Source organism: Lentimicrobiaceae bacterium (assembly GCA_020636745.1).
Lineage (GTDB): Bacteria > Bacteroidota > Bacteroidia > Bacteroidales > Lentimicrobiaceae > Lentimicrobium.
Genome location: JACJXH010000009.1, coordinates 57,672 through 115,342, shown reverse-complemented (window position 1 = coordinate 115,342; position 57,671 = coordinate 57,672). Strand labels below are relative to the sequence as shown.

Sequence of the window (57,671 nt, the reverse complement as noted above, 5' to 3'; positions counted from 1 at the left end):
CAATATCGCCCATGCCAAGGATACGGTCAGCCATTCGCGAAGGGTAGAATACATCAATGGCATCCATCTTTTCGCCGAGTCCGACAAATTTCACAGGCTTATCAACCACCGAACGGATAGTAAGCGCAGCTCCGCCCCTTGTATCTCCGTCAAGCTTTGTCAGTACAACACCATTATAGTCAAGCCTGTCGTTAAATGCTTTGGCAGTATTAACCGCATCCTGTCCAGTCATGGAATCAACAACAAACAGGATTTCCTGAGGGTTCACAGCTTGTTTTACTGCTGCAATCTCGTTCATCATCTGTTCATCAACTGCCAGTCGGCCTGCAGTATCAATAATAACCGGGCTATAAGCATATTCCTTGGCATGTGCTATAGCTTTCTTGGCAATTTCAACCGGATTTTTATTATCCTCAATGGTAAATACCTGCACTCCAATCTGGGTTCCAAGTACTTTCAATTGCTCGATAGCTGCCGGACGATAAACGTCACCGGCGACCAAAAGGGGCTTACTCCCCTTTTTGGTATGCAGATAATTGGCCAGTTTAGCCGAAAATGTAGTTTTACCTGACCCCTGAAGACCAGCAATAAGTATAACAGCAGGCGCCCCTTTAAGGTTAATCTCAACCTGAGTGCCTCCCATAAGGTTGGCCAGTTCGTCATGCACAATTTTAACCATTAACTGGCCCGGCGAAACAGAGGTCAACACCTGTTGCCCCAGGGCTTTCTCTTTAACAAGGTCGGTAAATTGTTTGGCTACTTTGTAACTTACGTCGGCATCGAGTAATGCTTTTCTAACATCTTTCAATGTTTCAGCCACATTGATTTCAGTAATATGACCTTGCCCCTTCAGGGTTTTAAAGGCTCTTTCGAGTTTTTCGCTTAAATTTTCAAACATAATATGAGATCTCCTGAATAGTTATCAGCGATGCAAAAGTAAGAATTTAAAGAACTGCTCCAAACAATCACTCACGAAGAGTTAAATTCCGGAAGCACAGAAATCAAAAATTAACAATTTTCAACTATCAAATTGGTTTTACTGACCTATTTAATGATATAAATTGCTTAACTTTGATTCATCTAAAATTATCGACCGGAATCCTCATTTAGTTTAAAAAACCCTTGCAATATCCGAGTAATAGTTATATTTGCACACATCTGAACTTATTGTTAAACCAAAAAAATGATTATGATGAAACGGATTTTTACACTTATCGCCCTTGTGGCAATTTCTTTCAGCAGTATGGCCCAGTGGCTTCCACAGGCATCTGGATTTACTGAAGCATCACGCGGTATCAAATTTATGCACGCTGTAAGTGATCAGATTGTATGGGCTACTGCTTACGATGGAAGCGGAACAGCTGCTGAAATCGCAGAATTTACCAAAACAACCAATGGTGGTGATTTATGGACAGCCGGTGTTGTAAACAATGCTACTGGCCTTGAGCCTGCTATGATTTGCGCCATTGATGCAAATACTGCTTATATGCCTTTGTACAGGTCGTCAGGTTCTTTGCCTCAGGGCATTTATGTAACAACTGATGGTGGTGCTACATGGAATAAACAGGAAACTGCACTGTTTACCAATGCAGCTTCATTCCCCAACGTTGTTCATTTCTTTGATGCAAACAATGGCTTTTGCCAGGGTGACCCCATTAATGGTGACTTTGAATTATACACAACCACCGACGGCGGAACAACCTGGACTGCAGTTGATGGCGCCAATATTCCTGCTCCTGTTTCAGGAGAATGGGGTGTAGTTGGTTATTACTCAGCAGTTGGTGATCATATCTGGTTTGGAACTAACAAAGGCCGTGTGTACCGTTCAGCCGACAAAGGTCTTACATGGGAAGTTTCAGCAACCACCCTTACCAACAAATTTGTTGACGTTGAATTCCGCAACGAAATGCACGGAATAGCCATGGATAAAAGCAGTGGTACAACTGGAGCCATGTCAGAAACTTTTGACGGTGGTGTAACCTGGGCTGCTGTTACAACAACAGGCACTGTCCTGACCAATGATTTTGCTTATGTTCCTGGCACACCTAACACATGGGTTTGTACAGGTGCTGCAACTGGTTTAACAGGTATCGCCTATAGTTTTGATGGCGCTCATACATGGTCATTCTTCCCTGATACAGAAGGAACCCAGTTTCTTGCTACTGACTGGATTGACAATATGACAGGATGGTGCGGAGCTTTCAATGAAAGCAACACTGTTGGCGGAATGTATAAATTCAATGGCATTCTTGAACAGCCTTTACCTCCAACCAACCTGCAGGCTACTGTTGTTGATGGCAATAATGTTGACCTTACATGGGATGCTCCTTCAGGAACCCGTGCTTTAATCGGATACAATGTTTGGCGCAATGGAACAAAAATTGCCAACCAGATTACCGACAACTTCTACAGCGATCTCGACCTGGGAAATGGCTCATATAGCTATCAGGTTACAGCTGTTTACGATGCCGGAGAATCAACTCCAGCAGGCCCTGTAGCTGTTGAAATTACTGGTGTAGGTGTTGAAAACAACGAACTTGTACAGTTAAACATCTTCCCTAATCCTTCAGTTAACGTCCTCAATATCAATGCCGGCGTAGAAATCAGCAATGCAAAAATCTACAACATCGCTGGCCGCCTTGTTTTTGAAACCAATGCAGCCTCCAATAATCTGAGCATTAACACTTCAGAAATGCCTTCAGGACTTTACCTGTTGAGCATTAGCACAAAACAAGGGGTTATTACCCGCAAAATCAGCATCAGATAATCCTGATTGATAAAACCTGAAAAAGCCATTCTCAAGAGAATGGCTTTTTTATTTTTACTCATCCCATTATAATCTATTACCCTGTGCTTCAAAATGTATGAAAAGCCTTTTCAATTAAGCAATCCGGAAAATCCTGGATAAACTTTCGTGCAAACAAATTCAGTTGCAATTTGTTCTTTAGTAAAACGAAATCAATACCAATTAGTACTTACAGCGTTTTTTCGTTTCAGTACGCTTTTTCTATGCACAGAATCTACCTTTTTTTTGTATTTTCGTTTATAGAATAATACGATAAAATTTCAACCCTTTTATTTGTGGGTTCTCTGCCTGGTGTGAAGTTAAAACTAATATGATAACCTTAGATTTTATATAACATGAGCGAACAGCATTCATCTGAACATTCAATCAAAAGCAGCCATCAGGCACCTGCCGGGTTAAAAATACTTGTTGCAGAAGATGAAGAATCTAACTTCCGCTATGTCGAAAAACTTCTAAAAAAAGCAGGATTTGAGCTACTAAGAGCCAACAACGGGCTTGAAGCCGTTGAATATATTGAATTAGACGCCAACATCAATCTAATTCTGATGGATATAAAAATGCCGGTGATGAATGGTGTAGAAGCCACACGTGAAATCAAAAAGTTAAAGCCTTCCATTCCCATTATTGCAACTACAGCCTTTGCTATACCTGGCGACAGGGAAGTATTTCTGAAGGCCGGATGCGACGATTACATTCCCAAACCGATCAAAGCAGCAGAATTAATCGAGTTGATCATGAAATACATCAATTAATTACCCCCGTTTCTGCATGCTGAAATAATCAAAATCCACTACAATTTATTTAATCCCAAGAGGGAGCTCAATTTTAAAAGTTGTACCATCAACCTCATTTGTTTCAAAAGTTACATTGCCTTTCAAATACCTGTTGGTTAATAGTTTAACCGAATAGGTTCCTATGCCCCTATCCGCTCCTTTAGTGGAAAACGAACGCTGAAATATCTGAGTTTGTATATGCACGGGCATAAAAGTGGAATTCTTCACACAAAAACTGATGGTTCTGTCGGTTACCCGAGAACTTAAACTAACCATGGCCCCAACCGGACTGGCTTCCAAAGCATTTTTAACCAGATTGATTAACACCCGCTTCAGCAACTGAGAATCACTCTCCATTTGAATGCCATGTGATAAAGGTTCAACGTAAATCCTTTTACCAGTGGCAGTTTCATGATGGGACAGGTAAGCTGCCACATCGTGCAAAATTTGCAGAGAAGAAAACCTGCTGATCTTTAATTCCAAATCTCCGTTTTCGGCCGCACTTAATGCTCTTTGCGAAATCAAATCCTCAATCAGGTCATGACTGGCTTTTTCAGCAAATTCAAGCACTTCTCTCATTTCATCAGGATCTTGCGATTCTTTTAATGCACCGATTAATCCATTGAGGCCCGTAGCTGTATTGAGTACATCATGAAAAAACATTCGCTCCAACGCACGTCTTCTTTTGCTATCGCTGATATCCTTAATCGTAAAAATAATGTATTTTTTTGCATTGAACATGTACGGACTTGCATTCACCTGCAAGTCATATGACTGATTTTGCCCGTTTACCAATGAAGTAATTCTGCATTCACTTTTTACAGATTGACCGGTTTTCTGACATTCAAGAATGGCATTTACGGCACCACAATACCTGCACGAGACCGAGGTTCCACAACCATTGCCGGTTTCCGATGCATGAATACAATTCAGCAATTCGCCCGGCCGCAGGCCCAATACCGACTTTTCTTCAGACAAGCCAAGCAAAGACACCAAAGCCTTGTTTGAAAAAACAATTTCACGGTTAGGCGAAAGAATCAACGCAATATCGGGCATAGCATCAGAAATCATACGCAGCTGAACCTCTTCTGATAGTTGAGAATAGGTTGCAAGTATATCATCAACGCTGCTATGGTCTGCCGAAGCGTAATATGTTTCTGATGTTTCAGTTTTGTTCTGCTTTTTCATAGTCTTTATCCAGTGCTCGCAAAAATAGTATTAATCTCTCTTCATTCCCCGTATTACATCTTCAAATATCAGGCTTTTGCTTATGCAGAGCCATTTGCGTAAGATCGGCCTTTCCAGGAAAATCCAAAACTGATATTTATCCCAGTTTCCGGGCAAAGTAACTTCTTAACCAAACCAATTCTAAAATACATGAGATGACTTCTTCCGAGGTCCCATATTTTATTGTTGCATCAGATAACTGTAAGAAGACGTATGAATTTTAAAAAAAATATTTCCATGAAAACAACTTTATCAAACGCGACTTTTACTAATTTTACTTTCATGAACATAAAAGAAATACTATCCTATAAACTGGTAAATTTAGGCAACCTCACAATTAGTGCTTACAGTCTGATTGTCATCATTATTCTGTTTCTGCTCACCTTATTTTTTCTGAAAATTATTAAAAGATTCTTTCATAAACGGGTAAAAGAAGGCAAAATTGACAAAGGCACTTCATTTTCCATTTACAGCATTCTCCGGTATTTCATTTGGATTGTATTTATTCTGTTTGCACTGGAAAATTTTGGAGTCAATTTAAATCTTATGTTGGCCGGCTCAGCTGCGCTATTGGTAGGTTTAGGTTTTGGTATTCAGCAGATTTTCAACGACCTGGTATCTGGCATTATCCTTCTTTTCGAAGGCAATCTTAAAGTTGGTGAGATCATTCAACTTGAAAATGACATTGTTGGAAAAGTAACTATGATTGGCTTAAGGACATCTAAAATCAGAACAAGAGATGACATTACCATGATTATTCCTAATTCAAAATTTATCAGCGATAAAGTCATAAACTGGAGCCAGGATCAAAGCACTACGCGTTTCCAGGTAGAAGTAGGAGTGGCCTATGGGTCAGATGTTGAACTGGTTACCAGATTGCTTCTTGAAAGTGCCAAAGAAAATCAGGCTGTTGAAACTAAGCCTGAGCCATTTGTCAGATTCAGCGATTTCGGTGAATCTTCGCTTAACTTTCAACTTCTCTTTTGGACAAATGAATCATTCCGTTGCGAAAATGTTAAAAGCAAACTAAGGTACACCATCGATCGGAAGTTCAGGGAAAACAATGTACAGATTCCTTTCCCACAGAGAGACGTACATTTGTTTCATCCTAATCTCAAAGTTTAATGACAGATCTGTCAGGAAATTTAACCCCTATCAGAATTAAGTTTAACCCAAATATATAAAAGTTAACCAAAGCCTTTAATCTCCCCAAATTATCAAACCTCTTAACCATTCTGCCGAATGAAAAAAAACATTCAACAACTTGTCAAATGGGCTAAAACCATTGATTATGCTGAAGTTTACAGCGCAAGCAAATCTGCTGAAATTGAAGAATATGCCCAACAGATGAAAGCACAAGGTTACCCCTGGTCCGGCGAGTTTACTGATTTTTTTCTTTTAACAAACGGATTTTTCTACAATGGGATTTACATCTTTTCGCTTCATTCAAACGAAACAGCGGAACATTTAGACTTGTCGGCCCAAAATCAACAGTGGGGAATTGCTGATCGCCTCCCCGGCTGCATCTTGTTCGGGCGATCAGACGAAGAAGTTTATGTATATAATCAACCTGAAAACAAGTTTCAGGTTCTTGACCTCACAGGGTGGGACGAATACTACGCCTTTGAAACCATGGCAGATCTCTTTGAATTTGTGATGGTTGAGAGAATTTGATCCGCACCGGGTATCCACGTATTCACGCAAGTGCAATTCACCGGCTCGGACATTGCACTTGCTTTTTATTGTTACCTACTTGCCAAAATCCAGAATCAGCGTATTTCTCAAACTGTAAATTTCACGGGGAATTGACTTTAAAGGCCTGTTATCAATCAGGTGCTCCAACATCAGTGCATAAGACAAACGACGGGTAATTTTAAAAACCATATTCAAATTGTTGGCAATTCGGTAATCGGTAAAATAATCAATCCGTGGTTGAAAATATGACGTATTTATCAAGCTGAAATTACTGTTCAGCTTTAAAGTAAATGACACATAGGAACTTAAACGGTGATTGTTTTCTGCAACGGAAACAGCATCACTTTGCGGAACTTCGTGCTCAAACATGTAAGCCAATCCTGAGTAAATTCTGAAGTTATCGCGTCCCAGAATTTTAAACCGGGTGCCAGCTCCCACCAACCCTCTGAATTTCAAATTTAACACCTTATTAAATTGTGCCTGTGTAAATCCTTCAAGTGTAAGAAACTTATTCAGTTTATAATTATACCTCAGGTGCTGCATACCTTTGTTTGAGAAATCATCTTTTTCAGATTTTATGACCTCATAATCCGACAAGGCCAGATAGAGGCTTCTTTGGGTTTTATATTGAACATGCAAATTCAGGCCAACCTGGGTAAAGCGCTCAAGATTGCTCAGAAGATTCAACGACAACTTACCGGTGCCTGACCAACCTGTCGTATCGGTTTTAATTCTCTCGCGTTCAATGTTCAAAACCTGAGCCTCAGTGAGCACAGGAAATATCAGTAAAAGAAGAATAAAAGTGTAGAATTTCATTTTCCAAAATTACAAATTGTAACATAAAACAATAAAAAAACCGATCCGGGTATTATCCGGGATCGGCTACTCCTGTTCAAATTTGATTTGGTTAAACTAAGCACTCATGCTTAAAAACAGCACTTAGAACTACTATTTTTTAAAGCACTCGCCCCAGTCAATATTTCGCATATCGCCTGATTTTTCAAACTCCTGATGCATACCAAAAGCAGCTGCAAGAGTACATGGCGTGTGGGTATCACCAGCCAAATGAGCATAATCGCTTAAAGCTTGTTTGTAATCAGGGTGAACACAATTTTCAATGATTGCCTGCATTTTTTCTCTGGGCGACTTGGAGCGTAAATCGGCAATTCCTTGTTCAGTAATAACCACCTGTACAGAATGTTCATTGTGGTCAGTATGTGAAACCATAGGAACAAAAGCACTTATTTTTCCACCTTTAGCTACAGAAGGGCAGGTAAAGATTGAAATATAGGCATTACGGGTAAAATCGCCTGAGCCTCCAATTCCATTCATCATTTTACGTCCCATTACGTTGGTACTATTCACATTCCCAAATAAATCGGCCTCAATAGCTGTATTGATAGAAATAATTCCAATTCGCCGGGCTACTTCGGGACTGTTTGAGATTTCCTGGGGACGCAATACGATTCGTTTGTGGAAAAAGTCTAACCTATCGTACACATGTTTCAGCTTTTCAGGAGAAACGGTTAACGAACAACCACTGGCAAACTTAACTCTTCCCTGATCCATAAGGTCAATCACGCTGTCCTGAATAACTTCGGTATACATTTCAAAATCAGGAATGCCTTTATGGGAGCCCAGAGCCGACAATACTGCATTGGCAATATTTCCAACGCCTGATTGCAATGGAAGAAATGAAGAAGGAATGCGACCTTGCTTCAGCTCTCTGGAAAGAAAGTCAGCCACATTCTGGCCAATCATATCGGTAACAGCATCGGTTTTTGCAAACGAGCCAACTTCATCGGGATGATTTGTAATAACAACGCCGGCAATTTTTGACGGGTCAACCTTAATCACTTCAGCACCAGCCCTGTCGGAAGGACGATAAATGGGAATTTCTCTTCTGTTGGGAGGATCTTTTACCACAATGATATCATGCATTCCACGCAGGGCTTTCGGATGAAAGCCATTCAGTTCAATAAGCAAACGGTCGGCCACCTGACAAATGGTTGGTGAAATTCCAACTCCGGTAGTAAGTACGATTTCACCTTGCTCTGTAACATCGCAGGCTTCAATGATTCCCCAATTAATCTTACCCAGAAAACCATAACGGATATTTTGCCCGACAACCGAAAGATGTGAATCAAAGTAATCGGCTTTACCTGAATTAATCAGGTTGCGCATATCCGGATTGGACTGATAGGGAGTTCTAAATTTCACAGCTTCAGCCCTTGCCAGCGAACCATCAAGTGAATCGCCAGTGGATGCGCCGGTAATCATCCCAATTTTGAATGGTTTACCTTGAGCATGTGCTTCTTTTGCCCTCTCTCCAATTGCTACAGGAATAGATTTAACTGAACCTGCAGGCGTAAAACCACTGAAACCTACAACATCATCATGGTTGATGTAACTGGCTGCTTCTTCTGCTGAAATAAATTTTAGTGCCATTTTTTGAGTATTAACAAGTTAATTTCTGATGCACCTCATCAAAAATATTGAATAAAATTAGTGCCATAACAGGCCATTATTTGTAATAACTTCACATCTTTGCAGACCTGTTAATCGAAAAACAGTGCAAAAGTATAAATAAATCAAACGAGCTTTTTTAATTGGCAGCTATTTTTTTATATACAAATATCTGCATACCAAAGAATTGAACAATGACCAGTTTCTCAAACCATAACAATCAAACTTACAAAGCAATAGTAACAGAAGAAATAAAACCGGGCGTATTTGTATCTTCTTTAAAAGAAAAACAAATATCAGACTTGCCTGAAGGTGAAGTGCTGATCAGGGTTAAATTTTCAGGATTAAACTACAAAGATGCTTTGTCTGCTTCCGGAAATAAAGGAATAACCAGAAAATACCCTCACACGCCAGGCATTGATTCTGCCGGCACTGTAGTAGAATCATCAGGTAATATTTTCAAAAAAGGCGATGAAGTCATTGTGTGCGGCTACGACCTTGGAATGAATACAAGCGGTGGGTTTGCCGAGTTTATCAGAGTTCCTGAAAAATGGGTTGTAATGAAACCCAACAGCTTGAGTTTAAAAGAATGCATGATTATAGGAACCTCCGGATTTACTGCAGCAAGTGCCATTTTCGAATTTATGAAACATGATATCAAGCCCGATTCGGGTAAAATTCTCGTTACTGGCGCCACCGGAGCTGTTGGTTCAATGGCCGTTGCCATGTTATCAGCAGCCGGATATCAGGTTGTTGCCTCTACCGGCAAAAAAGAAGCTGAACAGTTCCTGTTGAAAATAGGCGCTGCTGAAATAATTGATCGCAGTATTTTAAATGACAAATCAGAAAAAGCCTTACTTCCTGCCCGCTGGATGGCCGCACTCGACACTGTTGGCGGTGCAACACTTTCCACTGTCTTAAGGTCAACAATGGAACGAGGAATTGTTTGCAACTGTGGTATGCTGGCTTCTGCCACACTTGATGTCTCAGTTTTCCCATTTATTCTGAGAGCTGTCAGACTCATTGGCATCGCCGCTGCTGAAACGCCCATGCCTCGCAGGCTCGAAATATGGAAATTAATCTCTGAAAAACTTATTTCCGAACATTTGCATCACATTTCCCGCTCTATCTCTCTGGCTGAAGTGCCGGAAGAGCTCAATCGCATGCTAGAAGCCGGGCAAACAGGCAAAATTATTGTTGAGTTATAACAGCTTTTATTATACTATAATAAGCTTTCATGTAATAGCTGTCAAACACCAGACGGCTAACCCACTCCTTTCTATGTAAATTTTATTTACAATAATTTAAACTGTATCGGTTTATCTACAAATCGTTGTGGCCAATATTTACATTTATCGAAAACATTTTTACCCACCCCTTGCTTTGCAAGTAAATAATTATTACATTTACATCCTCTTACAATACTTACCTGTTCTATAATTGCTTATGAAAAGTCCTTCTACTCCAAAAGCACTTTATGAATTCAACAAGGATTTTAATTTGTTGATAAATCAGATTGAGGCAGACCAGATGCGCTCACCTTCAGGTTATATACTGAGTCTGGTTGCCATGCTTCAGGAAACGGAAAGACTAAAAGCCAGGAATCTTATGGTAATGGCGCCTGCTGAGGTATTTCACCTCAATAATAAAATTCATGACTGGGTTGCACAATATATTATCCCTCAAATGAGCCATCTAGGCGTTAAAAGAGTTGCCTTTTGTGTAAGCAAACTACCCGCAGAATTGACTGAACACATAGCCGTATTTGGAAATGAGCCTGAAGTTGGCGTATTTACTTCAATGCCGCGCGCCAAAGCATGGATAATGGGTGTTTCTGACAAGCCTGAAAGCGCCCTGCTGAACCAGGCACGTTTTAATAACTTTCAAAACCTCACACCAACCGGAACAACTGGCGATTAATCACCTATTTATCATCATTGTCAGGCTTTCTTACAGAAAATTTGCGGGCCATTATCCCTGTGGCTGTTAGCTGAAAAGCATGATAAATAAGCACAGGCAACAGCACAATGCCACCAATTCCCATACTTCCAAACATAACCTTGGCCATCACACTGCCATGCATCAAAGATTTGGTGGAACCGCAAAATAAGGCTGTAATCATATCAGGCCGTGAGAGCATGGCGCGCTTTCCTGTAAAATAAATAAGAAGGTTAACCACCACAAACAGCAATACCAATATTAAAACCAGCATGAGAATCACTTCCAGACTAAATCCAACAAACAACCCACTTTTAAACGAAGTAGAAAAAGAAGTATAAACAATTGCCAGAATAACCAATTGGTCGAAGTAAGAGGTTATTTTTCGCGCATTTATTGCCCATTGGCCCAACCATCTATTCAACAGAAGACCTGTAATCAATGGCAACAACACTTGATAAGTCAGCTTTACCAGAACGGGATACATATCAAATGCCATCGGGCCATTCACAAACATTCCCATCCACAAAGGGGCAATAAAAATCCCTGCTATACTTGACAAACTCGCATTAAACACTGCAGCCGGAATATTGCCACGCGCCATAGAAACCATCACTACCGCCGATGAAACTGTGGAAGGTAATGCTGCCAGAAAAAAAACACCTAACCAAAGATTATAGTACGGACCACCTTGAAACACTCCCCTGAAAGGCAAAACCAACAAAGGAAACAAAATAAACGTAACAGACTGAATGATTGTGTGCAATGTCAAGTGCGACAAACAGCCCAATAATTGCCCCACACTCAATCGCATACCATATAAAAGAAATATGACTGAAATACCATAACCAGCCAATGATTTTAGCGAAATAACACCATCGGCAACCCCCGGCCCGGGAAACTGCCAGGCAAGGAGAATCATTAAAAAGAGGCCCGAGATAAACCAGTCAAAACCCAGTAACCGAAAAGGCGAAAACAAATGTTTAAAGAATTTATTCATCCAACCTTGAAAAACATTATAACCAGCAGTTTAAACCTGAGCAAAGATAACCTTTCGATCAAAAACTTTAAAAAAATGGGCATGAAATAAGATTTACGGTAATTTTGCCATGAAAAACAATACAAATGCGCATAGATATTCTTACAATTTTCCCCGGAATGTTCGACGGTCCATTCAGCCATTCCATTATTAAACGGGCTGTTGAAAAAGGGCATGCCGAAATCCATCTTCATGACATCCGCGACTACTCAACCAATAAACACCGCAATGTCGACGATTATGTATATGGCGGAAATGCAGGAATGGTAATGATGATTCAACCAATTGCCGATTGTATTGACAAACTTAAGTCAGAAAGAGATTACGAAGAAATAATTTTCCTCACACCGGATGGTGTATTGCTCAATCAGCACCTTTCCAATCAGCTCAGCCTGAAAGGCAATCTTATTTTATTGTGCGGGCACTACAAAGGAATAGACGAACGAATAAGAGAACAATACATTACGCTTGAAATCTCGGTAGGCGATTATGTACTTTCGGGTGGCGAACTTGCAGCAGCAATCTTAACCGATAGTATAATCAGGTTAATACCCGGAGTGTTAAGTGACGAAACATCGGCACTTACTGATTCTTTTCAGGATAACCTGCTGAGCCCTCCGGTTTACACACGTCCGGCTGATTACAAAGGACTGAAAGTTCCTGATGTACTGCTCTCAGGCAATGATAAGGAAATTAAAAAATGGAACATGGAGCAGGCTCTTGAACGCACCCGTAAGCGCCGGCCTGATTTACTGAATGAGGTTTGAGCCTGAAATAAGATTTCAGAATTGCAGGTAAAAGATAAGTTCTTACCTTATAATGAGTTCAAAAGCCTCCCCAATAAAGAAAAAAAGGACAAAATCCAATAAAATGCGCTTTGCTCAGTCATTACAATAAGCTCATTTTCAACACTAAGATAAAACACCGGAATCAAATTTGAATTAATTTCGCTTGTTGCTTGTATATTAAAAATAAAATGCCGTATATTTGCACTCATTTTTGGAAAACGCAACAATTAAATACCTAAAATAATGAGCAAGAAGGAATTAGTGAAGTTTGTTGAGGATACCCTGGTTGTAAGGAAGGAATTTCCAAGCTTCAAAGCTGGCGATACTGTTACCGTTCACTATAAAATCAAAGAGGGTGACAAAGAAAGAATTCAGCAATTTCAGGGCGTAATTTTACAGCGCTCAGGTGAAAACGCCACCGAAACCTTTACAGTCCGCAAAGTATCAGGAAACACTGGCGTTGAAAGAATTTTCCCATTCGCCTCACCATTTATTGAAAAAATTGAAGTCAATAAACGTGGTGTTGTTCGCAGAGCAAGAATTTTCTATCTCCGTGAACTCAAAGGTAAGAAAGCCAGAATCAAAGAGAAAAGAGTCTAATTCTGTTTTCATAAGTTTAAAAAAAGGTTCATTTTTTCAAATGAACCTTTTTTTTATCTCAGCATTTTTCAACCACTACGATATACCTTTTATAAGTAAATTAGCGTTAAAGAATATGCATATCCTTATTTGACTATGTTTATTAACTTCTATAGTTTTCTGATTAAATTCCGGCTCACAGTCTGCAGATTTGCTATAGCTGTTTTATTTTCCAGTGCATTCACTTTTCCTTTAGTTTCTCAGGCTCAATCTGATACCACAAAATCAAATATTGACACATCTGCCATCAATACCAATATCAGAATAAAAGCGACAGACAGCACTCGCTATGAAAAGCAAAAGCCTAGAATAGAATCTTCAAAGAGTTTCTATAATAAATTGCACAAAACTGCCACCCAAAGTTTTTTTTACCGGCAGCTTTATCCTTTGCTTTTCCGCAAACCTCGCACTGTTAGTCCTGACACACTAACCAACAGCCCTTCCAATATTCCATTCATCAGCCATAAAAATTCAGTCATCAGATCCATCAAAATAGTAAAAGTGGATGTCTTTGGCTCTTCAGTGTTTGACACTACACTCCAATCGGATATCTGGCTCGACAAAACGCTGAACAAAATTCACTTTAACACCCACGATGCAGTAATAAGAGGACTTCTACAAATAAATGAAGGCGATCGTATAGACCCTTTAAAACTGGCCGACAATGAGCGTTTGATCAGACAATCTTCTCTTTTTGAAGATGCCCGCTTTGTTGTCAGCGAAATTCCGGACAGCGACAGTGCCGACCTGACTGTCATTGTAAAAGATGTTTTCCCGATTGGTTTCGATGTTAAAGTAGCCAGTACAGAAAAAAGCACATTCAGGGTTTACAACCGGAATATCCTGGGGTTTGGCCATCAGCTTGAACAATCATTTGAATTCAATCAAAACGAAAAAAACTCCCTGTTTTTCAGCGAAAGCGCCTATAAAGTCAGGAATATCGGGAACAGCTTTACTGACGCAAAAACCTACTGGCAAAACAGACCCGATATAAAGCGATATGGGCTAGAAATAACCAAACCCTTTCTCACACCTGAAACCAGGTTGGGAGGCGGCATAAATATCCAAAAAACCACAACCTGGTTACCCGCCGACATCAGGGTAAATTCTCTGAAAATAATCTATCATCTTTATGACATATGGGGCGGTTATTCTACAATTATCAACCGCTACAAAAGCCCGTCACCCCTTCGCTCCCGGGCCGCAGTAACTTTTCGGTATTACAATGTCAATTATGTAAAATCGCCTTTAATACCAGTAATAACTGACAATCCACTTGTTTCAGTAACCCGTTATATTGCCGGTATCAGTTTGATAAAAAGTGGCTATTTTAAAAGCAACATGATTTTTGGCTTTGGCAAAACAGAAGACATTCAGTTCGGGCACTTTGCTTCATTAATTGCAGGCTATGAAACCAGCTTGCTGGCAAAAAGATACTATACAGGGTTGAATTTAGCGGCTGGTATCAGAATGAATCAGGGAGGTTTTATGAGCAACCGTATGCAATTGGGCGGATTCTGGAATCACAACAATTTTGAAGAAGGAGTATTCAGCACTCAGGTTGACTTTATTTCCAGGCTATTAAAAGTTGGAAGTATGAAATTACGAAATTATGCATCGGTAAACTTTACTTCGGGCCTCAATCAAAGTTCGCAAAGCATGATAAAGATTGGCACACCCGAAAGCATTAACTTATTTAACAAATACCCGCTTGAAGGCAATAGCCGTTTGACAGCTCACGGAGAGACTATCATTTTTACTCCATTTTACCTGCTCAGTTTTAGATTTGCATTTTATTCCCTGGTAGAAATCGCCATGATTGCCCCTTCGGGGAAGCCGCTCTTTAATCAGGCCGTTTACCCTGCCATCGGTGCCGGAATAAGAATAAAAAATGAAAATCTGGTCTTTTCCACTTTCCAATTCGGATTTACCTGGTATTTCAGACCCGATTCAAATGGCAGAAATTTATTATTTGAAGTAAAAGACCTGCCTCAAATAGGCATATCTGATTTTGAAACAGTTGCACCAGAATTTGTCAGTTTCAAATAACAAAACGCTTTTAGAATAAATCAATAATTTCCAGCTTTTTACCGTTAAATTCAAAAATATCACCTTTTTTCTTATCACGAATTGCTTTGGCAAATGGCACAACGGCCGAAATAGCAAAAAATTCCGAACCATCGTTAAGCTTGATTTTACCGATACCTATTGAAATAAATACTTTTTGTACAGGCGTAATTACAACTGCACCAAAACCTGCACTTATACAGGTTCTGGTTAAATCTATTCTGTCAAGCAGGGCAATTTCTTCCTGAACTTTATTCAGCTGTTGGGCCAGCATATCCCTTTTATTAGACAATTGAGCTCTGTATGAGTCGTAACGATCCTTCGGCTGCCCGTATTCATTGGCACTTTGCTCAGCTTCACTGATTGCCTGAACCAGATTCGCCTCATTATCCATTTTTATTTTTTTACAAACAGATGCTATTTCCCTTTTTAAATTCAGTTTGTCCATCAGGCTTTTTTTGTAAATATATAAAATATTAACGTTTTGCCGTAGTTACACATCACATTTAACTACAAAAATCATTAAAAATATCAGGGTATAAATAAACAAAACAAGAAATAAACTCCTCGCAAAAACAACTTAACAGCAAGCCACAAATCCGTAAACAAACCCATTTAGCCCGATTTGATTAAATTTGCAAAAAAAAATTATGTCACTACCTGAAAATGACCCGGTTTTTACCAAGCAAATAATTGAATTTCTGACAGTCAGCAATGAATTCTGTCATTTCACCGAAAAGGTTGCAGAATACTCGAAAGAAGATATAATTGACTATTACCGGCGGATTTTACCTTTACTATATTTGAAGGGCTCTCTGGTAAAATCAGTTACACCTTCATCGCCCGACGATTCAGAGCGTTTTGTTACAGAAGAAGAATGGGAGCTGCTTTTTAACACCATTCGCAACAAACTTTATCCTGACGATCATTTCTGGATGAGCAGTGATCCTCACGACGAAGATGCTGAGCTCGAAAAGGCTGGAATAGGAGAATGTATTGCTGATATTTATCAGGATATGAAAGACTTCCTGACACTTTACCAGAAAAACAGATACACAGCTAAAGAAAATGCAGTACATGACATATGCACCTATTATCACGATCACTGGGGGCCTGCCGCAACAAAGGCATTGTACGCACTGCATCTGTTGTTCCAGCGCAGCCAAAGTATTTAACAGCCCCATTAAATGAACTCACGTTCATAACCACTTATTTAGAATGCAAACCGGTATTTCGTTAATAAAATACCAATACTTTTGCGACAATTTATAACGATTCTAAATAACAACAGCTTGAATTTAGCAGATTTATCACCGGGTGACAAAGGCATAATTACCAAAATTCGCGGCCGCGGGGCCTTTCGGAAGCGGATACTTGAGATGGGGTTTATTACAGGAAAGGAAGTAACTGTAATTCAGAAAGCTCCTCTGCTTGATCCTGTGGAATATAATGTAATGGGCTACAATGTTTCATTGCGCAACAGTGAAGCCAGGCTTATTGAGATTATTACGGAGTCTGAAGCCATGCTACTTCCTGAAATGGTTAACAATGGCAGTGTACCAGGCAGCATTCTGATTCATAAAGCCCGGGAAAAAGGCAAAGTCATCAATGTTGCCTTTGTTGGAAATCCCAACTCGGGTAAAACAACCATCTTTAATCATGCCTCCGGCTCACGCGAAAGAGTAGGCAATTATTCTGGTGTTACTGTAGATGCCAAAGAAGCGCGCTTTAAGAAAGATGAGTATACATTTATTGTAACTGATCTTCCTGGGACATACTCCATTACAGCTTATAGTCCCGAGGAGCTGTTTGTGCGTGATTTCATCACCGATTCCATACCCGATGTGGTAGTTAATATTATTGACAGCTCAAACCTTGAGCGCAATTTATACCTTACAACTCAGCTTATCGATATGGACATCAAACTGGTAGGTGTCCTGAACATGCATGACGAACTTGAAAAAAGCGGAAACAAGCTCAATCATCAGCAGCTTGGCAACCTGCTGGGCTTCCCTTTTGTACCTGCTATCGGCTCTAAAGGCAAAGGAGTAAATGATATCCTTCAAAAAATTATTGATGTTTATGAAGACAAAGAAACTACTCTCAGGCACATCCATATCAACTACGGAGAAGTAATTGAAAAAAGCATATCCCGCATTCAGGAACTTTTGCGTAAGCCTGAAAACATCAACCTTATCGACCAGATTTCGTCGAGGTTTCTGGCAATTAAATTAATTGAAAAAGACAGAGCCAGTGAAGTTGCCATAGAAAAGGTAAGCAACTTCAAGGAAATAATGCGTGCTGTAGACGCTGAAATTGAACAAATTGAAACTTTACTGCGACAAGACACCGAGAGTCTTATTGCCGATGCAAAATATGGGTTTATAGCCGGGGCGCTGCGTGAGACTTTTGAAGCAAATGAAGTAATCCAGCGAAAGAAGAGCGAGGTCATTGACACTTTTATCACGCATAAAGTGTGGGGAATTCCTATTTTCATATTTCTCATGTGGCTCACCTTTTATGGTACTTTTAAGATTGGGCAATATCCCATGGAATGGATTGAGTCTCTTGTTGAGTTTGTTTCAGCTGAGCTTCAGGCAGGCCTGCCCGACGGGATGCTTAAGGACTTACTGATACAAGGCATTATAGGCGGCGTGGGAGGTGTCATCATCTTTCTTCCCAATATTCTGTTGCTCTATCTCTTTATTTCACTTATGGAGGATACTGGCTATATGGCAAGGGCAGTATTTATCATGGACAAGGTCATGCATAAAATTGGCCTGCATGGAAAGTCATTTATTCCTTTGCTCATGGGGTTCGGATGCAATGTTCCTGCTATTCTTTCAACCCGCATTATTGAAAGCCGGCGCGACAGGCTTATCACTATGCTCATCAATCCTTTCATGTCATGTAGTGCAAGATTACCTGTCTACATTCTGTTTATAAGTGCTTTTTTTGCATCATACCAGGGTACAATTCTCTTTGCCATGTATGCAATTGGCGTTTTTCTCGCAATCGGCTCTGCTTTGTTGTTTAAAAAAGCCATCTTTAAGCAACCTGACATGCCATTTGTAATGGAGCTCCCCCCCTATCGTACCCCTACCTTACGCTCTGTATTAAAGCATATGTGGAACCGGGCCGAACAATACCTGAAAAAGATTGGTGGAGTTATTCTTATTGCATCAATTATCATTTGGGCACTTGGATACTTCCCTCGCGAAACAGATTCTGACTTTGTATTCGACCATCAGATTGCCAACATTAAGAGTCAATATGCCACATCAATTATGCAAACTCAGCAATCAGCCGAAATCATTCAGAAGCTAAAATCGGATGAAAGCATTGCGCTGGATGAAGTTGAAATGGCCAAAGAAAGCAACCGCCAGCTTAATTCATATATTGGCAGACTCGGTCATCTGATTGAACCAGCCATGCGACCTCTGGGCTTCGATTGGAAAATGAGTGTGGCTGTGCTTTCAGGTGTTGCAGCAAAGGAAATTACTGTCGGCACACTGGGTGTTTTATATCAGGCCGGAGATGAATCAGATGAGAATTCCACTTCACTGATTTCCAAAATTCAGCAACAAACTTATCATGATGGCCCCAAAAAAGGCGAAAAAGTGTTTACTCCACTGGTTGCTTTTAGTTTCATGTTGTTTATTCTGATCTACTTCCCGTGCGTGGCTGTAGTCGCTGCTATTAAAAAGGAATCAGGCAACTGGAAATGGGCACTTTTTATTGTTGTTTATACTACAGGTTTGGCCTATTTGGCATCATTGGCTGTCTTTCAGATTGGGAGTCTCTTTTTATGATGAAGTCATGGTAAGCACATTCTTCTCACTCAACCCGCAACTTCAGTTTTACGCCTACTTGTTAATATCTGTCATTTTACTCAGGCTCCCCCTGACAGGAAGATATTTCAGGACATTAAACACTCTTTTGCACGAAAGTGGCCATGCAGTAGCTGCCATTTTAACCAGTGGAGAAGTAATTCGCATCGAACTTAACAGTGACACATCAGGCACTGCACTGACAAAAAGCAGTTCAAAATTTCGCGCTTTTCTTGTAACTTTTTGCGGTTATCCATTTGCAGCTCTGGCATCCGGCGGATTGTTGTGGCTATCGGCTCACCATCAGTACAGGTACGTATTTCTCATATTGCTGACAATTTGCCTGTTAAACCTTATGCTCTTTGTAAGAAATAGTTATGGATTGGTTTGGCTTATTACTTTTACAATCATTATCACTTTTATTGCCTGGTATCAGCACGCTCTTTTAACAGAAATTTTTTCAACCTTAATCAGCCTTATCGCTTTTGCCGAAACCATACTATCCACTATTACCATTGCATATTTGGGTTGCTTTTTACCCAAAAAAGCAGGTGATATCACCAATCTTGTGCGAATATCTCAAATACCAGCCTTTATCTGGGCATTCCTGCTTACAGCAGTCGTTGCATGTATTGTTTATTATACAATCTTGTATACTTTTCCCAATCCTGTGCAACCAATTGTCTTCTCAGTTGTTCAATCTTAACTTTTCAGCTATGGAAAATTATCAGGAAATAATAGTACTTATCATTGTTGTTCTGGCTGCTGCCGCAGCAGCGTATAAAATATTTGGTCATTTTAAAAATGCCGAGAAAGGATGCGACGGATGTGCTTCAAGTTGCTCGGGTTGCCAGTTACAGGATTTAAAAAAAGAGATTGAAGCCAAGCAGCAAAACCGGCCCCAATAATTTTTTTGCCAATTTTTCTGAAATGGTAATTTCAGACCTCCTATTAATTATATTTGTAGTGAATAGTATCCTTACATTATTAAACCTGAAATTATAGCATATCATGGTTAACAAGCAAAATTTCTACGACACTTATCAGTATTTTGACAAATCAATTATTGTTGAAATAATCGATATTTTTATCAATGAATATGCAGAGAGATTTGAGAAATTAACTAAAAATATAGCTGAAAAAGATTTTCAGAATATGCGGTTTAATGCGCATAGTCTTAAGGGTGTAATTGCCAACTTTTCTGCTCCTGTGCCGCTTGAAATGGTAAAAGTTTTCGAAAAAAATGCAGCCCATTTACTTGAAACCAATGGTGAGGATTTTGATGAAACAGCGATAACAAAAAGTCTGGAAGAGATCAAAGAAGCCACCATAACCATGGCTCATCAGCTCAGCGAGATTAAAGCTGAAATTCTGAATAGTTAGTTCAGTTAAATGAGCGACGGCTTTTTCTAGCCTGCATTATCCAGACGATTCAATCCCTGGATAGCTTTATCGTCATTCACTTTCATGCGAAGTACGCGTTCATAATCCTTTCGGGCGCTTTTAACATCTCCCATTAGCTCATAGGCATATCCACGGTTGTACAACGCATCAGTATAATCAGGATCAATCTCAAGCGCCTTTGAGAAAGCCTCTGCAGCTTTCTGATATTCCCTTTTGTACACCATCAGCACATAACCGGTATTATAATGTGCCAGTTTATTCACAGAATCTATCTGAATTATTTCGCGGTAAACACTTAGCGCCTTATCCGGATCGTTATTTTCCTGATAATACATACCCAGAATATAAAGCGGTTCTGAATTACGAGGATTAACCTGACTGGCATTTCTTAAATAATCAATGGCCAGTTTATCATGGCGAATTGAGAATATAATTCCAAGTTGTTTCAGTGCATCAAAATGCTTTTGATTGCGTGCTACTGCATTCTGATAGCTATCAATGGCTTTGGAAGTATCCCCCATTTCTTCATTGGCCAATCCGCTGATAAAAAACGCTTCTGCGTTTTGAGGATCTTTTTTTAAGGCCTCGCGCAACGAATTAAACGTTTGTTTATAATCACTCATGGTCAAATATAAACGGGCCGTTTTAACGTCAACATCTGCATCAGCAGGAGCCAGTTGTTTAGCTTTCTTAAGCGCTTCAAGTGAACGCTGTGTTTTTCCGGAGTACAGGTAAACATCAGACAAAACAAGATAAACGTCAACATTGTTTTCATCAATCGAAAGGGCTTTGTTCACATCTTGTAAAGCTTCGTTAAACAACTCCTTCTCATTAAAATACCGGGCTCTGTTGAGCCATGCATTTACCGAATTAGGCTGGCGGGCAACAGCTTCATTCAGTATTGTAAGCTGATCGCTGAGCGAATCATTTTTAACTGCATCAGACTCGGATTCGGTTCTGGTTTTAGTTGTGCATGAAACAACACTCACAAGCAGAGCAAGAAATGAGATAAAAAGTAAATGAGAAAAAAAATGTTTGCGCATAAGACCAGTACTTTTCGGTAATAATAGGGTACAAAGTTAATATTTAAAGAAACCCCTCCAATGAATATGAAGGGGTTGTGAATAGAAAAAAAATATTCAGTAAAAACTAATTCAGAATCCTTACAGGGTCTCCTGTCTAAGCGCTTCTCTTACAATTGTTTCAAGCTCTTCGGCCAGTTCGGGATTATCAAGTAACAGTTTTTTTACAGCATCTCGCCCTTGTCCGAGTTTAGTTTCTCCATAGCTGAACCATGAACCACTTTTTTTGATAATATTCCGGTCAACACCTAAATCGATAACTTCTCCAATTTTCGAAATACCTTCACCATAAATAATATCAAATTCGCCCTGACGGAAAGGAGGAGCCACCTTATTTTTAACAACTTTCACTTTTACGCGGTTCCCTACCACTGTGTCGCTATCTTTAATCTGGCTGATTCGGCGAATATCAAGTCTGACTGAAGCGTAAAACTTGAGGGCATTACCACCTGTAGTGGTTTCAGGATTGCCAAACATAACACCAATTTTTTCCCGAAGCTGATTGATAAATATACAGCAGCACCCGGTTTTACTGATGGTAGAAGTTAATTTACGCAGAGCCTGTGACATTAACCTGGCTTGTAAGCCAACTTTTGAATCTCCCATTTCTCCTTCTATTTCGCTGCGGGGAGTGAGAGCAGCTACCGAGTCAATGACAATAATATCAATAGCTCCTGATCTGATAAGATTTTCTGCAATTTCGAGTGCCTGCTCACCATTATCAGGCTGAGAAACCAATAAATCGTCAATATTAACTCCTAGTTTTCTGGCATAGTAACGGTCAAAAGCATGCTCAGCATCGATAAAAGCAGCAATACCGCCCTGTTTTTGAGATTCAGCAATAGCATGCAGAGCCAGTGTAGTTTTACCAGAAGACTCCGGGCCATATATCTCAATCACACGGCCTTTGGGCAATCCGTTAACGCCAAGAGCGGCATCCAAAGAAATTGATCCGGTTGAAATTGAAGGCATCTCCTCTACAGGCGAGTCCCCAAGTTTCATAATGGTTCCTTTGCCGTAAGATTTTTCAATTTTGTCGAGAGTTAACTGCAGGGCTTTTAACTTTTCAAGGTTATTCTCTTTAGGTTCTTTACTCATATAATGAAGGTGTTATAAATATTTAAATCGGCTTGTTAAGTTTTTCAAAGATAGCGAAACAATAAATGGCGCACAAATCAAGAATGGCAATTATCCATAAACTTATCCACATTTTGACCATCTCAACCATGAAAATTAAAATGGTTTAGCTGAATAATTCCATTGTAATAAACTCTTCATAAACCAATAATAATCATGACAACATTTAACCCGCATAAAATTCGGTCCAAGTATTCACATCAACTTCACTCAACAGATCACTAGCGGTTTAATACCTGAAATGCATGATTCTTAGTATCTACTTTAGAAATTACTTCATCAATCAAACCACGTTCATTAATGATAAAGGTTGTTCGAATTACACCTTCATACTCGCGGCCCATAAATTTTTTCAGGCCCCATACTCCGTAGTTTTTAATAATAACTTTATCGGTGTCAGGGATTAAAGGGAACGGTAGTTCATGCTTGTCAACAAATTTCATATGCGCTTTCAGCGTATCAGGACTCACTCCAATAACGCTGTACCCTTCAGCAAGTAATTGCTTATAGTTATCTCTTAAACTACAGGCTTCGGCAGTACATCCAGGAGTATCATCCTTAGGATAAAAATAAAGAACCACTTTACGTCCTTTAAATAAATCAAGTGAAATATGATTGCCTTCATGGTCAATGGCATTAATGGCCGGAGCTTTGTCTCCTGATTTTAGCGTTGTCATATTTTATTATTTAAAATGTTATATATATTTTAATTAATAAAACAATCAGAAACCTATTTGGTTCGGAAAAAAAGAAATATTTACCTCTGATAATAATTCAACATTCAAAATTAGCAAATTATATGGATATAACAAAAAGTTACTTGCCTGATTTTGCAGAACTTAATAAACCGCCGCATTGAAACAAAAAAAAACAGGGTGACGTTCAAACAAAAAAAAACCTGCTGAAACAGCAGGCTTTTTATGAACATAAACAGTCCATTAATTTTTAACCGCGTCAACAATGGCTTTAAAAGTCACCGGGTGATTCATAGCCAAATCGGCCAGAACCTTACGGTCAAGATTGATATTCTTTTGTTTGAGTTTACCCATGAAAACAGAATATGACATATCATACTCTCTTACACCGGCATTAATGCGGGTAATCCACAAACTGCGGAAATTGCGTTTTTTCTGGCGTCTGTCACGGTATGCATACACCATGCCTTTTTCGTATGCATTTTTAGCAACCGTCCAAACATTTTTCCTACGACCGAATTGTCCTTTAACGGCCTTTAGGATTTTTTTTCTGCGAGCCCTTGAGGCTACTGCGTTTACTGATCTTGGCATTTTGAATTTGTTTTTCGCTTTAGCGCTCCTTTATAAAAAGGAATCTTTGGTGCTAAAAGCAAGGGTTAATAAATTAACACGTTTAAGAAAGCATTTCTCTTACATTTTTAGCATCGGCCTTGTCAACGAGACCTGAATAAGTCAGGTTGCGTTTGCGCTTGGTCGATTTTTTTGTAAGGATGTGGCTTTTGTAAGCATGCTTCCTTTTCAGTTTACCAGTACCGGTTACATCAAACCGTTTTTTTGCACTGGATTTCGACTTCATTTTTGGCATTACAATAGTTGTTAATTGGGTTTATATTGAGTTTTTATTCAAAACTTTCTACTTTTTAGGAGCGATGATCATAATCATGCGTTTACCTTCAAGTAACGGCAGTTTTTCAACCTTTCCGTAATCTTCGAGCAATGAAGCAAACTGCAAGAGTTTAATTTCACCCTGGTCTTTATAAACAATGCTGCGTCCCCTGAAAAAAACTTCCACTTTTACTTTAGCTCCTTCTTCAAGAAACTTCATTGCATGCTTTAGTTTAAAGTTAAAGTCATGCTCATCTGTATTTGGGCCCAGTCGAATTTCTTTCACTACAATTTTTGCAGATTTAGCTTTGATTTCCTTCTGCTTTTTCTTGAGTTCGTAAAGAAACTTTTTGTAATCAGTAATTTTACAAACAGGCGGATTGGCAGTTGGTGAAATTTCGACCAAATCAAGTTCAAGCCTTTGGGCTATTGCCAGTGCATCTTTAATATTGTAGATACCTGATTCAACATTTTCTCCCACAACCCTCACAACGGGAGCCTTAATTCTCTCATTGATAAAGTGCGGATCTTCCTTTTTTCTGGGTAAAGGTCTGGGACCCCTCGGATTTCTGAACGGCGTTGCTATATTACTTCCTCCTGTGGTTAATTAATACTATATTTAAGCTGCATGAATTATTTCATAACAGCATTTACTTCATTGTTAACAAGTTCAATAAATGCTTCAGTTGTAAACGACCCAAGGTCACCCACTCCATGTCTTCTGACAGATACAGTGCCTTCTGCTTCTTCCTTTTCGCCAACTATAAGCATAAAAGGTATCTTACGAATTTCGGCATCCCTGATTTTCCTTCCGGCCTTCTCACTTCTCTCATCAATCTGGCCGCGAATTTCGGAATTATTCAGTAAATTTAAAAGCTTTTTCGAATAATCGAGATATTTTTCACTGATTGGCAGAATAATAACCTGGTCGGGATTAAGCCACAACGGGAAATTTCCGGCAGTATGTTCAATCAAAACAGCTACAAATCTTTCCATAGAGCCAAAAGGTGCACGATGAATCATGATTGGGCGATGTTTTTGATTGTCGCTGCCAATATATTCAAGTTCAAATCGTTCAGGCAGATTATAATCAACCTGAATGGTACCAAGTTGCCATTTTCGACCTAATGCATCTTTTACCATAAAGTCAAGCTTTGGACCATAAAAAGCGGCTTCGCCATATTCAACAACAGCGTCAAGCCCGGCTTCTTTTACGGCTTCCATAATAGCATTTTCGGCTTTCTCCCAGTTTTCTTCGCTACCTATGTATTTTTCGCGATTTACTTTGTCACGTAAAGATACCTGGGCTGTATAATCTTTAAAATCAAGTAATTTAAAGATATGCAGTACAATATCAATAACGGCAATAAATTCTGATTTCAGCTGATCCGGCATACAGAACAGGTGAGCATCATCTTGTGTAAATCCGCGAACTCTGGTTAAACCATGAAGCTCACCACTTTGTTCATAGCGGTAAACCGTACCAAATTCGGCATAACGAATAGGTAAATCTTTGTAAGACCTTGGTTTTGATGCAAAAATTTCACAGTGATGAGGGCAATTCATAGGTTTAAGCATGAATTGTTCTCCTTCAACCGGAGTAGAAATAGGTTGAAAACTATCTGCACCATATTTCTGAAAATGGCCTGATGTTTTATACAGGTCAACGTTTCCAATATGAGGGGTAATTACAGGCAGATATCCGGCTTTTTGCTGAACATTACGCAGAAAACGCTCCAGTCTGTCGCGAAGCATGGCACCTTTAGGCAGCCATAAAGGCAATCCCTGGCCAACTTTTTGCGAGAAAGTAAACAGTTCCAGTTCTTTACCCAGTTTGCGATGGTCGCGTTTTTTGGCTTCTTCAAGCAAAACCAGATAATCGGCCAGTTCTTTTTGTTTAGGGAAAGTAATGCCGTAAATTCTGGTTAACTGCTTGCGCTTTTCATCGCCACGCCAGTAAGCACCGGCAATATTAAGCAATTTTACAGCTTTTATTGAGCTTGTATCCGGAAGATGAGGACCCCGGCATAAATCAGTAAATGCGCCTGATTCATAAAAGGTTATTTGCCCATCTTCAAGATCATTGATCAGCTCAAGTTTATATTCATCATTTTTTTTAGAGAAATAGTCAAGAGCTTCCTTTTTGCTGACTTCGCGGCGAACATAAGCCTGTTTTTCACGGGCCAGTTCAAGCATTTTATTTTCAATGGCTTTCAGGTCATCGGCAGAGATTTCATGACTGCCAAAATCCATATCGTAATAAAATCCATTTTCTATATCAGGACCAATGCCGAATTTAACGCCAGGATAAAGCAATTCAATAGCTTCTGCCATCAGGTGAGCTGATGAATGCCACATGGTTGATTTTCCTTCGGGACTGTCCCATGTATGCAATTTAACACTGGCATCATGGTTAATTGGGCGGTTGGCATCCCAAACTTCTCCATTGATACTTGCAGAAAGTACATTGCGGGCAAGTCCTTCACTGATACTTTTAGCAATTTCAAACGCAGTTACTCCTTCAGGAAACTGTCTGACTGAATTATCAGGAAGCGTAATATTTATCATTGTATTTATTTTAGGCTTAATTCTGAAAATGGGTGCAAAGATAGCGATAAATACTGAATTACCGAATGTTGATAAAAGAAATTCCATTTAATCATAACAGATTTCAGCGCAAGTGTTTTACCCGTTCCATGCCGATGCTGTTTTAGAAAACGTGGCAACAAGGATAAACTGGAAATAGCAGCCATATCAACAAGCTCCGGCTGCTGATTTTTCAGGCAGGTAATGTTTACCCTGCAGCGAATGGGAATGACATTTTTTTTAATTAATCATCAAATGGCAATTGAAGCACCTGTCCGGTATTTACCTGTTTTTTAAGTTTGTCCATATCCTTTTTGAGGGCAGCTACCGTGGCGGCGAGTTCTTCACGAGGCAGATTAGGTTCGGGCATGGCACTGCTGATATAATGAACAAATTTCCATACTTCACGTACATCTTTGATATCAATTTCATAAGGTTCATACAGAGGATTGAGTGAATGCAGGGTAAGTCTGGCATCGGTTTTAATGCGGTTGGTCACTACCTTAAACATAATACCATCGTCGAGCGTAAGTATGATATATGGCTGCCCGTCGCGAATCAGATTCCAGTTTTGCACAAACTCAGCGGTAACCCATGAGCCATCAGGAATGGGCAGCATGGAATCACCATTGATTTGAAATGTGCGGTATTTTTTTTCTTTCGAAAGGAAGGGCATATGAAAGGTTGGAAGTACCTTGATATATTCTGGATCGGCAAATCCAACCCGATAGCCTGCAGAGGCTTTCTGGTTTACTACTTCAATATTTTCTTCATTACTGCTATCAACAGTTGTCGTTAGCACCCTGATTTTGCTCCCTGTAATAAACACATCATAGCCTCGTTCGAGCTGCGACAATTCGCTTTGCGATAGTTTCGATAAATCTATTTTAAGCAGGGTATCAACTGAAATACCGAAGTATTTCGAAAATGCAAGCAGAGACTCAATGCCGGGCTGAGCCACTTCGTTTTCATAGCCACTTAAGGTAGGTCTTTTCATGCCAAGTGCAAAAGCCACCTCATCCTGGGTGCGGCCGCGCCGCTTGCGCAAAAGTTTAATGTTTGAAGCAAAAATATTCATGGCCTTGTTGAAGTTGTTTAAATAATGATTATATTGTAATCACAATTTTGATTATATTTTAATCAAAGGTACTGCATAAAATGAATAATTCAACAAACAACCAAAAATATTTTTCATGATGAGCTCCGGCAGTGACAGAACAATTGTCCATTTGGATTTGGATACATTTTTTGTATCGGTTGAGCGTTTGAATAACAGTCGTTTGGCCGGGCTTCCGGTAATTATCGGAGGTATGTCTGACAGAGGAGTGGTAGCCGGATGCAGCTACGAAGCACGCACTTTTGGTGTACATTCAGCCATGCCTATGAAAATGGCCCGGGCTCTTTGTCCCGATGCCATTGTTATTCGTGGCGACATGGAACAGTACACCCGCTATTCAAACGAAGTCACCCAAATCATTGCTGAACAGGCTCCGGTATATGAAAAAGCTTCCATCGATGAGCATTACCTTGACATAACAGGCATCGATCGCTTTTTTGGGGCTGTTAAATGGTCTCACAGTCTGCGCCAGCGTATCATCCGTGAAACAGGACTTCCCATTTCATTTGGTCTTTCGGTAAATAAAACTGTTTCAAAAATTGCTACCGGGCAAGCCAAGCCTAATGGCGAACTGGAAATCAGGCGCGAAGGAGTTGTGCCTTTCCTCAGCCCGCTTTCCATAAGCAAAATTCCGGGAATCGGCGACAAAACATTCCGGCTGCTTCGCTCGATGGGCATTGCCCGTATAGAAACACTCAGCCATATGCCTATCGAAATGGTAGAACGTGTGCTGGGCAAAAATGGCATTATTATATGGAAAAAGGCCAACGGGATTGATCCAACCCCGGTTGAACCTTACTCTGAGCGAAAATCTGTAAGTACAGAAACAACCTTTGAACAGGACACCATTGATATAACCATGATTAACGACCTGTTGCTGAAAATGGTTGAGAAATTATCATACCAGCTTCGTACCAGGCAAAAGCTAACATCCTGCATTACCGTAAAAATACGTTATGCCAACTTTGATACGCACACCCTTCAGCACCGTATACCTTATACAGCCTTCGACCATATGCTGCTGCCGGTTACCCGAAACCTCTTCAACAAACTATATCAGCGGCGCATGCTTATCAGGCTGATTGGCGTCAGGTTTAGTCATCTGGTAAGTGGCGTACAACAAATCAGCATGTTCGACGATTCGCCCGAAATCATCAGCCTATACCAAACAATGGATCATATCCGAAACCGTTTCGGCAGCCGGGCGGTAACACGCGCTGCAACACTGGGGTCGGTTTTAACAGGAGATGAAGAGTAATAAAACCTGCACTCGCACGTGATATCACTCTGATTATATAAACTTTACAATGCAACACTAAGAAAAAACACTAAGAAAAAACACAAAGCACCCCAAGCCATCTGAGTCCACTTTTTAAACACCAGAGGCCTACACAATTAACACACTGTTTTACTTCACTTTAACCTGACTAACTATAAAAAATGCACCTGACCTTCCTCTCATATTACAGTCTGCGCTACGGTACACTGCCCATTGATCAGATACCTCAGTCAGCTGCCGCTGCCGGAGCTGACGCTGTTCTGCTGACAGACATCAACAACACTTCCGGAACTATTGATTTTGTAAAAGCCTGCCACAAAGCAGGCATAAAGCCCATGGCCGGAGTTGAGTTCAGAGAGGGCAACCGACTACTATACACAGGTATTGCCGAAAACAATAAAGGCTTCAAAGAGCTGAACGATTTACTGAGCCGATGCAATATACAGGGCACTCCCCTGCCCTGGCCGGCGCCTCCAATGAATCATGTGTTTATCCTTTATCCGTTTGGAAGCCGCCCCATAAACGATATGGCCGAGAATGAATTTACAGGGGTTACCACTACTGACATCAGCAAACTTCCCTTGTCTGACTATTCAAAACACGCCCAAAAATACATCATTCATTCACCCATAGTTTTTGCCGATGAAAAGGGCTATGAATTACACCGCTACCTGCGCGCCATCGACAACAACATATTACTTAGCCGGCTTACTCCGGCTATGGTTGCCGGAAGTGAGCGGTTTCTGACAGATGCGGCCGGCCTGAAGCAACTATTTGAGAATTACCCCGAATTGATCAGAAACACGGAAAGACTTGCAGGTCGGTGCAGCATAGACTTTGACTTCAGAATTATCAAAAACAAAAGGACTTTTACAGGAAGTGCTTACGACGACAGGCTATTGCTTGAAAAACTAAGCCTTGAAGGGATGGAATACCGCTACGGAAAAAACAACCGGGAAGCAGCCGCCCGTGTTCGTCATGAGCTTGACATTATTGACCGGCTTAAATTCGGAGCCTATTTTCTAATTACCTGGGACATTATCAGATACTCTATGTCGCGCGGATTTTACCATGTAGGACGTGGCAGTGGAGCCAACAGTATTGTGGCCTATTGTCTGCGCATTACCGATGTTGATCCCATTGAGCTAAACCTGTATTTTGAGCGTTTTCTGAATCCCAAACGAAGCAGTCCTCCCGATTTTGACATCGATTACTCGTGGAAAGAGCGCGACGAAGTGCTGGATTACATCTTCAAACGCTACGGTCGCGAACATACGGCATTGCTGGGCGCAACCTCGACCTTTAAAGGCAAATCAATACTACGGGAGCTGGGAAAGGTTATGGGACTTCCCAAAGCGGAGCTTGACCGACTGGTTGATGAGCCCGGCAACCCGTTGAACCAGGATGACATTACACGGCACATTACAGAAATTGGCATCCGCATGACCGACTTCCCAAACATACGCAGCATTCATGCCGGTGGTATTCTTATTTCGGAAGAACCTATCACCTGTTACACTGCGCTCGATTTGCCGCCCAAATCAATGCCGGTTACCCAATGGGACATGTATGTTGCAGAGGACCTTGGATTTGAGAAGCTCGACATCCTTAGCCAACGTGGCATCGGGCACATTCATGATTGTGTGGAAATAGTAAAGGCCAACCATGGCATCAGCATTGACATACACCAGGTTGAAAAATTCAAGCAGGATGCAAAGGTAAAAGAACAACTGCGCGAGGGAGAAACCAACGGCTGCTTTTACATCGAAAGCCCGGCCATGCGAGGATTGCTTAAAAAGCTCAGATGCGACAACTACCTCAGTCTGGTGGCAGCCAGCTCCATCATCAGGCCGGGTGTAGCCCGCTCGGGAATGATGCGCGAATATATCCGGCGTTTTCACAACCCCGAAGGCTTTGACTACATTCACCCCATAATGAAAGAACAGCTGAGTGAAACTTACGGTGTAATGGTATATCAGGAAGATGTACTGAAAATATGCCACCACTTTGCCGGCCTCGACCTGGCCGATGCTGATGTACTGCGACGGGCAATGAGCGGTAAGTACCGGTCAAGGGTAGAATTTCAGAAGATTATTGATAAATTTTTTGACAATTGCCGTAACAAGGGATATGCCGAAGAGATAACCAATGAAGTGTGGCGACAGATTGAATCGTTTGCCGGATACTCCTTCTCCAAAGCGCATTCGGCCTCATTTGCCGTTGAAAGCTATCAAAGCCTTTATCTTAAATCATACTTTCCGATAGAATTTATGGTAGCCGTCATCAACAATTTCGGCGGATTTTACCAGAGTTGGGTTTACTTTAATGAAGCTAAACGCTGCGGAGCTATCATTGAACTGCCCTGCATCAACCGGAGCTACTACCTCAATACTCTTTCGGGAAACACCATTTATATGGGTTTTATTCACATTGCAGGGCTTGAAAGCAACTTTGTGCATTCACTATTGGAAAACCGCGGACAAAATGGCCTGTTTCTGGATCTCTACAATTTTATTGACAGGATGAAGCCCGCTATGGAGCAACTGATTATTTTGATTAGAACCGGCGCACTCCGATTTACCGGCCTTGGCAAACAACAGCTTTTATGGGAAGCTCATATGCTAACGGGAAAGAAACGCCCCGAACCTGCAGTTTCTCTTTTCAGGCAACCTGTTAGGCAATTCAGTCTCCCGGCACTTGTACACAGCCCGCTTGAAGACGCCTATGACGAAATTGAACTTCTTGACTTTCCAATTAGTATGAATTACTTTGAAATGCTTAAAACCAACTTCAGAGGTGAAATACAGGCCAGGCATCTACGCACATCAACAGGCCAAACGGTTAAAATGGCCGGCATTTTGGTCACCATTAAATATGTGCGCACAATCAGGAACGAAATTATGCATTTTGCCACTTTTTTTGATGATGAAGGTGAGTTTTTCGACACAGTGCATTTCCCTGACACTGTCAAAGAATTCCCCTTCAGAGGCAGGGGTGTGTATCTGTTGCTGGGCAAGGTTGTTGAAGAATTTGGCTTTCCGTCGCTGGAAGTATCTAAAATGGCCAAACTCCCTCCGATGAGTGATCCCAGATATTTATGATTAAACCATCCTGAGCACTTAAATAAGTCGCGCAATAGCCTCTATCAGTATTTCTTTTTTTATCGGTTTGGCAATATAATCGTCACAACCAGCCTCAACGCTGCGCTCACGCTCACCCATGAGCGCAAAAGCTGTTTGCGCAATTATAGGAAGGTCAGGCCTTATTTTTTTAATCTGGCGCGTAGCTTCATATCCATCCATCAAAGGAAGTTCAATATCCATCAAAACAAGATTTACAGAAGAGTCGGACTTACAGATTTCAACAGCCTTCAATCCATTGGAAGCTCTGAGAACCCGGCAGTTCTTTTTTTTTAGTAAAGAACTGATGTAAAAGAAATTAGTATCTACATCTTCAACCACCAAAATACATTTGCCCGAAAGGTCTTCAGCGGGTGCTAAAGTATATCCCGGCTCTGAATGAGGGTCAGATTGATGGCGGCCAGGTTTAAAAGGAATTGAAAACCAGAATGTGGAACCTTCGCCCGGATAAGAGTCAAGCCACATTGAGCCACCAAGAAGTTCTGCCAGGTTTTTTGAAATAGTTAACCCTAATCCGGTACCAGCCAGATTACGTGAGCCTGCATCCTTAACCTGTCCAAAGCGTTCAAAAATAACCTTTTGCTGATCAACGGGAATACCAATTCCTGAATCACGAACATAAAAATCAATTTTATCCTTTTTAACCCTGTATCCGACCTCAATAAAACCTTCGTCAGTAAACTTCATGGCATTGCCAACCAAATTGGAAATAATTTGTCTGATTCTTACAGTATCAGTATAAATAGCAAAATTCTGATCAGAGGTTCCGGGCTGCATATAAAGGGTCAGATGCTCTTTCTTCATCCGCACCAGCTCGTGATTAAAAAAAACTTCCAAATCGGAAAATAATTCATTCAGATAACAATCAGAATAAATAATTTTCAATTGACCCGCTTCAATTTTTGAGATGTCAATAATATCATTTACAATTCGAAGTAAATTATCACCGCTTTTTATAATCACATCCAGAAAACGATCCTTTTCATCAATGCTGAGCTCTGTATCCTGAAGCATTTCAGCGAAACCAACAATGGCATTCATAGGAGTGCGCAATTCGTGCGACATATTCGAAAGAAATAAACTCTTCAGCCTGTCAGATTCTTCTGCTTTTTCCTTTGCAGCCTGCAACGATTCTTCAGCTCTAAGTTTGTAGGCAGCCAGTGCAAACATATTGACAAACCGCTGAACAATATTTACAGTATGCATGGTATATTCATTCTCAGCATCAGCAAGAATAAGTATTCCGGCAAACTGGCTGTTAATAAAAGCAGGTACGCACATCAACCGGTTAAAGTTAAACTCTCCGGGTAAAACGCATGGAATCAATATTTTGATTCCGGGCTCATTCATGATAACAGGGGTTTGTTTGGTCAACAATTCATTGATTAAATTATTCACCATTTTCATTTGTTTATCGCTGCGTCTGATTCGTTTCGCTACGTCAACTTCGTCCTTATCCTCAAAACAATACATATAAGAGGTTTCATCTTCATTTGAAGGAGAAATCAACAATGAAAACTGACTTCCGGTAATAATCCGTGTGTAATGTTGCACCATATAAGCAACACGGGCAGGCTTAATTGAGTCTTTGAGCAACTCAACGCCAATGGCAGCAATACCCTGATTGATAGCAAGCTCATCTTTTAAAAGCAATTCAGCGTTCTTACCTTCAGTTATATCCGTAACCAATCCTTCAAGGCTCACCAGTTTATCATACTTATCAAAAAATCCTTTGCCCTGCTCTAAAACCCATTTAATTTTTCCATTTTTGGTTACAATCCGGTACTCGACCCTGTAAAACTTATGAATTTTAACTGCTCTTTGTATCGAGTCCCAAACTTTTTTCCGATCCTCATGATATATTAAATCGCCATAATGTGTTTTTTTATTGCTAATTAACTCTTTGGGGCTATAACCCGTCAGGCGTTTGCACCCCGGACTGACATATTCCATTGTCCAGTTAACTTCATTCAAGCATCTGAAGGCCATTCCCGGCAGATTGCTCATCAGATTATCCAACACATTTTTATAATCGAGCAATTCAATTTCATTACGTTTACGTTCTGTAATATCAATTGAATACTGAATGATGAATTTTAAAACCCCCTTATTGTTAAAAACTGGATAACCAAACACTTCGTAAATACGCCTTTCACCCGACTGAAGGAGAAATTCATGTTCAATTCTTACAGGTGAGGTTGACTCTACCACCATTTTAAGAGCACACACATATGCATTGCCCACACAGCCTTCGGGCTTTTCTTTCATAAAACAATGAACTGCAGCCAGTTTATCCTCAAACTGCAATGCGGCCAGATTCTTTAACCTTGCCTGATGTGTTCCCGATTCAATTACATAAAAAGGATGGGGTAAAGAATCAATGATATTTCTTAAAAATGCATTCCCAAAACCAAAATTTGTCTCGTCGCTAATGCCTGTATTTAAAAACACTTTTTCGGTTGAAATACCTTCATCAAGCGTACCTGCAACAGTTAAAGAATCGATTTCCTGCGCACTTACAGGCTGAAGCTGAATGAGATAATGCATCCCCTGGGCTACAGTTAACCGAATAACAGAGCAATGGAGATATTGTTGTGATGGTAATGAGCGAACGTAAGTTACAAGGCTTGGAGAGGAACTTAACAAATGCTGCAATTTCTCCGAATCCATTTCATCACGAAACTGTAAAATATCCCAGACCGGTTTTCCGGCTTTGTCATCATCGGTTAATGCAAGGAGTTCAGCAGCAGCTTTATTACATCTTAAAATACAAAATTCAGTATCAACCAAAAGCAAAGCAGCGGGCAGTACATCGAATGAATGGATAAAAACATCTTCAGTAACAGCAGCAGACTCCTCATCTTTTTTATTATGATGAGTGCCTGATACTGGCGAATCTGTGTTCTTTCCGGAGTAAGATTTATCCTTATTTTTCATTCGTTTAAAATACAGGTTGCAAGTGCTGTAAATCAGCCGTTTTTTTTACCGGCAACAGCTTATATTAAACACATTAAAAAACCATTTGTTTGCTTTAAACCTCCCTTATCAACAGGCACTCATGAAACAAATGCTTATTCAAATAAAAAAGGTTTCGTTTTAAAAACTAACCTGGTTTCAAAGGCTAAGTAACAAAATCAACACTTACCTTCTCATAAATCAGAAAAAAAACTTATCAGAAAGATTATCAAAGCAATGCCATTAGCAGCTATAAAACTTTAAAGCAGAATTAAGTTGTCAGTTGATTCATGGTTAAGTAATGGGCGATTCTTTCAATCCTCTCTTAAATTGTTGTATCTTTGTACTATGAATTCACCGGGACAGAATTCAAGTTTGTTGCAGCTATTTCAGAATCCTTCGGTTAATATATCAGCATACAACTGCGGCACATTTTTATCACTTCCCTGATTTTATTACTTAAAACAAAAGTCATGAATGCTCATACTTTCCACATTCCTGTGATGGGAATAGGATTCACTATTGACACGCCGGCAAAAGTTGCGCCTTTGGGCATATCCTCTGTTATTTCTTTGGTTGATGACATGCTGATGGAAAAAATGCGCGAATTTCACAGTCGCCAGATGAACCTTCCTTTTCAGTCAATTTCTTCAAAAATTGAAGATTTCAGAGCGAAACGGATTACCGCTTTTTTAGATTTGATGGATAAGGCGGTAAAGGAAAAATTCGAAGAACTCAAAGATTCGTGGCATAAAAAGGAGGGCGATTTTGAAAAATACATGGATATGCTTCCTGACAAATCGGAATTAAAGTTAAAATTTCAGCAATTCATTCAGGAACATTCGCCCAAAAGCATAAGAGATTGGCTCAATATACATTTGCCATCAGGAAGCATTGATGTTAATATAATGACCAAGCTTGACAAAGAAAATTACAATGAAGAAGGTAAACTGCCGGTTGAATATAACGATGCACACGCAGCGCTCCGCGGATTTGCCAATAGCACCGTAAATTCATCCATTGTATTGTCGGCCGGCATGAATCCCCGTTTGTACAGTTATCTTGAAGAATTTCCGGGTTTTTATCCCGATTCAAAAGGATTGTTTTCCAAAAAAATTATTTTAAAAGTAAGCGATTACCGATCGGCACTTATTCAGGGCAAATATCTGGCAAAAAAAGGGCTATGGGTTTCGGAATACCGCATTGAATCAGGCCTGAATTGTGGGGGCCATGCCTTTGCAACGCAGGGGCATCTTATGGGCCCGATTCTTGAAGACTTCAAACAAAACCGGGCCATGCTCGTTGAAGAATCTTTTCAGCTTTATGCCCAGGCCTTAAAAAACAAAAACAAACCCTGTCCGGCTTCACCTCCAGAGATGAGAGTAACTGCACAGGGCGGGGTGGGCACGGCCGGCGAACATCAGTTTTTGCTTGAGCACTATGCCCTTGATTCAGTAGGCTGGGGAAGCCCGTTTTTGCTTGTACCCGAAGTTGCCAATATTGACGATACAACCCTGCAACTGCTTATAGATGCAAAGGAAGATGACCTCTACCTGAGCAATATTTCACCACTGGGAGTTCCGTTTAACAACCTCAGGGGAAACTCAAAAGACATTGAAAAAGAAATACATATAGCCACAGGAAAACCAGGCAGTGCCTGCTCTAAAAAATATGCATCACTCAACAGTGAATTTACTGAAAAGCCTGTCTGCACTGCTTCGCGTCAATTTCAACGCTTAAAAATTGAAGAGTTGAATCATAAACAACTTTCGGCCGACGAATACAACCGGGCATACAAAAGTATTACTGACAAATCATGTATTTGTGTTGGATTAGGAACTTCGGCACTTCTTGTAAATAACATCGAAACTGTTACTGAAGGAGAAGGTGTTTCAGTGTGTCCCGGCCCAAATCTGGCATGGTTTAATCAAAAAACTACGCTTCGGGGGATGGCAGAGCATATTTATGGAAGAAAAAACCTGATAAAACGCCCGGGAAGGCCCCATATGTTTTTAAACGAACTTAAGATGTATATCGATTATCTGGAAAACAAGATTAAAGAAACAGTTCATCCAGTACCTGCCAAGCAACAGGAATATTTTAATGCATTTGGATTAAATCTCCACAATGGCATTGAATACTATCAGAAACTCTATCAATCCTGGTCAAAAAAATATAAATCAGAAAATCTTTCCTTTCCCGATGCTTTACAATCTCTTCGTAAAAGACTGGATAATCTGACAAGACCAGCCAATCAATTTACTCCGCTTCCCATCAGCACAAGCAAAGTGAATACTTCATTGTAGAGCAGGCTGGTTTATATCCAAACATTATCGCAATGCAGCAAACATAGTCCCTACTATAAACAACCTTAAAAAAGACTCAGCCCTCAGGCGGCAGGGTCTTTTTTTTTGTAAACATCACAAATAGAGCGTGAAAGAAATCAAAAAAGAACAGACACATCCAACAGATACAATAGTGATAAAAAACTAAATGAAATACTGCATAATTTCAGGAAACATCGCTTTGATACTAACCATATTTCAGTATTTTTGCCTGAAAGCCATGGAAACACAAATTTTCCGAAGAAAGAAAATAGTAGTTTATTCCAATGCCTGATTTTGCAGCGCAAAAGATAAACCGGGAAGAAATTGTAACCAGTACATGAGTATAAAAGCTCAGTTTTAGGTAAAACAAGGACATTCATATGAAAATTCTTTAACCAAACCATCATGCAAACTGCTATTCCCAGCTCAAGTGACCGCAGGTCATACATTATGTCCATTGCAATCATCGGAATCTTATTTTTTATCTTTGGTTTTGTAACCTGGCTGAATGGAACGCTTATTCCGTTTCTTAAAATCTCGTGTGAATTAAGTAACCTGCAGGCTTACTTTGTAACTTTTGCTTTTTACATTTCTTACCTGATAATGGCACCTCCTTCCTCATGGGTGCTTCATAAAATAGGCTTCAAAAACGGGATGGCAGCCGGCCTGGCTGTAATGGCGCTGGGCTCTCTCATTTTTATACCAGCTGCCATGACCAGGACATTTGGGTTGTTTCTGACAGGATTATTTGTGCAGGGGTCAGGCCTGGCACTTTTGCAAACAGCCTCCAATCCATATATTACCATTATTGGTCCACGCGAAAGTGCTGCCAAAAGAATTGCCATCATGGGCATTTGCAACAAATTGGCCGGTACAATCAGTCCTATTATTTTAGGGGCACTTATTTTGCAGGGTGCAAATGAACTAATGGAAAATGTACAGCATTTAACGGGCATTGAAAAAACAGTGGTGCTTGACAATCTGGCCATGAGGGTTGTATTACCTTATATTGTAATGGCAGCTGTATTGCTTTTACTTACCTTTATGATTAGGTTTGCCCACTTGCCTGAAATCGATACAGATAAAGAAGAAATTACCGACAGTAATCAGAAAACAAAAAAAACATCCTGGTATCAGTTTCCACATTTAATACTGGGATTTATCACACTCTTCCTTTATGTAGGCGTTGAAGTCATGGCTGGTGACACCATTGCTTTATATGGCAAATCACTGGGAATATCGCTTGATCAATCAAGGTACTTCACAAGTCTTACCCTTATATCAATGGTCATTGGCTACATTATCGGAATAATTACCATTCCCCGCATTATAAAACAAGACAAAGCACTTGCAGTTTCAGCTGTTTTAGGTGTAATCTTTACATTGGCCGCTTTATTCACATCAGGGTTTACCAGCGTATTGTTTATTGCCTTGCTCGGACTGGCCAATGCAATGATGTGGCCGTCGATTTGGCCGTTAGCTATAGCCGATTTGGGGAAATTTACCAAGGCAGGTTCGGCATTACTAGTAATGGGCATCGCCGGCGGAGCTATTATTCCGTTAATTTACGGATCATTGGTTGATATTATCGGAAATCAGCAGGCATATTGGATTATGGTACCATTCTACTTCTTCATCCTTTATTATGCTCTTTCAGGTCACAAAATCAGAAAATAAAACTCATTGAAACGTATGAAACCAACATTACTTGTTCTGGCTGCCGGCATGGGCAGTCGCTACGGAGGCCTGAAGCAGGTTGATCCTATTGGTCCGTCAGGAGAAACAATTCTTGACTATTCTGTTTATGATGCAATTCAGGCTGGATTCGGAAAAGTGGTCTTCATTATCCGAAAAGATATTGAGCACGATTTTAAAGAAATATTTATCAACAGGTTACAAAAACACATTGAAGTTGACTGGGTGTTTCAGGAAACAGACAAACTACCTGCCGGCTTCACTCAACCCGAGGGCAGACAAAAACCATGGGGAACCGGACATGCAGTTCTAATGGCTGCTGAAAAAGTTAAAGAGCCGTTTGTTGTGATCAATGCTGATGATTTCTATGGCCGTGAAGCCTTCAGTACTTTAGCGCACTATTTTTCAGAAAACCCATCTCCCGCCGACACTCAGTATGCGATGGTAGCTTATGAACTGCAAAATACACTTTCGGATTTTGGATTTGTGTCGCGGGGCGAATGCGTAACTGATGAAAACAACTGGCTTCAATCAGTCACTGAAAGAACTCACATTCAATCTGTTAACAATGTCATTGTTTACAAAAACGCTGAAGATCGTGAGATTGAATTGCCGGGCTCAACACCGGTTTCAATGAATTTTTGGGGTTTTACGCCTGATTTCTTCGGTCATCTTGAAAGCCAGTTTATCGATTTTATTAGAGAAAACCAGCACAATTTGAAATCAGAGTTTTACATCCCATCGGTAGTGGATACACTCATTAAAAACGGGAAGGCAAAAGTAAAACTCCTTTCAAACTCCGGGCAATGGTTTGGCATCACTTATCGCGAAGACAAACCTATGGTAATCAACAAATTAAACGAATTAATTTCAGCCGGAGTTTACCCTCCTAATCTCTGGAATGTATAAAATCTCGATTTTTTTATGGATTTACTTCTTTCCAGGCTTCAGTTAATTTTCAACATCCCGGAATCAAATTACTCTGCTGAGCAAATTCACGCAGGCCATATAAACCATACATTCAAAATAAGTGCCACGACTGGCTCCGTTTATATATTGCAGAAATTAAACGGAGCCATTTTTCACAATATCAAAGACTTAATGTCTAACTTCCAACTTGTTACGGATACAATCAATAACTTTAACCTGAACTCTGCAACAAAAATTGAAGTTCCCCTGATTATTGAAACAAGAAGCGGACAACTGTTTTACACGGATGAAAACCAGAGTCATTGGCGCTTGATAACGTTCATCAAAGGAATTGACAACAAGCATGTTACTGTCAACAGCAAAACAGCTTACGAAGGAGGGCAGGCCTTTGGAATGTTTCTAAGAGGAGTATCAGCATTAAATCCTAAAGAATTAAATGTGATCATTCCTGATTTTCATTCACTTGAATACCGGTTCAAACAATTTCAGCAGGCTTTGGAAAACAACCTGGCCAAAAGAGCCGCTGCAGTGCAGTCTGAGATTGAATTCATTGAATCATGGCATTCAAAGATGGTGAAAATCCCGCACCTTTTAGCTACCGGAAAAATTCCCATCAGAATTACCCATAACGATACAAAGCTCACCAACGTCGTTTTCTCTGAAAAGCTGGAGGCCATTGGTGTAATTGACCTTGATACTGTAATGCCCGGCTCGGCATTATATGATTTCGGTGATGCTATCCGCACATTAACCAACAGGGCCAATGAGGATGAGCCTGAAATAGAAAAGGTTCACTTTGATATCAGCTTATTCAAAGCCTTTTCGGAAGGATATATAAAATCAACCGCCTCAATACTTTGCCACGATGAAATTGAGAATTTCACTGATTCTGCGTTACTTATGACCTATATTATAGGGTTAAGGTTTTTCACTGACTATTTGAACGGAGATACCTACTATCAAATTCATCACCCTGAGCATAATCTGGTAAGAGCAAGAGTTCAGTTCAGGCTTTTAAGTCAAATGAGTGCGCATCATGCTGAAATGCAAGAAATTATTCGAACAATTGCAAGCAGGCATTCCATTCCCCAAGAATCATTTCACCCAAACAATCAGGAATTATGACTTCTCAAAAAGCAACAATTACCGGATATCTCATTTTTGTGTTACTTATGATTACATCAACCACTTATAGTCAAAAAAACATTCATTCAATCATACCTGAACCCGTCAGTTATGTATCAGGCAAGGGTCATTTTATACTTAACGGTGAAACAACCATACAAATGAGTTCATCGTCAAAGGAATTGTCGAAACTTGCTGATTATCTGAACGAAAGACTACTCATCACAAAGGTTTCGGTGAAGAATAATCCTTCGGTAAATTCCGCGTCAGGCAACGTAATTTTACTTGATTTGAATAATACTGACAAAGTAGGAGAAGAAGGTTACCTGTTAACTGTTAATAAAAAATTGATTACTGTAAGAGCCAATACAGGAAAAGGGATTTTTTATGGTATCCAGACACTAATACAGTTATTGCCACCCGAAATAGAGACCATAAGTACTCAAAACACCGTCAAAAAGTGGGAAGTTCCCGTTTGTACAATTCTTGATTATCCAAGGTTTCAATACAGGGGAATGCACCTGGATGTTGGCCGTCATTTATTTCCGGTTGAGTTTATTAAAAAGTATATAGATCTGCTGGCTGCCTATAAAATCAATAATTTTCACTGGCACCTTACTGAAGATCAGGGATGGAGGCTTGAAACAAAAAAATATCCGTTACTCACTGAAATCGGAGCATGGCGTAAAAGTTCACCAATTGGCCGCAACGTTAGCGATGACAACCAAGCCTACGGAGGTTTTTATACACAGGCAGAAGCCAGAGAAATTGTAGCTTACGCTGCCAGACGCTACGTAAACGTTATTCCTGAGATTGAAATGCCCGGACATGCCATGGCTGCCCTGGCCGCTTACCCTCAGCTATCATGCACCGGCGGACCATTTGAGGTTTATACAAAATGGGGGGTTACAGATGATATTTTTTGTGCTGGAAAAGAGGAGACTTTTCTTTTCCTGGAAGATGTATTAAACGAAGTGATGAATATTTTCCCTTCAAAGTACATACACATTGGGGGCGATGAAGCACCTAAAACCCGCTGGGAATCATGCTCTTTATGCCAAAAAAGAATGCAGGATGAACATCTGAAAAATGCTCATGAACTGCAAAATTACTTCATCACCAGAATTGAAAAATTTCTGAACAGCAATGGCCGGCAAATCATCGGTTGGGATGAAATACTTGAAGGAGGCCTGGCTCCCGGAGCTACTGTTATGTCGTGGCGCGGAACCGATGGCGGAATTGCAGCAGCCAAACTGAAACATGACGTGATTATGACACCGGGATCTCATTGCTATTTTGACCATTACCAAGGAAATCCTGCTACCGAACCGCTGGCCATAGGAGGATTTAACACCTTGCAAAATGTTTACAGTTTTGAGCCCGTTCCGGGCGAATTAACGTCTGAAGAAAGCAAGTATATTATTGGTTCACAAGGCAATGTATGGACCGAATATATGCTTAACAGCTCTCAGGTTGAATATATGGCCTTTCCGAGAGCTTTAGCTCTGGCCGAAGTAAACTGGTCAGCCCGTTCAAACCGCAACTGGGATAATTTCTCATCTAAAATGAACAAGCATTTTGAGCGACTTGAGAAAATGCAGGTCAATTTTAGCAAAAGTTCAAATGATATTTTAATCAGTACCGCAATTGACCCTGAAACAAACCAGACAAAAGTTCTTCTGGAGTGCAGCAACAAATCAGGGCAGATTTTTTATAGTATCGGTAACACTTCCTTCAAAAAATACAAAAAACCATTTTTAGTCAATAAGACTTCAGTAGTAAAAGCCTTCTTAAAATTCAATAAAAAGCCAGTTGGCAATGAAACTGAGCGAATTATTTATGTGCATGACGGATTTGGTAAAACTCCGGTTATGAACACCCAATATAATTACAAATATGCAGCTTCGGGTCCTTTCACTTTAACTGACGGGCTCAGAGCACACCCCCGTTCACTAAAATCAGATTGGTTGGGATTTTTGGGAAACAATGCAGAATTCATCATTGACCTTGGCCAACAATTGGAAATCAAGAATATAAATATTGGGTTCCTGCATAATCCATCTAACTGGATTTTCTTGCCAACCGGCGTTGAAATTGAACTATCAACCGATGGCATAACTTATGAGCCAGCCAACGGTATGAGACCTGAATTATTAACAATGCGTGAACCTATTACTGTCGATTACACGATGGTTCAAATAAATTCAACAGCCAGGTATATTAAAATTACAGCAAAAAACCGCGGAATATGCCCTGACGATCAACCCGGAAGTGGTAACAAAGCGTGGCTGTTTATGGACGAAGTAATGATCAATAGCCTTGCTGAATAATCTGACACCTTCCTATTCAACTTATTGAGAAGAAATTAAAGCTAATTTTACCATGGCTGACACAGAAATCTTTCTGTCGGTTCAAATCAGCGTACTACAAATTTTGAAACCCGGTTAAACTTACCTCCCGCTACACGGGCAATATATAAACCGGGAGAAAATGAAGCTGTTTCAATATGCAAATCTCCTTTATCCGGGCTCATTTTTTCGTGATAAACAACAGAACCATTGCTGGAATAGATAAAAACCGACGCCTGTTCATGATGCGCGGGCCAAATAATGTGCAACATGCCATCTGCCAGAGGATTGGGATAAATCATTAAATCAGTTGTGCCCACCTCACTTACACCTGTATTTTCATCCAATGAAAAGCGACTGACAAATTTCCATATCTCGCCGCTGGCGCTGATATCTCTGTTTGTATTTCCAATTCCTGTGGTTCCAACCGAACCCGGCCAGGTATGGCCGCCATTGATCACTTTCAATAGCGCAACTTCTGTTGAGTTGCTGCAAGGTCCCCATGTAAATCGCTGAACTGTTGAGCCTTCTGCTACTAAATCAGGTAAATCTTCAACTACCGGTGTTTCAGGGCAAATATTAAAATCAGTCCACAAGCTTAACACCTGCTCAACCGACTTATTGCCAAATCCACCATTGTATGCAATTACAATGTCGTTGGTGCCATGAATATGCAGAACAGGCACCGCTCTTTGCGGAGTGCAGGTAGTAAAAGCATTTTCAGTCATCGTCCCGGCCACAGATGCAATTGCGGCCATCCGGTTGGCTGATTCACAAGCCAAACGATAACTCATAAAACCTCCGTTAGAAAAACCGGCAGCATAAGTCCTTTTTAAATCAATATTATAAAACACATTTAAAGTATCAATAAGTGCATTTAAAAAACCAACATCATCAGCTGTAGAACCTCCGGCAAAGCCAACATTCCAGGCATTGCCTACTCCATTGGGATACACGACAATAAACCCTGCAGTATCAGCTATCTGATTCAGCCCGCTGAATTGCATCATTCCCTGCCCTGTTTGTGTATATCCATGCAATGCCAGCAAAAGCGGGTAAGATTCATCAGGCGAGTATGATTGTGGCAGATAAGTAATGTATGACCTTTGCAGACCATCAAATATAAAACTCCCATTTACCTGACTATAAATTGGCAACCAGGCCAGGAGCAAAAACGGGATAATAAACATTTTCTTCATTCGGAACAATTCATCAGATTACAACTTCGATTTCCAATTTACATTAAAAATAATAAATGTATTTCAAATAAGGTCATAACAGCAGGTACAAAATTAAGTACTAATTTTGAACTTTGTGGACGAGACCTTTTGTGAAAGCGGCTACAAACATTTTTAAGACAAACATAACCAATTGAACATATGACTTTTAACAAAAGATTCACTTTTTCTATTGTTTTGCTTCTTGCCATCTCATTCGGCAATTTAAAAGCACAGAATCAGGGGCTTAAGCCCGGATTCGATAAAACGGAGTACATCGAAATGCTTAAAATTGCAGCAAGTGTGGCCGATACACCGTGGGTAAAAACCAAATGGATTCCTGAAAATTATAAACTTTACTATCGCTCTCCTGTTTCAGGGCTTGAAAATCGCTGGGATTTATGGGGTGACGGTAAAAACACCATTGTCATCAGTATCAGAGGAACAACACCAAGCCCCGTTAGCTGGCTCGAAAACTTTTATGCAGCCATGGTACCAGCTAAAGGAAGCCTCAAACTTAACAACCATCTGACCTTCAATTACAATCTGTCAGACAATCCACGGGCATCAGTTCATGTTGGCTGGCTGATGGCCACCGGATTTATGGCCCAAGGAATGCTGTCGAAAATAGACTCAAGTTACCAAAAGGGATATAAAAACATCATCATAACCGGGCATAGTCAAGGCGGGGCTATTGCGTTTCTGGTTACTGCTTATTTGCGAAAACTTCAGCAAAAAAACGAACTGCCATCTGACATTTGCTTTAAAACTTATTGCAGTGCTGCCCCCAAGCCTGGCAACCTGTATTTTGCATACGATTATGAAAACTCAACAGCAGGTGGCTGGGCCTGTAACGTTGTAAATTCAGCTGACTGGGTTCCTGAAACGCCATTATCAATTCAAACAATTCGTGATTTCAATACTTTGAACCCGTTTGTAAATGCCAAAAAAACCATCAGAAAGCAAAGTTTTCCGAAAAGACTTGCCATGAGTTACGCTTATGGAAAACTTAAAAGACCAAGCAGTCGGGCTGTAAAAAACTACAGGAAATATCTGGGAAAGATGGCAGGTAAATTTGTCAATAAATCGCTTCCTGAATTTGAAGCCCCTGAATATCAATATGCCAATAATTATGTTCGTACCGGAAACACGATTGTTTTGTTTGCTGATGAAGAATACTACCTCAAATACCCCGACCATCAGGACAATGTATTTATCCATCACAGTGCTGGAGCATACCTATATCTGACAAATAAATTAGAAAAGTAAGAATGAAAGCTGCGCCCGATATCTTTAGCGTAGTATAGAGACAGTTGACTAAAACCAAAAACCCCTTATAACCATGTGATTATAAGGGGTTTAAAGTGCCCGGAACAGGACTCGAACCTGCACATACTTAAGTATACTAGTCCCTGAAACTAGCGCGTCTACCAATTCCGCCATCCGGGCGAAAACAATATTTCAAAAAAATGCAGTCTTTCGACTGCCACCGATCATTTTCGGATTTTGTGCCCAGGACAAGACTCGAACTTGCACATCCTTAAGGACACCAGCCCCTCAAGCTGGCGTGTCTACCAATTTCACCACCTGGGCAAATGAGAGTGCAAATGTAAAACTTTTTTTCTAACTCCGACAAGCCTTTTCATATTTTTTTTGTTGCCGGTTCTCCCAAATTGCGCTATGTTTGTTTAACAAATTATCAGGCAGGCTTTTGATGCAAAAAAATATATTTCAGCAACCGAAAATTCACTTAAAAAAACCTCTTTGCATTGGCATAGGAGGCATCAGCCGTTCAGGAAAAACTTTTCTTGCAGATATTCTGGGAAACTCAATAGCGCATTCAATGGTCATTCATCAGGACAAAATCATCCCTGAAGAAGTGAACATACCTAAAATTAACCATCACACAGATTGGGAAAGACCTGAAGCTATTGATTGGGCTAAATTACAACAACTCATGGAAACAGGCATTAATTCAGGTAAAACCCTGATTATGGAAGGATTAATGGCATTCAGCAATCCCGGTATCAACCAATTGTTTTCAAAAACCATCTTTATTACGCTTGGCAAACAAGAGTTTGTTCACCGCAAAAAAAGAGATTTTCGCTGGGGAGCTGAACCCGACTGGTATATTGAACACATTTGGAACAGTTATCTTAAATACGGACAACTGCCGCCCGAATTCAGCGAAACTCTTATACTGAACGGAGAAGCTGATTTTAACCTGGAGCACATTTTTAACTTTCTGACAGAATAATTGTTTAAGCTAGCAATGAAAGAAAACAATCATTCGTTGAATATCTTGATTGAATATTGGTGAAATAAATTCCGGAATTATAAAACCACAAAAAACTGCTGATGAACTACATACTTTTATTGGGCGGTTTAACCCTACTCATATTCGGCTCTAACTGGCTGGTTGACGGCGCCTCTAATCTTGCGCGCAAGCTCAATATTTCTGACCTCGTAATTGGATTAACAGTAGTTGCATTAGGCACTTCAGCGCCTGAACTGGTTGTAAATCTCATTGCTTCATTCAATGGCAAAACCGACATTGCCATTGGAAACATCCTGGGAAGCAACATATTTAACATACTGCTCATACTTGGAGTTACCGCAATGGTATTGCCTGTTACGGTTAAAAACAATACTGTCTGGAAGGAAATTCCATTCAGTTTACTGGCTATTGTGGTGGTAGCATTTATGGCGAATGATATACTCATTGACAGGTATCAGCAGAACGAGATTTCGAGAATTGACGGGCTGGTACTTTTAAGCTTTTTCTCCATATTTATGGCATATACTTTTATTTTGGCCAAACAATCCGGCCCGCTAATGGATTCTGAAAAAGTTGTTCTTACCGTACCCCGGTCAATCATATATGTGCTGCTTGGCCTTGCCGGACTGATACTGGGAGGCAGGTTTCTGGTGATGGGAGCTGTTGAGATTGCACGAAGTCTTGGATTAAGCGAATCTGTTATTGGTCTTACCGTGGTCGCAACCGGCACTTCACTTCCCGAGCTGGCCACCAGTGTTGTTGCAGCCATTAAACGAAACAGCGATATCGCCATCGGCAATGTTGTTGGCTCAAATATTTTTAATATATTTTTTGTTTTGGGCTCAAGTGCTGTTATCCGGCCCTTGCCATTTAATCCGGCTTCAAACTTCGACATCATGGTAACCATACTGGCAAGTTTGCTGCTATTTATATTTGTGTTTGTTGGAAAAGGACGCCGGATAGATCGGACTGAAGGAGCGTTTTTTGTGCTGCTTTATATTGCATACACTGTTTATCAGGTTATTTTCGCCTGAAAATTGACATGAATCAACAATAATATACAAGCCAGCAATTCAGCTATAACATTGCACTTCAATTACATACGCCTGTTATCATGTTGAATACCTGGATACTGTTGCCCCAAACCTTTGAACAATTGGTTTTTTTAGCGCCAATTGCTTAATTTTGTTGCAGGATGTCTTTAACTAATGACACAGAAGGTTAAAAACCTTTAAAAAATATAATCTCACTTATTATGTTTACACAGAACGACCTAAAGCAATTCCAGGCAAAAGGGATTGATTTAAAAACGATAGAGCAGCAAATTGAAAATTTTAAAAGAGGTTTTCCATTTGTAGAACTGGTAGCCCCGGCTACTCCTGAAAATGGAATCAAAACATTTTCGGAACAGGAAACAGATAAGCTGATTACATTCTATAATAAAAATGCAGAAGACTATGAAATTCTGAAATTTGTGCCAGCCTCAGGAGCTGCCAGCAGAATGTTTAAACATTTATTTGAATTTCGCGAAAACTACAAGAATCGCTCTGATGCAGAAGCCCTTATGGCTGATAAAAGCTTCAATTCAGCCTATCATTTTTTTACAAATATTCACAATTTTGCTTTTTTTGAAGATCTTAAGCAAATCATGCAGACCCATGGCCTGGATATTGAAAATTGCCTGATAGACACAGACTATAACAGCATTATTGACTTCCTGCTTGAAGACAAAGGGCTGGGTTATGCAGCTTTACCCAAGGCCATGTTGAAATTTCACAATTATTCCGATGGCGCCCGCATGGCCATGGAAGAACATCTTGTGGAAGGAGCAAATTATGGTCAGAACAGCGACGGCAGGGTTGCAGTTCATTTCACCATTTCTCCTGAACATGCCGACCGCTTTATTGATGAAATCAACAACATAAAAGACAAATACGAAGAGTTATTTGATGTAACCTACGAACTCACTTTTTCCATCCAGAAATCTTCAACTGACACAATTGCGGTTGATTTAAAAAACAAACCTTTCCGGAACAGTGACGACAGCATCGTTTTTCGGCCGGGAGGGCATGGCGCTCTCATTGAAAACCTGAACGACAGAAAAGGTGAAGTCATTTTTATCAAGAACATTGACAATATTGTTCCCGACAGGCTTAAAGACCAGACATTCAGGTACAAACGCGTTATTGGCGGATATCTTATTGAGTTAAGAGATAAAATATTCGATTACCTTGAAATGCTTGAAGATGGCAGTTTGACCGAAACAGAGGTTAAAAAGATTACCAATTTCGCAAAAGACAAACTATACATTCAGCCAGGCCCTGACTTTGACGAAATGAGCCAGATTGAAAAAATTGACTTCCTTTACACCAAACTTAACCGTCCGATAAGAATCTGTGGAATGGTGAAGAATGAAGGTGAACCCGGCGGAGGTCCTTTCTGGACGAAAAATGCAGAAAGTGAAATTTCATTGCAAATAGTGGAGTCATCTCAAATAGATCTTGACAACCCGGCTCAAAAGGATATCTTCAGCAAATCAAGCCACTTCAACCCTGTTGACCTGGTTTGTTATCTGCGCGATTTCAAAGGTAATCAATTTGATTTGCCCGAATTTGTGGATGCATTAACCGGTTTTATTTCCAACAAATCAAAAGACGGACGCGAACTGAAAGCACAAGAGCTCCCCGGATTATGGAATGGAGCTATGGCTGACTGGATTACTGTTTTTGTTGAGGTGCCGATTATTACTTTTAATCCTGTTAAAACTGTAAATGATTTGCTTCGTAAAGAGCATCAACCTGCTTCATAAACATGAAACCTCTTATTTCCAGTGAAATTGAAGTGGAAGAACTGATCAAACACTATCCGTTTTCCATTGCTTTTCTTTCGGGCAAAAAACTTCAGTGCATCATTTGCGGTGAACCAGCCTGGGGCACTCTGGGAGAGTTAGCTCGCGATAAAAATTACACCTCTGAGCAAATTGAGGAGTTGGTTCAGCAATTAATCTCACTGGCCGAAGCAGAAAAAGCATAAATGAACTAACTGTTTTTCAGGGAGCAAGTATTTCTTTTATCCAGCTTTGCCCAGCCAATCTGAAACGCACCCGATCGTGAAGGCGGTTAGATCTGCCTTGCCAAAACTCTACAGATTGAGCCGACAAAGCATAACCGCCCCAGTTTTCAGGACGTTTTGGAGCCTCATTCCGAAAACCTGAAAGTTTGTTAAAAAATTTCTCTTCAAGTTCAGCCCTTCCGCTTATCACTTTACTTTGTGGTGATACCATCGCTCCTACTCTGCTTTCAAGAGGCCTCGAATTAAAATAAATATCTGAAGCCTCATTAGAAATTCGCACAACCGAACCCTCAATTCTAACCTGCCGTTCCATCTCAGGCCAGAAAAACAACAATGATGCAAATGGCTTCGCTTTAAGATGCAGCCCTTTTGTGCTTTCGTAATTTGAGAAAAATATAAATCTCTTTTCCTCCAGGCCCTTAAGCAATACAATTCTGCTTGATGGCTTCCCTTCGTCTGAAACAGTAGAAAGCGCCATAGCCGTGGGTTCCTGTACTTTGGAACTCAGGGCCTCATGTAACCATTTTTCAAAAAAAAGAAACGGATCGTCTCCTGTATCATCCAATGCAAGATTATGCTTTTTATAGTCCTGTCTGATATCTGAAATATTCATGGCTTTGCATTTGCCCTTTTTAACAATGATTTGTACAAACTGTTCAGTCTATCTTGTTTTGATTTCTGATACCTTTGCACTTTACCAAAACCAATGACTATGAGCAAATTTTCGGGATTTATACTTATACTAACGGTGATGACACTGGGAATACCGGTTTTGGTGCAGGCCCAGGCAGCCAACAATGAAAAAGAATACATAAAAAAGATCAAGAAAGAGCGCAGGGAGAAAGACCTTGAATTTGCACAGGCCGACAACTCACCGCTTGATGCGGAATACAAAAAACATTTCAAGAAATTAGCTTATTTTGACATCTCGCAATCATGGAAAATAAATGCCAGAATTGAGCGTAATGCACACCCTGACACCATCAAAATGAAAACAACAACTGAGCGCCTCCCCTTATATCTTGTTTACGGGAAAGCTTATTTTATTGTAAATGGCAGGGAATTAAATCTTACTATTTACAGAAATGTCGGATTAATGAACAAGCCCGGCTATGAAGATTATTTGTTCGTTCCCTTTCGTGACGAAACTTCCGGCAACGAAAGCTATGGCGGAGGAAGATACGTTGATGCAAAAATATCAGAAGGCGATACTATGGTGATCGATTTCAACAAAGCCTACAATCCTTATTGCGTTTATAGCAAAAAGTACAGTTGTCCTGTTCCCCCTTCTGAAAATTTCCTTGACATTCCGGTTACTGCCGGAGAAAAAAACTTTCAGCACTAAATCGCTGTATCATCGATATTTTCATGCACCTGAATATTTGAAAGTACTCAAACCATTCATTTGCAATAACAACAAGACATGCTTTTGAAAGCGATATTAAAAATTTTTATTTCCTGCATTTTAGTGCAGCTTTTAATGCATCGTTCAGTAGCCAATGCACAAACTATTCCGATGGCCAATCAGTGGACTATTGGCCTGAATGCCGGATTTGTTTCTTTTTTTGGCGACCTCAGCATTCACGATTTTAATCCTGAAAGGAAACTTACCCGTGAAAGTGACTTTGGTTATGGTATAACAATCGAGAAAGGCATAAATAGAACACTATCTCTCTATTTGAGCGGCATTTCCGGAAAAATGAGAGGTTCAAACCCCGGACAGGATATGAAGTTCAACAACAGATTTTCTGAATTCGGTATGGGGTCACAAATTTCAGTTAGTCAGTTATTTTGGCCAGGCACGCCATCGCGGTTCAATTTTCTGATAACAACAGGCCTAGGGATAATCGCCAACCGTACCGTTGTTTACCGGATTTCAAACGGCGAATTCGTATTGGCTGTGGGTTACACTTCTGAGCAAGAAAAATCAGGAAAAGCCAACAATGCTGTTGTTTTCCCTATTGGAATGGCATTAAACATGAGCATTACCCGACAAATTACGGCCAGAGTTGAAACAGCACTCAGACTTATCAGCAATGATTTACTGGATGCACAAATTGGCTCAACCGGCATTAACGACAGGTATTCATATGCTGCAATAAGCTTGCTGTACACTATTAAACCAGCAAAAAGTTCAGATTCAGGAGTTTATGGATGCCCTGCTAATCATACTATAATGCGTAGTCCAAAGAAGAGAAGATGATGATGTTTTATTCGCTCAGCAGTTCGTTGGATAATCGTTTGAATCTGAGAATAATGGACTGATATTTACTATTAGCTGTTTCCACTTGTTCTCTTAACTTTCCGGCCAGGTTGATCAGGCTTTTACGCTCATCTATAAGTGATTTTGCCAATTTCTTCAGTTCCTCCATATCATCAGGAATATCAATTACACTTAAGGATTCATCCAAAACTGACTGGTAGTTGATGTTCATGCTCTCACATGCAGCCTTTAATTTCTGGTTTTCAGCTTCAAGCGTGGAACATTTATTCTGCAAAAAAAGCAAGCGTTCCTGATGATTCTGCATTCCCTTCTCCAGCTCTTCCCTGAAGCCGATTTCTCTGATTTTTAATTTTTTCAGTTCAGCATCAAGCAAATCCAGTTGTTGTTGTCTTTCCTCTGCCAGCGCTTCATAATGCTCACCTTCATCTTTATATCTGCGTGCAACCACCTTTTTGTTATAAATAACCATAATGGCCAGCAGAATAATGAAAGCCAGAATACCTGCTGCTATTTTTAAGTAAAAAATAATGCGGAAATCTCTCTTTGAACGCTCATTTATAATTTTAAAATTAGCATTTAGCTCATCGTATTTTTGCGTCAATTGGGTTACATGAGCAAGCGCAGCGGAGTCAGACTTTTGCTGATACCGGAGCGAATCAATAAATTGCTGATCAATTTTTACTACCTGTTCAAGATTATCAGAAAGCCTTTTGAGGTTTATCCATGAATTAACAGTCATGGTGTCACGCACTGATCGATATTTATTGTAATAAAAAGCCCTATCAGCCTTTGCTCCGGAAGTTTGACTATTCCCCAAAGCGCCGCTATCCAAACTCCCCCAAAGGAACACAATCAGTAAAAGATATTTTAATTTCATTATTATAAAATATTGATTTACAAAGTTAAGTATAAAACCATCAACAGTTCATTATTATGGTTGAACAACACCTGGCCGGTAAATAAACACCGAATAAAGAAAAATGGTAAGTTTGCATTATCAAAATATTGTATAAAAATGAAGCAATCATTCAAACTCATTGTTTTACTGCCTTTTCTGTTTTTACTGCACCCTTCTGCCGGACTCTTTGCACAAAGTGGTTACCGTATAAGCATTCAACTGGATGGACTAAATGACACCATTCTGTTATTGGCTAGCTATAACGGGCATAAACAATTTGTTATCGACACAGCTTTCAGAAGTACTAAAAACAACTATGTGTTTACCGGAAAAGACCCGCTTCCAACAGGTATGTATTTTTTGGCTGGTGAAAACAAATCGAGACTTTTTGATTTCATTGTTTCAGGCAAACAAGTATTTACAATAAAAGGGAAAAAAGATGCAATACCCTTAAGCTTGTCATGTAAAGAAAATGCTGAAAATCAAACATTTTTCGATTACATCAGATTCCTCTCGGAGAAGCAAAAACAACAGCAGAACTTCAACGCGTTAAGCAAAAAATATGCCCCCAACAGCGATTCGGCCAAAATAGTCAACAATCAGATGAACTTGTTGAATGAAGAAGTTAACCGCTACATTCATGGCATCATCAATTCTTTTTCAGGCAGTTTTATATCAACATTTCTGAAAGCCATGCAGGAACCTGAAATACCACAGGCTCCGAAACTGGCAAATGGAAGAATAGATTCAACATACAGTTACCGGTATTATAAATCTCATTACTGGGATAATATTAACCTGGCTGATGACAGGCTGGTAAGAACTCCGTTTCTGCATTCCAAAGTTGAACAGTACTTAACAAAACTTACCTCTCCGGCGCCTGATTCGCTGATAGTGGCCATCGACAATTTATTTAAAATGGCCGGCAACAACGAAGAAACCTTTAAATACCTGATGTGGTATCTGACCATACAATATGAAAATTCAGAGATTATGGGTTATGACACCATTTTTGTTCACCTGGTAGATACCTATTATTCAGATCCGAAAATGAAATGGATGAATACTACCGTAAAGGATAATCTTATTAAAAGAGCCCATACACTTCGTCCAATCCTCATCGGCAACCAGGCACCCGAAATGATATTGATGGACACTCTTATGCAACCTGTTTCACTTCATAAACTCCAGGCCAATTACACTCTTATATATTTTTGGGATCCTGATTGCAGTCACTGTAAAAAAGAAACTCCTCTCCTGCGCAGCTTTTATGAAAAAAACAAGCAACAATTTAACCTTGAAGTTTATGCTGTTTGTATGGACACATCATGGAATGACATGAAGAAATATATACGTGCCAACAACATGAGCTGGGTGAATGTAAATGGCTTTTACAGCATGACGGCAGATTTCAGAGAACTATATGACGTGCACAGTTCGCCCGTAATGTACTTGCTAGACGGAAACAAAAAAATTATAGCCAAAAAACTACTAACTGAGCAGATGAGCGCATTCCTGAGCAAAAGAACCGGTTTGAGTATAATCAAATAAGGATTTTTTTTGTCTTTCACCAGGTAAATCCTGCTAGTTTCTGATTCACGTTATTCTTTTGCATTGGTTGAAAAATATCGGCACCACTGCTTTAGTCCGCATTCGTTACATTTGGGTTTTCTAGCAATACAAACATACCTGCCATGCAAAATCAGCCAGTGATGTGCAATGGCCAGTTTGCTTTCCGGAATATATTTTACCAATTGCATTTCAGTGTCAAGCGGGCTTTTAGCTCTGTACGAAAGTCCTATTCTTGCAGCAACCCGGTGAACATGAGTATCAACGGCAAGAGCCGGTAAATCAAAGGCGACAGAAGCAATTACATTGGCTGTTTTGCGGCCGACACCGGGTAATTTTTGAAGCGTATCAATGTCAGATGGGACCTCTCCATGAAATTCCCTTATCAGCATTTGCGCCATACCAAGTAAGTGCCTGGCTTTGTTGTTGGGATATGAGCAACTTTTTATCATATCAAATACCTCTTCCTGATTACTTTCTGCTAAAGTTGCAGCATCAGGAAATCGCTCGAAAAAAGGTGGAGTAATCATATTCACTCTTTTATCGGTACACTGAGCGGATAAGATAACAGCCACAATCAATTCATACGGAGTGCGATAATGAAGTTCAGTTTCAGCCACCGGCATATTTTGCTCAAACCATTGTATAACTGCTTTAAACCGTTCCGGCTTGGTGAGTTTTAGCGACATATCATCTTATTTTAATCAATCGGATTCTCATTGAATGTTGAGCCACAAATTTAACAAGAACACAACAATATAAAAGGGCTTATATCACGGCTGTCAATTGCAGGTTTAAAACCGCAAATCAAAGCACTGAGAAAGCTAAGAATAATAAATACAAAACAGAAAACACACGAACATACTTAGTCCATGTAAGAATAAAAACGCCCTGCCTTGCATTTCAGAAATCAGGTAATTATTGCAGAGTAGGTTTACATATTACAATTCACTACATTTGAAGCTTGAAACAACACTGCACATGTCAATTTTAAAATCATTAAAATAACCATTTATAATGATAAAGCCTTTACGCCTTTTAGGGTCAGTCACATTATTTGCAATTCCGGCAATTATATTTTTTCTACTCACACATTATCTCATCCCTTATCTAACTGTTAAATCAGGTATTCACCCTGCATTAAGCTGGTTTATAGCAGGTTCCATGATGTTTATACCTTTGTTTATCACAGCCGTTATCATGGGTTACAACGAGGGGTTCACAAGTGTGCGCGAATTAAAAAGCAGATTGAGGCTCAAAAAAATGAGTAATCTGGATTGGAAATATGCCATTATCTCAAGTCTTGCCGTCATGCTTTTAACAGGATTAATCATGGGGATTTCAAAATGGCTTCATAGTAACTATAACATTCCATTACTTGAATCGGCTCCTGATTTTATGAGATTTGAGCCATTTGAAGGGCGTGAAAAACTATTGTTTTTCCCCTGGTTATTTATGTTTTTCTTCAATATGTTTGGGGAAGAATTGCTATGGCGAGGATACATACTTCCCCGTCAGGAAATGGCCTTTCAGAATCGCGCCTGGATTGTAAATGCAGCTTTATGGATGTTATTTCATGTATGTTTCGGCTTTCAGCTGATGCTCATCTTAATCCCCATACTGACCATACTTCCATATGCCGTTTACAAGACAAAAAACACCTATGTGGGGCTATTTATACATGCCATCATTAATGGGCCGGCCTTTGTGCTGGTTGCGCTGGGATTAATCAAATAACGAATGCCGGAATACAAAAAAGCTGCAACCTCAAACAAAAGTGCAGCTAAACAAAGAGATTTATTCTTTAACCCGCATTACGCCAAACAGACTAAACATCCACCTGGGAAGCGGGCCCCGTTTCCTTTTGGTTAAATCAAGAAACCAACCCAGTTTCTTCACCAGAGGTATTTTGTGCGTTTCAACAAATTCAATCAATGTACCTTCAGGCGCCTGAATATAAGAAAAGCTGCCCGCAGCTTCGCCCATATCAAAAGTATCCATATCCAGGGCACTATCTACCGTAAAAGGAAACCCTTTAGTTTTCACTTCTTCACGCAAATCATCCATGCCATCGATATCAAAACATAAATGAATAAATCCAGGGTCACCCCATAACCGGCCTTCAAAAATATCTCTGGGATTTCGTTCAAGTGACTGCACCAATTCAATACAAGTAGGCCCGAGCATAGGGCTAAATGCTCCGTTGCGATGCGCAGAATGCTTGAGCAAAACTCTGCGGTATGTGGCTTCTCCTCCTGGCAGCCCTTTCATATCGCCAAACTGCCCCGACTGATCATAAACAACAACATCGTAACCTAAAATTTCGCGATAAATGCCAATACTCTCATTCATATCGCGAACGCCAACAACTGCACCAAAAATGCCTCCATTTACAGATTTTTGCTTTTTAAAAACAAAGGAATCGTATACTATCTCCCAA

50 protein-coding genes and 2 tRNA genes (2 of these 52 cut by a window edge) are annotated in these 57,671 nt (G+C 40.1%); 30 read left to right on the top strand and 22 right to left on the bottom strand.

Features of this window, described 5'->3' with window-relative positions:
- Positions 1 to 898, bottom strand: the 5' portion of a protein-coding gene (gene ffh / locus H6541_13180) for a signal recognition particle protein (GenBank protein ID MCB9016734.1). Its footprint begins 458 nt before the window's first position; only the first 898 of its 1,356 coding nucleotides appear in the window; its start codon is at positions 896 to 898; the stop codon falls past the left edge of the window.
- A gap of 291 nt (positions 899 to 1,189) precedes the next feature.
- Between ffh and H6541_13175 the strand changes: the two genes are divergently transcribed.
- Both H6541_13175 and H6541_13170 read left to right on the top strand, forming a co-directional pair.
- Complete coding sequence (locus H6541_13175; GenBank protein ID MCB9016733.1) at positions 1,190 to 2,767, top strand: T9SS type A sorting domain-containing protein; 1,578 nt, start codon at positions 1,190 to 1,192, stop codon at positions 2,765 to 2,767.
- Positions 2,768 to 3,141: 374 nt separating this feature from the next.
- A complete protein-coding gene (locus tag H6541_13170) occupies positions 3,142 to 3,558 on the top strand; it encodes a response regulator (GenBank protein MCB9016732.1) in 417 nt (138 codons plus the stop codon).
- 45 nt (positions 3,559 to 3,603) lie between these two features.
- On the opposite strand, the gene H6541_13165 is transcribed toward H6541_13170, so the two are convergent.
- On the bottom strand, positions 3,604 to 4,767 hold the full coding sequence (locus tag H6541_13165; GenBank protein MCB9016731.1) for a GHKL domain-containing protein: 1,164 nt from the start codon (positions 4,765 to 4,767) through the stop codon (positions 3,604 to 3,606).
- Between the two features lie 276 nt (positions 4,768 to 5,043).
- Between H6541_13165 and H6541_13160 the strand changes: the two genes are divergently transcribed.
- Both H6541_13160 and H6541_13155 read left to right on the top strand, forming a co-directional pair.
- Positions 5,044 to 5,931: a mechanosensitive ion channel gene (locus H6541_13160; protein MCB9016730.1), complete on the top strand. Its 888-nt coding sequence runs from the start codon at positions 5,044 to 5,046 to the stop codon at positions 5,929 to 5,931.
- A gap of 117 nt (positions 5,932 to 6,048) precedes the next feature.
- On the top strand, positions 6,049 to 6,480 hold the full coding sequence (locus H6541_13155; protein MCB9016729.1) for a hypothetical protein: 432 nt from the start codon (positions 6,049 to 6,051) through the stop codon (positions 6,478 to 6,480).
- A 75-nt stretch (positions 6,481 to 6,555) separates the two neighbouring features.
- Here H6541_13155 and H6541_13150 read toward each other — a convergent pair whose 3' ends face one another.
- Both H6541_13150 and H6541_13145 read right to left on the bottom strand, forming a co-directional pair.
- Positions 6,556 to 7,317, bottom strand: a complete 762-nt coding sequence (locus H6541_13150; protein MCB9016728.1) for a DUF481 domain-containing protein — start codon at positions 7,315 to 7,317, stop codon at positions 6,556 to 6,558.
- A gap of 132 nt (positions 7,318 to 7,449) precedes the next feature.
- Positions 7,450 to 8,949 (bottom strand): succinate CoA transferase, encoded by a 1,500-nt coding sequence (locus tag H6541_13145; protein ID MCB9016727.1) that lies wholly within the window; start codon positions 8,947 to 8,949, stop codon positions 7,450 to 7,452.
- Positions 8,950 to 9,161: 212 nt separating this feature from the next.
- Here H6541_13145 and H6541_13140 point away from each other — a divergent pair, with 212 nt between their 5' ends.
- Together H6541_13140 and H6541_13135 are read left to right on the top strand one after the other, a co-directional pair.
- Positions 9,162 to 10,175 carry a YhdH/YhfP family quinone oxidoreductase gene (locus tag H6541_13140; GenBank protein MCB9016726.1) on the top strand — a complete coding sequence of 338 codons (1,014 nt, stop codon included), beginning with the start codon at positions 9,162 to 9,164 and terminating at the stop codon, positions 10,173 to 10,175.
- A 238-nt stretch (positions 10,176 to 10,413) separates the two neighbouring features.
- The gene (locus tag H6541_13135) at positions 10,414 to 10,887 is read left to right on the top strand and encodes a hypothetical protein (protein MCB9016725.1); all 474 of its coding nucleotides are present in this window, start codon (positions 10,414 to 10,416) and stop codon (positions 10,885 to 10,887) included.
- A gap of 4 nt (positions 10,888 to 10,891) precedes the next feature.
- On the opposite strand, the gene H6541_13130 is transcribed toward H6541_13135, so the two are convergent.
- Positions 10,892 to 11,905, bottom strand: a complete 1,014-nt coding sequence (locus H6541_13130) for a bile acid:sodium symporter (GenBank protein MCB9016724.1) — start codon at positions 11,903 to 11,905, stop codon at positions 10,892 to 10,894.
- Between the two features lie 125 nt (positions 11,906 to 12,030).
- On the opposite strand from H6541_13130, the gene trmD reads away from it, so the two are divergent.
- The 3 genes from trmD to H6541_13115 all read left to right on the top strand — a co-directional run bounded on the left by trmD (position 12,031) and on the right by H6541_13115 (position 15,420).
- Complete coding sequence (gene trmD, locus H6541_13125; protein MCB9016723.1) at positions 12,031 to 12,711, top strand: tRNA (guanosine(37)-N1)-methyltransferase TrmD; 681 nt, start codon at positions 12,031 to 12,033, stop codon at positions 12,709 to 12,711.
- 264 nt (positions 12,712 to 12,975) lie between these two features.
- Positions 12,976 to 13,332, top strand: coding sequence for a 50S ribosomal protein L19 (gene rplS / locus H6541_13120; GenBank protein MCB9016722.1), 357 nt, complete (start codon positions 12,976 to 12,978; stop codon positions 13,330 to 13,332).
- A gap of 135 nt (positions 13,333 to 13,467) precedes the next feature.
- Entirely contained in the window at positions 13,468 to 15,420 is a 1,953-nt protein-coding gene (locus tag H6541_13115; protein MCB9016721.1) for a hypothetical protein, read from the top strand.
- A 10-nt stretch (positions 15,421 to 15,430) separates the two neighbouring features.
- On the opposite strand, the gene H6541_13110 is transcribed toward H6541_13115, so the two are convergent.
- Positions 15,431 to 15,886, bottom strand: coding sequence for a hypothetical protein (locus tag H6541_13110; GenBank protein MCB9016720.1), 456 nt, complete (start codon positions 15,884 to 15,886; stop codon positions 15,431 to 15,433).
- A 202-nt stretch (positions 15,887 to 16,088) separates the two neighbouring features.
- Here H6541_13110 and H6541_13105 point away from each other — a divergent pair, with 202 nt between their 5' ends.
- The 5 genes from H6541_13105 to H6541_13085 all read left to right on the top strand — a co-directional run bounded on the left by H6541_13105 (position 16,089) and on the right by H6541_13085 (position 20,651).
- Positions 16,089 to 16,613 (top strand): DUF5063 domain-containing protein, encoded by a 525-nt coding sequence (locus tag H6541_13105; GenBank protein MCB9016719.1) that lies wholly within the window; start codon positions 16,089 to 16,091, stop codon positions 16,611 to 16,613.
- A gap of 117 nt (positions 16,614 to 16,730) precedes the next feature.
- Positions 16,731 to 19,250, top strand: coding sequence for a ferrous iron transport protein B (gene feoB / locus H6541_13100; protein MCB9016718.1), 2,520 nt, complete (start codon positions 16,731 to 16,733; stop codon positions 19,248 to 19,250).
- Between the two features lie 7 nt (positions 19,251 to 19,257).
- Positions 19,258 to 19,974 (top strand): M50 family metallopeptidase, encoded by a 717-nt coding sequence (locus H6541_13095; protein MCB9016717.1) that lies wholly within the window; start codon positions 19,258 to 19,260, stop codon positions 19,972 to 19,974.
- Between the two features lie 10 nt (positions 19,975 to 19,984).
- On the top strand, positions 19,985 to 20,176 hold the full coding sequence (locus H6541_13090; GenBank protein ID MCB9016716.1) for a FeoB-associated Cys-rich membrane protein: 192 nt from the start codon (positions 19,985 to 19,987) through the stop codon (positions 20,174 to 20,176).
- Positions 20,177 to 20,279: 103 nt separating this feature from the next.
- Positions 20,280 to 20,651: an Hpt domain-containing protein gene (locus H6541_13085; protein ID MCB9016715.1), complete on the top strand. Its 372-nt coding sequence runs from the start codon at positions 20,280 to 20,282 to the stop codon at positions 20,649 to 20,651.
- A gap of 26 nt (positions 20,652 to 20,677) precedes the next feature.
- On the opposite strand, the gene H6541_13080 is transcribed toward H6541_13085, so the two are convergent.
- From H6541_13080 to H6541_13045, 8 genes are all read right to left on the bottom strand, one after another.
- Positions 20,678 to 21,715 carry a tetratricopeptide repeat protein gene (locus H6541_13080; GenBank protein MCB9016714.1) on the bottom strand — a complete coding sequence of 346 codons (1,038 nt, stop codon included), beginning with the start codon at positions 21,713 to 21,715 and terminating at the stop codon, positions 20,678 to 20,680.
- Between the two features lie 120 nt (positions 21,716 to 21,835).
- Positions 21,836 to 22,852, bottom strand: a complete 1,017-nt coding sequence (gene recA / locus H6541_13075) for a recombinase RecA (GenBank protein ID MCB9016713.1) — start codon at positions 22,850 to 22,852, stop codon at positions 21,836 to 21,838.
- Positions 22,853 to 23,112: 260 nt separating this feature from the next.
- Complete coding sequence (gene bcp / locus H6541_13070) at positions 23,113 to 23,568, bottom strand: thioredoxin-dependent thiol peroxidase (GenBank protein MCB9016712.1); 456 nt, start codon at positions 23,566 to 23,568, stop codon at positions 23,113 to 23,115.
- 261 nt (positions 23,569 to 23,829) lie between these two features.
- Entirely contained in the window at positions 23,830 to 24,177 is a 348-nt protein-coding gene (rplT, locus tag H6541_13065; GenBank protein ID MCB9016711.1) for a 50S ribosomal protein L20, read from the bottom strand.
- A gap of 82 nt (positions 24,178 to 24,259) precedes the next feature.
- The gene (gene rpmI / locus H6541_13060; GenBank protein MCB9016710.1) at positions 24,260 to 24,451 is read right to left on the bottom strand and encodes a 50S ribosomal protein L35; all 192 of its coding nucleotides are present in this window, start codon (positions 24,449 to 24,451) and stop codon (positions 24,260 to 24,262) included.
- Positions 24,452 to 24,499: 48 nt separating this feature from the next.
- Positions 24,500 to 25,057 carry a translation initiation factor IF-3 gene (locus H6541_13055; GenBank protein ID MCB9016709.1) on the bottom strand — a complete coding sequence of 186 codons (558 nt, stop codon included), beginning with the start codon at positions 25,055 to 25,057 and terminating at the stop codon, positions 24,500 to 24,502.
- Positions 25,058 to 25,104: 47 nt separating this feature from the next.
- On the bottom strand, positions 25,105 to 27,039 hold the full coding sequence (thrS, locus tag H6541_13050) for a threonine--tRNA ligase (GenBank protein ID MCB9016708.1): 1,935 nt from the start codon (positions 27,037 to 27,039) through the stop codon (positions 25,105 to 25,107).
- Between the two features lie 262 nt (positions 27,040 to 27,301).
- Positions 27,302 to 28,135, bottom strand: coding sequence for a LexA family transcriptional regulator (locus H6541_13045; protein ID MCB9016707.1), 834 nt, complete (start codon positions 28,133 to 28,135; stop codon positions 27,302 to 27,304).
- Between the two features lie 118 nt (positions 28,136 to 28,253).
- Between H6541_13045 and dinB the strand changes: the two genes are divergently transcribed.
- A complete protein-coding gene (gene dinB / locus H6541_13040) occupies positions 28,254 to 29,432 on the top strand; it encodes a DNA polymerase IV (protein ID MCB9016706.1) in 1,179 nt (392 codons plus the stop codon).
- A 182-nt stretch (positions 29,433 to 29,614) separates the two neighbouring features.
- Positions 29,615 to 32,554 (top strand): DNA polymerase III subunit alpha, encoded by a 2,940-nt coding sequence (locus H6541_13035; GenBank protein MCB9016705.1) that lies wholly within the window; start codon positions 29,615 to 29,617, stop codon positions 32,552 to 32,554.
- Between the two features lie 18 nt (positions 32,555 to 32,572).
- Here H6541_13035 and H6541_13030 read toward each other — a convergent pair whose 3' ends face one another.
- A complete protein-coding gene (locus H6541_13030) occupies positions 32,573 to 35,530 on the bottom strand; it encodes a response regulator (protein ID MCB9016704.1) in 2,958 nt (985 codons plus the stop codon).
- Between the two features lie 491 nt (positions 35,531 to 36,021).
- Here H6541_13030 and H6541_13025 point away from each other — a divergent pair, with 491 nt between their 5' ends.
- The 5 genes from H6541_13025 to H6541_13005 all read left to right on the top strand — a co-directional run bounded on the left by H6541_13025 (position 36,022) and on the right by H6541_13005 (position 43,955).
- Positions 36,022 to 37,854: a hypothetical protein gene (locus tag H6541_13025; GenBank protein ID MCB9016703.1), complete on the top strand. Its 1,833-nt coding sequence runs from the start codon at positions 36,022 to 36,024 to the stop codon at positions 37,852 to 37,854.
- 426 nt (positions 37,855 to 38,280) lie between these two features.
- A complete protein-coding gene (locus tag H6541_13020; protein MCB9016702.1) occupies positions 38,281 to 39,552 on the top strand; it encodes a sugar MFS transporter in 1,272 nt (423 codons plus the stop codon).
- A gap of 15 nt (positions 39,553 to 39,567) precedes the next feature.
- Positions 39,568 to 40,479: an NTP transferase domain-containing protein gene (locus H6541_13015; protein ID MCB9016701.1), complete on the top strand. Its 912-nt coding sequence runs from the start codon at positions 39,568 to 39,570 to the stop codon at positions 40,477 to 40,479.
- Positions 40,480 to 40,494: 15 nt separating this feature from the next.
- A complete protein-coding gene (locus tag H6541_13010) occupies positions 40,495 to 41,625 on the top strand; it encodes an aminoglycoside phosphotransferase family protein (protein ID MCB9016700.1) in 1,131 nt (376 codons plus the stop codon).
- Complete coding sequence (locus H6541_13005; protein ID MCB9016699.1) at positions 41,622 to 43,955, top strand: beta-N-acetylhexosaminidase; 2,334 nt, start codon at positions 41,622 to 41,624, stop codon at positions 43,953 to 43,955. Before H6541_13010 ends, H6541_13005 begins: the two co-directional genes overlap by 4 nt.
- A gap of 86 nt (positions 43,956 to 44,041) precedes the next feature.
- Here the strand turns inward: H6541_13005 and H6541_13000 are convergent, their stop codons facing one another.
- The gene (locus tag H6541_13000; GenBank protein MCB9016698.1) at positions 44,042 to 45,172 is read right to left on the bottom strand and encodes a T9SS type A sorting domain-containing protein; all 1,131 of its coding nucleotides are present in this window, start codon (positions 45,170 to 45,172) and stop codon (positions 44,042 to 44,044) included.
- Between the two features lie 180 nt (positions 45,173 to 45,352).
- Between H6541_13000 and H6541_12995 the strand changes: the two genes are divergently transcribed.
- Positions 45,353 to 46,459, top strand: coding sequence for a lipase family protein (locus H6541_12995; GenBank protein MCB9016697.1), 1,107 nt, complete (start codon positions 45,353 to 45,355; stop codon positions 46,457 to 46,459).
- Positions 46,460 to 46,555: 96 nt separating this feature from the next.
- Here H6541_12995 and H6541_12990 read toward each other — a convergent pair.
- Both H6541_12990 and H6541_12985 read right to left on the bottom strand, forming a co-directional pair.
- Positions 46,556 to 46,639, bottom strand: a tRNA-Leu gene (locus H6541_12990).
- A gap of 60 nt (positions 46,640 to 46,699) precedes the next feature.
- Positions 46,700 to 46,783 (bottom strand) — tRNA-Leu (locus H6541_12985).
- Positions 46,784 to 46,904: 121 nt separating this feature from the next.
- On the opposite strand from H6541_12985, the gene H6541_12980 reads away from it, so the two are divergent.
- From H6541_12980 to H6541_12965, 4 genes are all read left to right on the top strand, one after another.
- Positions 46,905 to 47,447: a hypothetical protein gene (locus H6541_12980; GenBank protein ID MCB9016696.1), complete on the top strand. Its 543-nt coding sequence runs from the start codon at positions 46,905 to 46,907 to the stop codon at positions 47,445 to 47,447.
- Between the two features lie 98 nt (positions 47,448 to 47,545).
- Positions 47,546 to 48,502, top strand: a complete 957-nt coding sequence (locus H6541_12975) for a calcium/sodium antiporter (protein ID MCB9016695.1) — start codon at positions 47,546 to 47,548, stop codon at positions 48,500 to 48,502.
- 221 nt (positions 48,503 to 48,723) lie between these two features.
- Positions 48,724 to 50,277, top strand: coding sequence for a DUF4301 family protein (locus H6541_12970; GenBank protein MCB9016694.1), 1,554 nt, complete (start codon positions 48,724 to 48,726; stop codon positions 50,275 to 50,277).
- Between the two features lie 2 nt (positions 50,278 to 50,279).
- A complete protein-coding gene (locus tag H6541_12965; protein MCB9016693.1) occupies positions 50,280 to 50,501 on the top strand; it encodes a DUF1858 domain-containing protein in 222 nt (73 codons plus the stop codon).
- Between the two features lie 16 nt (positions 50,502 to 50,517).
- Here the strand turns inward: H6541_12965 and pdxH are convergent, their stop codons facing one another.
- The gene (gene pdxH, locus H6541_12960; protein MCB9016692.1) at positions 50,518 to 51,153 is read right to left on the bottom strand and encodes a pyridoxamine 5'-phosphate oxidase; all 636 of its coding nucleotides are present in this window, start codon (positions 51,151 to 51,153) and stop codon (positions 50,518 to 50,520) included.
- A 99-nt stretch (positions 51,154 to 51,252) separates the two neighbouring features.
- Here pdxH and H6541_12955 point away from each other — a divergent pair, with 99 nt between their 5' ends.
- The gene (locus H6541_12955; protein ID MCB9016691.1) at positions 51,253 to 51,885 is read left to right on the top strand and encodes a DUF1684 domain-containing protein; all 633 of its coding nucleotides are present in this window, start codon (positions 51,253 to 51,255) and stop codon (positions 51,883 to 51,885) included.
- Between the two features lie 135 nt (positions 51,886 to 52,020).
- Positions 52,021 to 52,743 (top strand): hypothetical protein, encoded by a 723-nt coding sequence (locus H6541_12950; protein MCB9016690.1) that lies wholly within the window; start codon positions 52,021 to 52,023, stop codon positions 52,741 to 52,743.
- A gap of 7 nt (positions 52,744 to 52,750) precedes the next feature.
- Here the strand turns inward: H6541_12950 and H6541_12945 are convergent, their stop codons facing one another.
- Positions 52,751 to 53,641, bottom strand: coding sequence for a hypothetical protein (locus H6541_12945; GenBank protein MCB9016689.1), 891 nt, complete (start codon positions 53,639 to 53,641; stop codon positions 52,751 to 52,753).
- Between the two features lie 138 nt (positions 53,642 to 53,779).
- Here H6541_12945 and H6541_12940 point away from each other — a divergent pair, with 138 nt between their 5' ends.
- Positions 53,780 to 55,213, top strand: a complete 1,434-nt coding sequence (locus H6541_12940; GenBank protein MCB9016688.1) for a DUF5106 domain-containing protein — start codon at positions 53,780 to 53,782, stop codon at positions 55,211 to 55,213.
- Between the two features lie 50 nt (positions 55,214 to 55,263).
- Here the strand turns inward: H6541_12940 and nth are convergent, their stop codons facing one another.
- Positions 55,264 to 55,920, bottom strand: a complete 657-nt coding sequence (gene nth, locus H6541_12935) for an endonuclease III (GenBank protein MCB9016687.1) — start codon at positions 55,918 to 55,920, stop codon at positions 55,264 to 55,266.
- A 328-nt stretch (positions 55,921 to 56,248) separates the two neighbouring features.
- Here nth and H6541_12930 point away from each other — a divergent pair, with 328 nt between their 5' ends.
- Positions 56,249 to 56,968: a CPBP family intramembrane metalloprotease gene (locus H6541_12930; protein MCB9016686.1), complete on the top strand. Its 720-nt coding sequence runs from the start codon at positions 56,249 to 56,251 to the stop codon at positions 56,966 to 56,968.
- Positions 56,969 to 57,028: 60 nt separating this feature from the next.
- Here the strand turns inward: H6541_12930 and H6541_12925 are convergent, their stop codons facing one another.
- Positions 57,029 to 57,671, bottom strand: partial view of a VOC family protein gene (locus H6541_12925; protein MCB9016685.1) — the 3' portion only. Its footprint extends 422 nt past the window's final position; the window shows 643 of its 1,065 coding nt (coding positions 423-1,065); the start codon falls outside the window, past its right edge; it ends in the stop codon at positions 57,029 to 57,031.

What these genes read in the sequence shown, in the direction of transcription:
- H6541_13175 (MCB9016733.1), top strand. Translation starts at nt 1,190, where the DNA reads ATGATGAAACGGATTTTTACACTTATCGCCCTTGTGGCAATTTCTTTC.
- H6541_13170 (MCB9016732.1), top strand. Translation starts at nt 3,142, where the DNA reads ATGAGCGAACAGCATTCATCTGAACATTCAATCAAAAGCAGCCATCAG.
- H6541_13165 (MCB9016731.1), bottom strand. Translation starts at nt 4,767, where the DNA reads ATGAAAAAGCAGAACAAAACTGAAACATCAGAAACATATTACGCTTCG.
- H6541_13160 (MCB9016730.1), top strand. Translation starts at nt 5,044, where the DNA reads ATGAAAACAACTTTATCAAACGCGACTTTTACTAATTTTACTTTCATG.
- H6541_13155 (MCB9016729.1), top strand. Translation starts at nt 6,049, where the DNA reads ATGAAAAAAAACATTCAACAACTTGTCAAATGGGCTAAAACCATTGAT.
- H6541_13150 (MCB9016728.1), bottom strand. Translation starts at nt 7,317, where the DNA reads ATGAAATTCTACACTTTTATTCTTCTTTTACTGATATTTCCTGTGCTC.
- H6541_13145 (MCB9016727.1), bottom strand. Translation starts at nt 8,949, where the DNA reads ATGGCACTAAAATTTATTTCAGCAGAAGAAGCAGCCAGTTACATCAAC.
- H6541_13140 (MCB9016726.1), top strand. Translation starts at nt 9,162, where the DNA reads ATGACCAGTTTCTCAAACCATAACAATCAAACTTACAAAGCAATAGTA.
- H6541_13135 (MCB9016725.1), top strand. Translation starts at nt 10,414, where the DNA reads ATGAAAAGTCCTTCTACTCCAAAAGCACTTTATGAATTCAACAAGGAT.
- H6541_13130 (MCB9016724.1), bottom strand. Translation starts at nt 11,905, where the DNA reads ATGAATAAATTCTTTAAACATTTGTTTTCGCCTTTTCGGTTACTGGGT.
- trmD (MCB9016723.1), top strand. Translation starts at nt 12,031, where the DNA reads ATGCGCATAGATATTCTTACAATTTTCCCCGGAATGTTCGACGGTCCA.
- rplS (MCB9016722.1), top strand. Translation starts at nt 12,976, where the DNA reads ATGAGCAAGAAGGAATTAGTGAAGTTTGTTGAGGATACCCTGGTTGTA.
- H6541_13115 (MCB9016721.1), top strand. Translation starts at nt 13,468, where the DNA reads ATGTTTATTAACTTCTATAGTTTTCTGATTAAATTCCGGCTCACAGTC.
- H6541_13110 (MCB9016720.1), bottom strand. Translation starts at nt 15,886, where the DNA reads ATGGACAAACTGAATTTAAAAAGGGAAATAGCATCTGTTTGTAAAAAA.
- H6541_13105 (MCB9016719.1), top strand. Translation starts at nt 16,089, where the DNA reads ATGTCACTACCTGAAAATGACCCGGTTTTTACCAAGCAAATAATTGAA.
- H6541_13095 (MCB9016717.1), top strand. Translation starts at nt 19,258, where the DNA reads ATGGTAAGCACATTCTTCTCACTCAACCCGCAACTTCAGTTTTACGCC.
- H6541_13090 (MCB9016716.1), top strand. Translation starts at nt 19,985, where the DNA reads ATGGAAAATTATCAGGAAATAATAGTACTTATCATTGTTGTTCTGGCT.
- H6541_13085 (MCB9016715.1), top strand. Translation starts at nt 20,280, where the DNA reads ATGGTTAACAAGCAAAATTTCTACGACACTTATCAGTATTTTGACAAA.
- H6541_13080 (MCB9016714.1), bottom strand. Translation starts at nt 21,715, where the DNA reads ATGCGCAAACATTTTTTTTCTCATTTACTTTTTATCTCATTTCTTGCT.
- recA (MCB9016713.1), bottom strand. Translation starts at nt 22,852, where the DNA reads ATGAGTAAAGAACCTAAAGAGAATAACCTTGAAAAGTTAAAAGCCCTG.
- bcp (MCB9016712.1), bottom strand. Translation starts at nt 23,568, where the DNA reads ATGACAACGCTAAAATCAGGAGACAAAGCTCCGGCCATTAATGCCATT.
- rplT (MCB9016711.1), bottom strand. Translation starts at nt 24,177, where the DNA reads ATGCCAAGATCAGTAAACGCAGTAGCCTCAAGGGCTCGCAGAAAAAAA.
- rpmI (MCB9016710.1), bottom strand. Translation starts at nt 24,451, where the DNA reads ATGCCAAAAATGAAGTCGAAATCCAGTGCAAAAAAACGGTTTGATGTA.
- thrS (MCB9016708.1), bottom strand. Translation starts at nt 27,039, where the DNA reads ATGATAAATATTACGCTTCCTGATAATTCAGTCAGACAGTTTCCTGAA.
- H6541_13045 (MCB9016707.1), bottom strand. Translation starts at nt 28,135, where the DNA reads ATGAATATTTTTGCTTCAAACATTAAACTTTTGCGCAAGCGGCGCGGC.
- dinB (MCB9016706.1), top strand. Translation starts at nt 28,254, where the DNA reads ATGAGCTCCGGCAGTGACAGAACAATTGTCCATTTGGATTTGGATACA.
- H6541_13035 (MCB9016705.1), top strand. Translation starts at nt 29,615, where the DNA reads ATGCACCTGACCTTCCTCTCATATTACAGTCTGCGCTACGGTACACTG.
- H6541_13030 (MCB9016704.1), bottom strand. Translation starts at nt 35,530, where the DNA reads ATGAAAAATAAGGATAAATCTTACTCCGGAAAGAACACAGATTCGCCA.
- H6541_13025 (MCB9016703.1), top strand. Translation starts at nt 36,022, where the DNA reads ATGAATGCTCATACTTTCCACATTCCTGTGATGGGAATAGGATTCACT.
- H6541_13020 (MCB9016702.1), top strand. Translation starts at nt 38,281, where the DNA reads ATGCAAACTGCTATTCCCAGCTCAAGTGACCGCAGGTCATACATTATG.
- H6541_13015 (MCB9016701.1), top strand. Translation starts at nt 39,568, where the DNA reads ATGAAACCAACATTACTTGTTCTGGCTGCCGGCATGGGCAGTCGCTAC.
- H6541_13010 (MCB9016700.1), top strand. Translation starts at nt 40,495, where the DNA reads ATGGATTTACTTCTTTCCAGGCTTCAGTTAATTTTCAACATCCCGGAA.
- H6541_13005 (MCB9016699.1), top strand. Translation starts at nt 41,622, where the DNA reads ATGACTTCTCAAAAAGCAACAATTACCGGATATCTCATTTTTGTGTTA.
- H6541_13000 (MCB9016698.1), bottom strand. Translation starts at nt 45,172, where the DNA reads ATGAAGAAAATGTTTATTATCCCGTTTTTGCTCCTGGCCTGGTTGCCA.
- H6541_12995 (MCB9016697.1), top strand. Translation starts at nt 45,353, where the DNA reads ATGACTTTTAACAAAAGATTCACTTTTTCTATTGTTTTGCTTCTTGCC.
- H6541_12980 (MCB9016696.1), top strand. Translation starts at nt 46,905, where the DNA reads ATGCAAAAAAATATATTTCAGCAACCGAAAATTCACTTAAAAAAACCT.
- H6541_12970 (MCB9016694.1), top strand. Translation starts at nt 48,724, where the DNA reads ATGTTTACACAGAACGACCTAAAGCAATTCCAGGCAAAAGGGATTGAT.
- H6541_12965 (MCB9016693.1), top strand. Translation starts at nt 50,280, where the DNA reads ATGAAACCTCTTATTTCCAGTGAAATTGAAGTGGAAGAACTGATCAAA.
- pdxH (MCB9016692.1), bottom strand. Translation starts at nt 51,153, where the DNA reads ATGAATATTTCAGATATCAGACAGGACTATAAAAAGCATAATCTTGCA.
- H6541_12955 (MCB9016691.1), top strand. Translation starts at nt 51,253, where the DNA reads ATGAGCAAATTTTCGGGATTTATACTTATACTAACGGTGATGACACTG.
- H6541_12950 (MCB9016690.1), top strand. Translation starts at nt 52,021, where the DNA reads ATGCATCGTTCAGTAGCCAATGCACAAACTATTCCGATGGCCAATCAG.
- H6541_12945 (MCB9016689.1), bottom strand. Translation starts at nt 53,641, where the DNA reads ATGAAATTAAAATATCTTTTACTGATTGTGTTCCTTTGGGGGAGTTTG.
- H6541_12940 (MCB9016688.1), top strand. Translation starts at nt 53,780, where the DNA reads ATGAAGCAATCATTCAAACTCATTGTTTTACTGCCTTTTCTGTTTTTA.
- nth (MCB9016687.1), bottom strand. Translation starts at nt 55,920, where the DNA reads ATGTCGCTAAAACTCACCAAGCCGGAACGGTTTAAAGCAGTTATACAA.
- H6541_12930 (MCB9016686.1), top strand. Translation starts at nt 56,249, where the DNA reads ATGATAAAGCCTTTACGCCTTTTAGGGTCAGTCACATTATTTGCAATT.